Origin of the sequence: Bradyrhizobium sp. BRP22 (genome assembly GCF_020194175.1) — a bacterium.
Classification (GTDB): Bacteria; Pseudomonadota; Alphaproteobacteria; order Rhizobiales; family Xanthobacteraceae; genus Bradyrhizobium.
Map to the genome: position 1 here is coordinate 56,661 of NZ_JADYVX010000007.1, position 54,524 is coordinate 111,184.

At 63.7% G+C, this 54,524-nt stretch carries 59 protein-coding genes and 3 tRNA genes (2 of these 62 cut by a window edge); 36 read left to right on the forward strand and 26 right to left on the reverse strand.

Features of this window, described 5'->3' with window-relative positions:
- Both I6F35_RS11785 and I6F35_RS11790 read left to right on the forward strand, forming a co-directional pair.
- Positions 1–226: the 3' portion of a tRNA 5-methylaminomethyl-2-thiouridine synthase gene (locus tag I6F35_RS11785; RefSeq protein WP_225117837.1), read on the forward strand. 47 nt of this gene lie to the left of the window's left edge; only the last 226 of its 273 coding nucleotides appear in the window; its start codon lies beyond the left edge, outside the window; its stop codon occupies positions 224–226.
- Positions 227–468: 242 nt separating this feature from the next.
- Positions 469–654, forward strand: a complete 186-nt coding sequence (locus I6F35_RS11790; RefSeq protein WP_225117838.1) for a hypothetical protein — start codon at positions 469–471, stop codon at positions 652–654.
- A 135-nt stretch (positions 655–789) separates the two neighbouring features.
- Here the strand turns inward: I6F35_RS11790 and I6F35_RS11795 are convergent.
- Positions 790–864, reverse strand: a tRNA-Glu gene (locus I6F35_RS11795).
- A 225-nt stretch (positions 865–1,089) separates the two neighbouring features.
- Here I6F35_RS11795 and I6F35_RS11800 point away from each other — a divergent pair.
- Together I6F35_RS11800 and I6F35_RS11805 are read left to right on the forward strand one after the other, a co-directional pair.
- Positions 1,090–1,347, forward strand: a complete 258-nt coding sequence (locus tag I6F35_RS11800; RefSeq protein WP_225117839.1) for a PilZ domain-containing protein — start codon at positions 1,090–1,092, stop codon at positions 1,345–1,347.
- A 51-nt stretch (positions 1,348–1,398) separates the two neighbouring features.
- Positions 1,399–1,644 carry a hypothetical protein gene (locus tag I6F35_RS11805; protein ID WP_225117840.1) on the forward strand — a complete coding sequence of 82 codons (246 nt, stop codon included), beginning with the start codon at positions 1,399–1,401 and terminating at the stop codon, positions 1,642–1,644.
- Positions 1,645–1,649: 5 nt separating this feature from the next.
- Here the strand turns inward: I6F35_RS11805 and I6F35_RS11810 are convergent, their stop codons facing one another.
- A complete protein-coding gene (locus I6F35_RS11810) occupies positions 1,650–2,291 on the reverse strand; it encodes a glutathione S-transferase (RefSeq protein ID WP_225117841.1) in 642 nt (213 codons plus the stop codon).
- Positions 2,292–2,615: 324 nt separating this feature from the next.
- Positions 2,616–3,068 (reverse strand): VOC family protein, encoded by a 453-nt coding sequence (locus I6F35_RS11815; RefSeq protein WP_225117842.1) that lies wholly within the window; start codon positions 3,066–3,068, stop codon positions 2,616–2,618.
- 143 nt (positions 3,069–3,211) lie between these two features.
- Here I6F35_RS11815 and I6F35_RS11820 point away from each other — a divergent pair, with 143 nt between their 5' ends.
- The 4 genes from I6F35_RS11820 to I6F35_RS11835 all read left to right on the forward strand — a co-directional run bounded on the left by I6F35_RS11820 (position 3,212) and on the right by I6F35_RS11835 (position 5,306).
- Positions 3,212–3,403 (forward strand): hypothetical protein, encoded by a 192-nt coding sequence (locus I6F35_RS11820; protein WP_225117843.1) that lies wholly within the window; start codon positions 3,212–3,214, stop codon positions 3,401–3,403.
- 124 nt (positions 3,404–3,527) lie between these two features.
- On the forward strand, positions 3,528–3,740 hold the full coding sequence (locus tag I6F35_RS11825) for a hypothetical protein (protein ID WP_346283155.1): 213 nt from the start codon (positions 3,528–3,530) through the stop codon (positions 3,738–3,740).
- A gap of 671 nt (positions 3,741–4,411) precedes the next feature.
- Positions 4,412–4,600: a hypothetical protein gene (locus tag I6F35_RS11830; protein ID WP_225117845.1), complete on the forward strand. Its 189-nt coding sequence runs from the start codon at positions 4,412–4,414 to the stop codon at positions 4,598–4,600.
- Positions 4,601–4,937: 337 nt separating this feature from the next.
- Positions 4,938–5,306: a hypothetical protein gene (locus I6F35_RS11835; RefSeq protein WP_225117846.1), complete on the forward strand. Its 369-nt coding sequence runs from the start codon at positions 4,938–4,940 to the stop codon at positions 5,304–5,306.
- Positions 5,307–5,365: 59 nt separating this feature from the next.
- On the opposite strand, the gene I6F35_RS11840 is transcribed toward I6F35_RS11835, so the two are convergent.
- The gene (locus I6F35_RS11840) at positions 5,366–5,551 is read right to left on the reverse strand and encodes a hypothetical protein (protein ID WP_225117847.1); all 186 of its coding nucleotides are present in this window, start codon (positions 5,549–5,551) and stop codon (positions 5,366–5,368) included.
- 196 nt (positions 5,552–5,747) lie between these two features.
- Here I6F35_RS11840 and I6F35_RS11845 point away from each other — a divergent pair, with 196 nt between their 5' ends.
- The 7 genes from I6F35_RS11845 (at position 5,748) to I6F35_RS11875 (ending at position 12,315) form a co-directional block, all read left to right on the forward strand.
- Entirely contained in the window at positions 5,748–5,996 is a 249-nt protein-coding gene (locus tag I6F35_RS11845; RefSeq protein ID WP_225117848.1) for a hypothetical protein, read from the forward strand.
- Positions 5,997–6,118: 122 nt separating this feature from the next.
- Positions 6,119–6,877 (forward strand): Sir2 family NAD-dependent protein deacetylase, encoded by a 759-nt coding sequence (locus I6F35_RS11850; protein ID WP_225117849.1) that lies wholly within the window; start codon positions 6,119–6,121, stop codon positions 6,875–6,877.
- 195 nt (positions 6,878–7,072) lie between these two features.
- Positions 7,073–7,738 (forward strand): cold-shock protein, encoded by a 666-nt coding sequence (locus tag I6F35_RS11855; RefSeq protein ID WP_225117850.1) that lies wholly within the window; start codon positions 7,073–7,075, stop codon positions 7,736–7,738.
- Between the two features lie 117 nt (positions 7,739–7,855).
- Entirely contained in the window at positions 7,856–8,338 is a 483-nt protein-coding gene (locus tag I6F35_RS11860; RefSeq protein WP_225117851.1) for a DUF192 domain-containing protein, read from the forward strand.
- Positions 8,339–8,401: 63 nt separating this feature from the next.
- Positions 8,402–8,478 (forward strand) — tRNA-Pro (locus tag I6F35_RS11865).
- Positions 8,479–8,668: 190 nt separating this feature from the next.
- Positions 8,669–9,211, forward strand: coding sequence for a DUF992 domain-containing protein (locus tag I6F35_RS11870; protein WP_225117852.1), 543 nt, complete (start codon positions 8,669–8,671; stop codon positions 9,209–9,211).
- A 326-nt stretch (positions 9,212–9,537) separates the two neighbouring features.
- Positions 9,538–12,315 (forward strand): winged helix-turn-helix domain-containing protein, encoded by a 2,778-nt coding sequence (locus I6F35_RS11875; RefSeq protein ID WP_225117853.1) that lies wholly within the window; start codon positions 9,538–9,540, stop codon positions 12,313–12,315.
- A 404-nt stretch (positions 12,316–12,719) separates the two neighbouring features.
- On the opposite strand, the gene I6F35_RS11880 is transcribed toward I6F35_RS11875, so the two are convergent.
- Positions 12,720–13,181 (reverse strand): cupin domain-containing protein, encoded by a 462-nt coding sequence (locus tag I6F35_RS11880; RefSeq protein WP_225117854.1) that lies wholly within the window; start codon positions 13,179–13,181, stop codon positions 12,720–12,722.
- 116 nt (positions 13,182–13,297) lie between these two features.
- On the opposite strand from I6F35_RS11880, the gene I6F35_RS11885 reads away from it, so the two are divergent.
- Positions 13,298–13,597 carry a hypothetical protein gene (locus I6F35_RS11885; RefSeq protein ID WP_225117855.1) on the forward strand — a complete coding sequence of 100 codons (300 nt, stop codon included), beginning with the start codon at positions 13,298–13,300 and terminating at the stop codon, positions 13,595–13,597.
- A gap of 54 nt (positions 13,598–13,651) precedes the next feature.
- Here I6F35_RS11885 and I6F35_RS11890 read toward each other — a convergent pair whose 3' ends face one another.
- From I6F35_RS11890 to I6F35_RS11915, 6 genes are all read right to left on the reverse strand, one after another.
- The gene (locus tag I6F35_RS11890) at positions 13,652–13,978 is read right to left on the reverse strand and encodes a hypothetical protein (RefSeq protein WP_225117856.1); all 327 of its coding nucleotides are present in this window, start codon (positions 13,976–13,978) and stop codon (positions 13,652–13,654) included.
- A 189-nt stretch (positions 13,979–14,167) separates the two neighbouring features.
- A complete protein-coding gene (locus I6F35_RS11895; RefSeq protein WP_225117857.1) occupies positions 14,168–14,326 on the reverse strand; it encodes a hypothetical protein in 159 nt (52 codons plus the stop codon).
- Positions 14,327–14,581: 255 nt separating this feature from the next.
- Positions 14,582–14,929, reverse strand: a complete 348-nt coding sequence (locus I6F35_RS11900) for a hypothetical protein (RefSeq protein ID WP_225117858.1) — start codon at positions 14,927–14,929, stop codon at positions 14,582–14,584.
- 175 nt (positions 14,930–15,104) lie between these two features.
- Positions 15,105–16,286 carry an acetate/propionate family kinase gene (locus I6F35_RS11905; RefSeq protein ID WP_225117859.1) on the reverse strand — a complete coding sequence of 394 codons (1,182 nt, stop codon included), beginning with the start codon at positions 16,284–16,286 and terminating at the stop codon, positions 15,105–15,107.
- Between the two features lie 8 nt (positions 16,287–16,294).
- The gene (locus I6F35_RS11910; protein ID WP_225117860.1) at positions 16,295–18,703 is read right to left on the reverse strand and encodes a phosphoketolase family protein; all 2,409 of its coding nucleotides are present in this window, start codon (positions 18,701–18,703) and stop codon (positions 16,295–16,297) included.
- Positions 18,704–19,003: 300 nt separating this feature from the next.
- Positions 19,004–19,243, reverse strand: a complete 240-nt coding sequence (locus tag I6F35_RS11915; RefSeq protein WP_225117861.1) for a hypothetical protein — start codon at positions 19,241–19,243, stop codon at positions 19,004–19,006.
- Positions 19,244–19,447: 204 nt separating this feature from the next.
- Between I6F35_RS11915 and I6F35_RS11920 the strand changes: the two genes are divergently transcribed.
- Positions 19,448–20,224 carry a cyclase family protein gene (locus I6F35_RS11920; RefSeq protein ID WP_225117862.1) on the forward strand — a complete coding sequence of 259 codons (777 nt, stop codon included), beginning with the start codon at positions 19,448–19,450 and terminating at the stop codon, positions 20,222–20,224.
- 93 nt (positions 20,225–20,317) lie between these two features.
- Here I6F35_RS11920 and I6F35_RS11925 read toward each other — a convergent pair whose 3' ends face one another.
- A complete protein-coding gene (locus tag I6F35_RS11925; protein WP_225117863.1) occupies positions 20,318–20,599 on the reverse strand; it encodes a hypothetical protein in 282 nt (93 codons plus the stop codon).
- Positions 20,600–20,968: 369 nt separating this feature from the next.
- Between I6F35_RS11925 and I6F35_RS11930 the strand changes: the two genes are divergently transcribed.
- On the forward strand, positions 20,969–22,780 hold the full coding sequence (locus I6F35_RS11930) for a carbamoyltransferase C-terminal domain-containing protein (protein WP_225117864.1): 1,812 nt from the start codon (positions 20,969–20,971) through the stop codon (positions 22,778–22,780).
- Positions 22,781–22,822: 42 nt separating this feature from the next.
- On the opposite strand, the gene I6F35_RS11935 is transcribed toward I6F35_RS11930, so the two are convergent.
- Positions 22,823–23,977, reverse strand: a complete 1,155-nt coding sequence (locus tag I6F35_RS11935) for an OpgC domain-containing protein (RefSeq protein WP_225117865.1) — start codon at positions 23,975–23,977, stop codon at positions 22,823–22,825.
- Positions 23,978–24,201: 224 nt separating this feature from the next.
- Here I6F35_RS11935 and I6F35_RS11940 point away from each other — a divergent pair, with 224 nt between their 5' ends.
- Entirely contained in the window at positions 24,202–24,510 is a 309-nt protein-coding gene (locus tag I6F35_RS11940; protein ID WP_225117866.1) for an ETC complex I subunit, read from the forward strand.
- A 26-nt stretch (positions 24,511–24,536) separates the two neighbouring features.
- On the opposite strand, the gene I6F35_RS11945 is transcribed toward I6F35_RS11940, so the two are convergent.
- On the reverse strand, positions 24,537–24,989 hold the full coding sequence (locus I6F35_RS11945; protein WP_225117867.1) for a DUF2000 domain-containing protein: 453 nt from the start codon (positions 24,987–24,989) through the stop codon (positions 24,537–24,539).
- 91 nt (positions 24,990–25,080) lie between these two features.
- Here I6F35_RS11945 and I6F35_RS11950 point away from each other — a divergent pair, with 91 nt between their 5' ends.
- Positions 25,081–25,497 carry a MarR family transcriptional regulator gene (locus tag I6F35_RS11950; protein WP_225117868.1) on the forward strand — a complete coding sequence of 139 codons (417 nt, stop codon included), beginning with the start codon at positions 25,081–25,083 and terminating at the stop codon, positions 25,495–25,497.
- Here the strand turns inward: I6F35_RS11950 and I6F35_RS11955 are convergent.
- Together I6F35_RS11955 and I6F35_RS11960 are read right to left on the reverse strand one after the other, a co-directional pair.
- On the reverse strand, positions 25,494–25,967 hold the full coding sequence (locus tag I6F35_RS11955; RefSeq protein WP_225117869.1) for an Lrp/AsnC family transcriptional regulator: 474 nt from the start codon (positions 25,965–25,967) through the stop codon (positions 25,494–25,496). The two genes, I6F35_RS11950 and I6F35_RS11955, sit on opposite strands and share 4 nt — an antisense overlap.
- A gap of 26 nt (positions 25,968–25,993) precedes the next feature.
- Positions 25,994–26,644, reverse strand: a complete 651-nt coding sequence (locus I6F35_RS11960) for a TetR/AcrR family transcriptional regulator (RefSeq protein WP_225117870.1) — start codon at positions 26,642–26,644, stop codon at positions 25,994–25,996.
- Positions 26,645–26,953: 309 nt separating this feature from the next.
- Here I6F35_RS11960 and I6F35_RS11965 point away from each other — a divergent pair, with 309 nt between their 5' ends.
- Genes I6F35_RS11965 through I6F35_RS11975 form a run of 3 tightly spaced genes read left to right on the forward strand, consistent with a single transcriptional unit; the run spans position 26,954 to position 31,466 of the window.
- Positions 26,954–28,558 (forward strand): carboxyl transferase domain-containing protein, encoded by a 1,605-nt coding sequence (locus tag I6F35_RS11965; protein WP_225117871.1) that lies wholly within the window; start codon positions 26,954–26,956, stop codon positions 28,556–28,558.
- Positions 28,559–28,560: 2 nt separating this feature from the next.
- The gene (locus tag I6F35_RS11970) at positions 28,561–30,567 is read left to right on the forward strand and encodes an acetyl/propionyl/methylcrotonyl-CoA carboxylase subunit alpha (RefSeq protein ID WP_225117872.1); all 2,007 of its coding nucleotides are present in this window, start codon (positions 28,561–28,563) and stop codon (positions 30,565–30,567) included.
- Entirely contained in the window at positions 30,567–31,466 is a 900-nt protein-coding gene (locus tag I6F35_RS11975) for a hydroxymethylglutaryl-CoA lyase (RefSeq protein ID WP_225117873.1), read from the forward strand. The genes I6F35_RS11970 and I6F35_RS11975 overlap by 1 nt, the downstream gene beginning before the upstream one ends.
- Before the next feature lie 172 nt (positions 31,467–31,638).
- On the opposite strand, the gene I6F35_RS11980 is transcribed toward I6F35_RS11975, so the two are convergent.
- From I6F35_RS11980 to dctP, 3 genes are read right to left on the reverse strand one after another with little or no spacing between them, the layout of a single operon-like run.
- Positions 31,639–32,997: a TRAP transporter large permease gene (locus tag I6F35_RS11980; protein WP_225117874.1), complete on the reverse strand. Its 1,359-nt coding sequence runs from the start codon at positions 32,995–32,997 to the stop codon at positions 31,639–31,641.
- Entirely contained in the window at positions 32,994–33,548 is a 555-nt protein-coding gene (locus I6F35_RS11985) for a TRAP transporter small permease (RefSeq protein ID WP_225117875.1), read from the reverse strand. The genes I6F35_RS11980 and I6F35_RS11985 overlap by 4 nt, the downstream gene beginning before the upstream one ends.
- On the reverse strand, positions 33,545–34,567 hold the full coding sequence (dctP, locus tag I6F35_RS11990; protein WP_225117876.1) for a TRAP transporter substrate-binding protein DctP: 1,023 nt from the start codon (positions 34,565–34,567) through the stop codon (positions 33,545–33,547). The genes I6F35_RS11985 and dctP overlap by 4 nt, the downstream gene beginning before the upstream one ends.
- A 304-nt stretch (positions 34,568–34,871) precedes the next feature.
- Between dctP and I6F35_RS11995 the strand changes: the two genes are divergently transcribed.
- Positions 34,872–35,117 carry a pentapeptide MXKDX repeat protein gene (locus tag I6F35_RS11995; protein ID WP_225118030.1) on the forward strand — a complete coding sequence of 82 codons (246 nt, stop codon included), beginning with the start codon at positions 34,872–34,874 and terminating at the stop codon, positions 35,115–35,117.
- A gap of 193 nt (positions 35,118–35,310) precedes the next feature.
- On the opposite strand, the gene I6F35_RS12000 is transcribed toward I6F35_RS11995, so the two are convergent.
- Both I6F35_RS12000 and I6F35_RS12005 read right to left on the reverse strand, forming a co-directional pair.
- Positions 35,311–35,667, reverse strand: a complete 357-nt coding sequence (locus tag I6F35_RS12000) for a DUF6481 family protein (protein WP_225117877.1) — start codon at positions 35,665–35,667, stop codon at positions 35,311–35,313.
- 201 nt (positions 35,668–35,868) lie between these two features.
- A complete protein-coding gene (locus I6F35_RS12005) occupies positions 35,869–36,084 on the reverse strand; it encodes a hypothetical protein (protein WP_225118031.1) in 216 nt (71 codons plus the stop codon).
- Between the two features lie 244 nt (positions 36,085–36,328).
- Between I6F35_RS12005 and I6F35_RS12010 the strand changes: the two genes are divergently transcribed.
- The 4 genes from I6F35_RS12010 (at position 36,329) to I6F35_RS12025 (ending at position 38,646) form a co-directional block, all read left to right on the forward strand.
- Entirely contained in the window at positions 36,329–36,505 is a 177-nt protein-coding gene (locus I6F35_RS12010) for a hypothetical protein (protein WP_225117878.1), read from the forward strand.
- Positions 36,506–36,609: 104 nt separating this feature from the next.
- A complete protein-coding gene (locus I6F35_RS12015; protein ID WP_225117879.1) occupies positions 36,610–36,843 on the forward strand; it encodes a hypothetical protein in 234 nt (77 codons plus the stop codon).
- 152 nt (positions 36,844–36,995) lie between these two features.
- A complete protein-coding gene (locus I6F35_RS12020; RefSeq protein WP_225117880.1) occupies positions 36,996–37,364 on the forward strand; it encodes a hypothetical protein in 369 nt (122 codons plus the stop codon).
- Positions 37,365–37,524: 160 nt separating this feature from the next.
- Positions 37,525–38,646 carry a helix-turn-helix transcriptional regulator gene (locus I6F35_RS12025; protein ID WP_225117881.1) on the forward strand — a complete coding sequence of 374 codons (1,122 nt, stop codon included), beginning with the start codon at positions 37,525–37,527 and terminating at the stop codon, positions 38,644–38,646.
- Between the two features lie 632 nt (positions 38,647–39,278).
- Here I6F35_RS12025 and I6F35_RS12030 read toward each other — a convergent pair.
- The 3 genes from I6F35_RS12030 to I6F35_RS12040 form a co-directional block, all read right to left on the reverse strand.
- Positions 39,279–39,548: a hypothetical protein gene (locus I6F35_RS12030; RefSeq protein WP_225117882.1), complete on the reverse strand. Its 270-nt coding sequence runs from the start codon at positions 39,546–39,548 to the stop codon at positions 39,279–39,281.
- Between the two features lie 783 nt (positions 39,549–40,331).
- Complete coding sequence (locus I6F35_RS12035) at positions 40,332–40,592, reverse strand: hypothetical protein (protein ID WP_225117883.1); 261 nt, start codon at positions 40,590–40,592, stop codon at positions 40,332–40,334.
- 5 nt (positions 40,593–40,597) lie between these two features.
- A complete protein-coding gene (locus tag I6F35_RS12040; RefSeq protein ID WP_225118032.1) occupies positions 40,598–40,960 on the reverse strand; it encodes a winged helix-turn-helix transcriptional regulator in 363 nt (120 codons plus the stop codon).
- A gap of 97 nt (positions 40,961–41,057) precedes the next feature.
- Here I6F35_RS12040 and I6F35_RS12045 point away from each other — a divergent pair, with 97 nt between their 5' ends.
- Together I6F35_RS12045 and I6F35_RS12050 are read left to right on the forward strand one after the other, a co-directional pair.
- The gene (locus tag I6F35_RS12045) at positions 41,058–41,384 is read left to right on the forward strand and encodes a nuclear transport factor 2 family protein (RefSeq protein ID WP_225117884.1); all 327 of its coding nucleotides are present in this window, start codon (positions 41,058–41,060) and stop codon (positions 41,382–41,384) included.
- Positions 41,381–42,163: an SDR family oxidoreductase gene (locus I6F35_RS12050; protein WP_225117885.1), complete on the forward strand. Its 783-nt coding sequence runs from the start codon at positions 41,381–41,383 to the stop codon at positions 42,161–42,163. Before I6F35_RS12045 ends, I6F35_RS12050 begins: the two co-directional genes overlap by 4 nt.
- A 251-nt stretch (positions 42,164–42,414) precedes the next feature.
- On the opposite strand, the gene I6F35_RS12055 is transcribed toward I6F35_RS12050, so the two are convergent.
- A complete protein-coding gene (locus I6F35_RS12055) occupies positions 42,415–42,618 on the reverse strand; it encodes a hypothetical protein (protein WP_225117886.1) in 204 nt (67 codons plus the stop codon).
- A 307-nt stretch (positions 42,619–42,925) separates the two neighbouring features.
- Between I6F35_RS12055 and I6F35_RS12060 the strand changes: the two genes are divergently transcribed.
- Entirely contained in the window at positions 42,926–43,153 is a 228-nt protein-coding gene (locus I6F35_RS12060; protein WP_225117887.1) for a hypothetical protein, read from the forward strand.
- A 214-nt stretch (positions 43,154–43,367) separates the two neighbouring features.
- Here the strand turns inward: I6F35_RS12060 and I6F35_RS12065 are convergent.
- Positions 43,368–43,444: transfer RNA gene (locus I6F35_RS12065), tRNA-Arg, on the reverse strand.
- Between the two features lie 478 nt (positions 43,445–43,922).
- Between I6F35_RS12065 and I6F35_RS12070 the strand changes: the two genes are divergently transcribed.
- The 5 genes from I6F35_RS12070 to I6F35_RS12090 all read left to right on the forward strand — a co-directional run.
- A complete protein-coding gene (locus I6F35_RS12070) occupies positions 43,923–44,573 on the forward strand; it encodes a hypothetical protein (RefSeq protein WP_225117888.1) in 651 nt (216 codons plus the stop codon).
- A 283-nt stretch (positions 44,574–44,856) separates the two neighbouring features.
- Positions 44,857–50,064, forward strand: coding sequence for an alpha-2-macroglobulin (locus I6F35_RS12075; protein ID WP_225117889.1), 5,208 nt, complete (start codon positions 44,857–44,859; stop codon positions 50,062–50,064).
- Complete coding sequence (pbpC, locus tag I6F35_RS12080; RefSeq protein ID WP_225117890.1) at positions 50,061–52,160, forward strand: penicillin-binding protein 1C; 2,100 nt, start codon at positions 50,061–50,063, stop codon at positions 52,158–52,160. The genes I6F35_RS12075 and pbpC overlap by 4 nt, the downstream gene beginning before the upstream one ends.
- 180 nt (positions 52,161–52,340) lie before the next feature.
- Positions 52,341–54,086 carry a glycosyltransferase family 39 protein gene (locus I6F35_RS12085; protein ID WP_225117891.1) on the forward strand — a complete coding sequence of 582 codons (1,746 nt, stop codon included), beginning with the start codon at positions 52,341–52,343 and terminating at the stop codon, positions 54,084–54,086.
- A 2-nt stretch (positions 54,087–54,088) separates the two neighbouring features.
- Positions 54,089–54,524, forward strand: the 5' portion of a protein-coding gene (locus I6F35_RS12090; protein WP_225118033.1) for a phosphatase PAP2 family protein. Its footprint extends 422 nt past the window's final position; the window shows 436 of its 858 coding nt (coding positions 1–436); it begins with the start codon at positions 54,089–54,091; its stop codon lies beyond the right edge, outside the window.

Here is a 54,524-nt window from a genome sequence, read left to right on the forward strand (position 1 = left end):
CGTCGAGGGCATGGATCTGCCTGATGCTGGAACCGCGTGGGGAGAAGCTCTGCGACTGGTGCGCGATATCGAGGGATGGCTGCAACCGGGCGATGCCTGGTCGCTGGACGTGGTCGAAGACGGCACGACGATCTTCCACATCACGCTTGCGACTGCCGATTGCGGCTCGGGCGCGGGTAGCGCTTCCGCCAAGCGTCTCGACCAGCGCCTGTTCGGTTCCCGTTGAATCAGAACCCAATCTCTAGATTCTTGTTTGACGCGTTTCTTCACGCAAACCGGTGGGCCTAACTGCTCCCACGCCGCTTCTGTTCACGAGTGCACAGTCTGAACGACGGGAGGAGTCCGTCTCAGATGTGAGACCCGGAAATCAGGAATCACATGGGTTATTGCAAAAGCTCTCCGTCATGGGAATGCTCGCAGCATCTCGCAGGGGAGGGGTAGCCAATGCGACGTCCATGCGGGCCTCTGATGTCCGAGGCGCATTTTTATCTCAACAGCAGCAGCCTGTCCGATCTTCAGCGCGAAGTGACGGCGCTGTTTGCCCTTCGCAAGCGCGTCGCGGATGCCGAGCTGGCAGCGATGCGCCGCGCACACGAGGTCCGCGCCGCGGTCGACCGGCGCGTTCCGCCTCGCGGCAGACGCAAGCACCATTGATCTCGATCACTACGCGGCGGTTCGCCGGCGGCGTCCCGGACAGGCCGAGCTTGCGCGGCGGAGGCAGGATCGTGGCGTGGCGCCGATCTGACTTCAGCGGTGGGGCAGCAGACTGGCCACCTGCTGGGGCAGGGATGGCGCTCCCTAGCGGAATCGAACCGCTCTCTCCACCGTGAAAGGGTGGCGTCCTGACCGATAGACGAAGGGAGCAAAAACAATCCGCAAATCAGCACGTTAGGCGCAGGATATGCCGGATCGGCCGCCGACGGCTAATGGCGGCGACGGAGCGAACGTATAGTGGTGATTGGATGGGGGGGCAAGCCGCAGAACGGCCCTTTTTGCACCCATCCCCGGATGACCTCGTACAGGGCCGATACCGAAAAACCACGGCTATTCCGCAACGCTTTGTAAAGCCTGATGCCATAGGCCTCGGCCATGGCGTTCAACGGCAAGAAGCGCGAGCCGCGCAAATCGATGCACCAGCCCGGCTGGATCACGCTGGAAGGCGGATTCGCCGCGCGGCCGTGCGTGGTGCAGGACATGTCAGCGACCGGCGCCAAGGTTACGATCGACGACCCGAACACGCTGCCCGGCAAATTGCGCCTGGCGCTCTCGCGCGACACGCGCAGCGGATGGCCCTGCGAGGTGGTGTGGCGCCGCGGCAAGACCGTGGGCGTCAAGTTCGTGGGCTAGAGCATTTTGGTTCCGATTGAAATCAGAACCGAAAATGCGATAGAAGGCCGGATGCGAAAGGTGCTGATCCTCATCGTCGCGCTGCTGCCGGCCATCGCGCTCGCAGAGCAGCCGAAGCGACCGAAATCCGGCAAGGCAACGGCTTCCACAAAGTCGCTTCCGATGAAGAGAGCGGGGCGGCCTGGTGCGTGCGCAGAGTACGGTGCGGGCTTCGTCAAGATCGAGGGCTCCGACACCTGCATCAAGATCGGCGGCGCCATCGATATTGGCGGCGGGGTCGCGATCGGCGGGCGCTAAAATACTCACGACATCGGCGGCGCCAGGAATTGCACGAAGCCCGGGCGCGTGGAGATCTCGGCAAACCAGCGCTCGAGATTGGACAGGCTCGGCTTGGTGACGCCCTCGACGCCGAACCAGCGTCGCGCAAAAGCGCCGATCGCAATGTCGGCGATGGTGAACTGCTCGCCCTCGATGAAGCGCCGGCTTGCCAATTGCGCATCGGCGATCCGCCACACCTCGGCTTCCGCATCGGCGTCGTTCTGGATCGCAACCATGTCGCGCTTCTCCGGCGGCGTGCGCACCAGCCCCCAGAACACCGGACGGTCGACCGGCTGCAGCGTCGACAGCGTCCAGTCGAGCCAGCGATCGACACCGGCGCGCTGGCGCGGCGCGGCCGGATAGATCGGCGAGCCCTCGCCATAGGCGAGGCAGAGATAGCGCATGATCGAATTGGATTCCCACAGCACGTAGCTGCCGTCGACCAGCGTCGGCACGCGGCCATTGGGGTTCATCGCGAGATAGTCAGGCTGGTCGTTCTTGCCGAACTGCATGCCGGCGTCGATGCGGTGATAGGGCAGTTCGAGCTCGCTGAGGCACCACAGCACTTTGTGCACGTTGACCGAGTTGGCCCGGCCCCAAACCGTGAGTTGATATTTTTCCGCCACGCGTTTCTCTCCCATCCCTTGCTGCTCGTGTCGACGGCGGAATAGCAGAAAGCGCGATCGTGATCATCCCGGACAAACAAAAAATCAGGCCCGCCGAGCGGCACCTGATTTTGTTGTCATGGCTCGCGTGGGATCAACGGCCGAAGAACAGCCACAACAGGATGATCACCGGGATCGGCACGCCAAGCAGCCACAGCAAGAGTCCTCTTGCCATCGTTTCCTCCTCCATTCGTGTCGGTGGGGAAACGCGCGACCCAGAGGCTCGTTCCGCTATGGATCGCGGCGCTTATGCTGTGACCGCGCACGCGCGGCGCCTGCGCGAGGTTACCAGTGGCCGGTGTTCGGCATCGACAGCCACGGCTCGGCCGGCGGCTTCGGATCGCCCTTCTGCAACAGCTCGATCGAGTGCAGATCCGGCGAGCGAATGAATGCCATGTTGCCGTCGCGCGGCGGGCGGTTGATGGTGATGCCGAGCTTCATCAGCCGATCGCAGGTTGCGTAGATGTCGTCGACCTCGTAGGCGAGGTGACCGAAGTAGCGGTCCTCGCCATACTTTTCCTCGTCCCAATTGTAGGTGAGTTCGACCAGCGGCGCGCCGCGCGTGCTCGGCAGGTTCTTCAACTGGTCGATATCCTCGGGCGCGCACAGGAACACCAGCGTGAAGCGACCCTTCTCGCTCTCGGTCCGGCGCACTTCCTTCAGCCCCAGCGCGTCCTGATAGAATTTCATCGCGGTGTCGAGATTGCGCACGCGCAGCATGGTGTGGAGATAACGCATGATGTTGGCTCCCTCTGGGATTTTGTAGCGTCTGGTTTTGGGCGGTTCGCGAGACTAGATATCAGAAAAGGCTGCGGAGGGCAGGGTGTCGGACGGGCTCCCGGGTAACAAACTGGAAACACGGGCTATGCCAGGGTGAGGCCATGGATGGCGTCGTCCCATACCTGCTCGAACTGGTCGCCGGGTTGCTCGGTCGCGCGGGGCGCCGACTGGAGCGCATGCCTGACCGGGACTTCTCGCAGGCCACCACGCTGCAAAAGATCGGCCGCCTCACGCTCTGTTTTCTCGTTCTTGTCGGACTCGGCGGCCCGCTGATCTGGTGGGTATTCCGTTAGCGAGACGCAAGTCTCGGGAGCGGAATTCATTAAGTAAACTCAGCGACACATGGTCGTGAGTCTCCGGCTTGTGAGTGGCGGGAGAGAGTGCTCCGACTATTTTGGCGCGCGGAGAGAGACCGCGATGCCATACAGCCCTGAACTCATCCAGACCATGCGTGCCGCGTTGGAAGCGGTCATGTCGAAGATTCCCGCCGATCAATCCGTGTTCGGCGTCAAGGCAGCGGTAGCCGAATCGATCCTGAAGGCCGCGGCCCACGGCCAAACGTCCTTCGATGGCCTCGTCGCGTCAGCGTCCGCCCAGGTGCAGTCGATCATCGCCATGCTGTCGTCGTGAGCGACGCTGGTGAAGTCCGAAAAGGGAAAACCCCGCGCGTGGGGGCACGGGGCTTTCAGGCTGACGGACTGGGGATTCAGGGCGCGAGCCGCCAGCTTCACTCTGGAACTTAAGGTTGAATTTTCAAAAAGCAACAGCGTCGCCTAGAGGAGTATGTTCTCCGGGCGACGCTGCCGCGAAATACTGGGCCCTGAAATCCCCAGTTCCGTTGTGTCGATCGACATAGGAAACAGGTTCAAAAAGAAAACCCCGCGACGGGGGCATCGCGGGGCTTCTTTAGCCGGCAGGTGGCAGGGGGAGTGTCCTGCCGGCACTTCCTGATGCTCATTCAATTCGCGAGGACCGGAAGCGTTCCCACGCTGCGATGGCCTGATGTTTCCGCTCTCACCTCTTTACACAAGCATTTGAGCCGGCATCGCATTCGCATGCCGCCGTGCGCACCTGTGGATTGCTGCGCAGCAAGATCACGAAGTCGTTTCAGAAAAGCCGGTGCGGCGGCCTGTGGATTTGCTGCGGATAACCGGCCAGAGGCGGCGATGACGATCCGCGCGGGGCTACGTCCTAACGATCCGTTTCGGCGCGGCCGATAACGCTATTCAGTTAGGTTAAGAGCAGGATCGTGTTGCGATCACCGGAGGTTGCGCATAGGGAACAGGTGCGGAACCCGAGCCATGATGGTCCCTTCGTTTCACAATGCAGACAGGCCGACGCACCGGCGCGTAATGGTGGTGGGGCTGTTGTTTTGCCTCGCCTTCGTCGCCATCAGCTTTTCGCTGCGGCCGCAGGTGGACGATGGGCGCGTGCTGGTGAAGGCCGACCGGCTGGTGCGCACCGCGGGTGAGCCGCGGAAGGCGAACTAACGGGAGTCCTGCTCCGGCAACTTGCCGCTCGACGAACGGTGATACATCGCGATGGCGACGAACCCGCCATAGCCGATGATGTTGATCAGAATTTCCAGCCAGACCGGCATGGCCATACCCCTTCTGCGCCATAATACGCGCAGAGGTCGCGTTTTGTTCCTGCGCCCGATCCATGGGTGATCCGGCCGGCTTGCATGGCTCCTTGCATGGCTCGAAGACATGGCCTCGCGCTCTTGTGGCGTGACCAAGCCGGCCCCTTGCGGCAACATTCCTGCCAGATGCAACCAATTGGCGCTTTTTGCGTTAGAGCGCCGGATGAAGGTACGAGGAGGCGAGGATGAAGAAGGCACTCGCAGTTTTGGCCACGGTCGCCACGCTCGGCGCGACCACGATGAGTTCGCCGGCCGAGGCATACTGGCGCGGCGGCGGTTGGGGCTGGCGCGGCGCCGGTCCAGGCTTGGCATTCGGCCTGGCCGCAGGCGCGCTCATTGCGGGCGCGGCTGCAGCGTCCAGCCCTTACTATTATGGGTACGGGCCGGGCTACTACGGCGGCTATTACCCGGCTTACTACCCGCGCTATCGGTACTACGGCGGTTACCCGGCCTATTACGGCGGTTACGGGTATCGCCGCTACTACGGCGGTGGCCCCTACGCCTACTGGGGCGGCCCCTATTATCGGCGGGCCTACTGGCGACCGTACTGGTAACAAAAAGGCCCGGGGCGATGCGCCCCGGGCCTTTTTGATTCCCTCTATGCTGCGAGCTCTTAATCGGCCTCGATCGGCTCCCGCTGATAGCCGTGCCAGGCGGTGCCGAGCGTGGCGTCGTAATATTCATGGCGCTCGCGTTCGAACTTTTGCTGGGTCGCCTTGAAGCTCGCAATGCGAGCGGCGATCTCTTCACGTTCACGCGCAAGCCGCTCTTCCTTCTCGGTCATGGCGTTTTCGGTCATGGCCTATCCCTGTGGTCGGATGTCATCCGGCTGAATTCGCCTTCCCATTGGGGCGCCAATGGGGAGGAGCCGGTGCAGGATTGTGGTCAGATGATGGGCGGCGAAGGCGGTGGATAAAGCGCCCGCGCTGCTTGTCGCCTTTCCGCGGCACCGCTAGCCAAAAAAGGAAACTCCAAAGGCGAAACTAGGGAGCCCGTTGATAGCAAAGATCGATCTGGATTCACTGAGCATCGAAGAGCTCGCAAGCTTGCGCGAGCAGGCGACCGACAAGCTGTTCGAGAAGGTCGCCGCGCGTCGCGCCGAGCTCGAAGCGGAATTGGAGCAGCTTGCCAAATACGGCAAGCCGGCGAAGAAGTCCGACACCGCTCCCATCGCGAAGGCGAAGAAGAGCGACGAGGTCAGGGAGTCGAAAGAGGCGAAGGAGCCGGTCGCCAAGGCGGCATGACAAAGGCGGCGTGACAAAGGCGGCGTGATAAAGGTGGCGTGGTGCCTGGCATAACTACAGGCGCATCCCCTCGCTGCGAATGGCCGTGCTATACTGCGCGCGGCCAACTCGGACTTTCTCACGTGATTGCAAAAGATCTGCACAGCGGCGTCGAAGCGCTCGGCAATTTGATCGCCGAGGCGTCCATCATCGTTCCCTTCACCGGTGCCGGCATTTCGACCGAGAGCGGGATTCCCGACTTCCGCTCGCCCGGCGGACTGTGGACGCGTAACCGGCCAATTCCTTTCGACGAGTTCGTTGCAAGCTCCGACGTGCGCGACGAAGCCTGGCGTCGACGCTTTGCGATGGAGCCGACCTTTGCGGCGGCGAAGCCTGGGCGCGGGCATCGCGCGCTCGCCTCGCTGTATCGCGCGGGGAAGGTTCCGGCGATCGTCACCCAGAACATCGACAATCTGCATCAGATGAGCGGCTTCAAATCGGATCATGTGGTCGAGCTGCATGGCAACACGACCTATGCCCGCTGCATCGGTTGCGGCAGGGCGTATGAGTTGCCGTGGGTGAAGCAGCGCTTTGATGAGAGCGGCGCGCCCGATTGCACCGATTGCGGCGATCCCATCAAGGCAGCAACCATCTCGTTCGGCCAGGCGATGCCGGAGGACGCGATGCGACGTGCGACGGAACTTGCGCAGCACTGCGACCTGTTCCTTGCGATCGGATCTTCGCTGGTGGTGTGGCCCGCGGCAGGATTTCCGATGATGGCCAAGAACTGCGGTGCCAAGCTTGTGATCATCAACAACGAGCCGACCGAACAGGACGATATTGCGGATCTCGTGATCCGGCACGACATCGGCGAGACGCTTGGGCCGTTTGTGAGCAATTGATGCTCAATTGATTCGCGGTTGTGCAAGCCTGTTCATAGTTCCCGCCGGATTCGTTTTTTATCTATGCGCCGCAAGCGGGAGTGTTATCTTTTGATTCGAGATTCGCGCGCGTCGTCATGAGCGGTCGTGCAACAAGCGCTGGTTAGGTACCGTCGCAGAGAGACGGATTGCAGATGATGTGTGGGGTCCGGGGTCATGGGGTCGGACGGATTTGAGTCCAAGAAGCTCGGCGGGCCGCCATCGGGCGGCGCCGGGCAGGGCAGGCTTGGGCCAGGTGAATATTCGGATAGAGCGCCGCGCGATCCAGTGGCGGACGCCTTCTCCGGTCTTGGCGATGCTGCGGCCAGCCTCGTCGAGATTTCCGGCGTCATCAAATGGTTCGATGCCTCGAAAGGCTACGGCTTCGTCGTTCCCGACAATGGATGGCCGGACGTGCTTTTGCACGTCACCGTGCTCAGGCGCGACGGCTACCAGACGGCGTATGAGGGCGCTCGCGTCGTGGTTGAGTGCGTGCAACGCGCGAAGGGATATCAGGCGTTCCGCATCGTCTCGATGGACGAGTCGACGGCGATCCATCCGGCGCAGATGCTGCCGCCGCGGACCCATGTCACGGTCACTCCGACCAGCGGGCTGGAGCGGGCGCAGGTCAAGTGGTTCAACCGGCTGCGCGGCTTCGGCTTTCTGACCTGCGGCGAGGGAACGCCGGACATCTTCGTGCATATGGAAACGTTGCGCCGCTTCGGGATGACCGAGCTGCGTCCCGGCCAATATGTGCTGGTGCGGTTCGGGCCGGGCTCCAAGGGCATGATGGCCGCGGAGATCCACCCGGAGACCGGCCCCTCGGCACTCTCCTCGCACTGATTTCCATTTGACGCAAACGTGAGCCGGATGGCGCGTGTCCCGTCTTTGCCCTCTGGCCATTGCCGCCGTCGCCGGGTTAGGTTCCGCGCGGTTTGATTTGCCGTGAGTGCTGCTGCCATGACTTTCGATCGCGTCGCCGGGCATCGCCTGCTCGTTGGCCTGTTTGCTTCGCTCGTCCTCCTGCTCTGTGCGGTCGCGAGCCCGGCCGCAAGGGCCGCAACGTTCCAACCGCTCGAGATCGTCACCAAGAGCGGCGTGCACGTGTTCTCCGTCGAGATGGCGACGACCGAGGAGGAGAAGACGAAGGGGCTGATGTACCGGAAGGAGCTGCCTGACGGCAAAGGCATGCTGTTCGACTTCTCGCCCGAGCAGCAGGTGTCGATGTGGATGAAGAACACCTACGTCTCGCTGGACATGATCTTCATCCGCGCCGACGGTCGCATCTTGCGCATCGCCGAAAACACCGAACCGTTGTCGACCAAGATCATCTCCTCCGGCGGGCTCGCCAAGGGCGTGCTGGAGGTGGTCGCCGGCACGGCGCAGAAATACGGCATCCAGCCCGGCGACCGGGTGGCGCACCCGCTGTTCAACGGCAAATAGGCGGCAGGCGAGCGCCTTGCTGGCGCCCGTCTAACCGTGTATCGACATCGCCTGCGGATGACTCGGGGTATAGCGCAGCCTGGTAGCGCGGCAGTTTTGGGTACTGCAGGTCGTTGGTTCGAATCCAGCTGCCCCGACCAACTTTCCTTTTGAATCCGCTGCATTTTTTTTCCCCGCGATCCTGATACGCGCTTCTTGCGCGGGTCGGTTGCCCACGCGGGATTGGTGCGGCGCGTCATGCTCGCATCGCATGCGAGCAACACGGAACATTGCTGCGCCGGTCCGCGTTGAGGGCACCGTCAGACAGATTGCGTCGAGGGAGAGTCGTCCGTGAACAAAACAACGCTGAACAGAACAACGCTGAATGGTCTTGCCGCCGCATGCGCGCTGGCGCTTGTCCTCGGCATCGGTCCGGCCACCGCTCAGCAGCCTGGGCCTCAGCAGCCCGGGCCAACGAGGGTCGGCACGCTCACCTGTAGCATATCGCCCGGTGTCGGCATGGTGATCGGGGGACAGCGGCAACTGAGCTGCATCTTTGCATCGGCGCGAGGCAGGGCGCGTGAGGCCTATGACGGCACCATCAGCACGCTCGGCCTCGATATCGGTGCGACGTCCGGAGGCCAGTTGGCCTGGGCGGTTTTTGCGCCGACCACGCTGCGCCGGGCGGCTTTGGCGGGAACCTATGGCGGTGCGACCGCAGGCGGCACGGTTGGCGTCGGCGTTGGTGCCAACGTCCTCGTCGGAGGCTCCGACCGCACGGTCACCTTGCAGCCGGTGTCCGTGCAGGCGCAGACAGGCCTGAACGTTGCGGCGGGCATATCCAACCTGGAGCTGCGGCCGGCCGCTCCGCCCGCACGGCGGAGGGCCCAGTAACGACATCCGCGTCCGCGGTGCCATCCCCGCCAACGCGGATTTCAGCCGCCCACCTGTGCCGTTGCGGGCAGCAGGTGGGTGGCTTCCGGTGATGTATCCGCGGGGCCCCGGGGTTCGAATCCAGCGACATTTTGCGCGCGTGTTCCTGGTCTTGTTCAATGCCCAGGGCTTGCTTTTTTTCGACCGGCTTGGTGGTAGGCTGCTGCCCTGGATGAAAAATTTAGCAATTGCCTGGGGCTCTCCCAATGACGGCCGGGTCAGGCCAGCGCCCCGTCTACGCATGCGCGGGATGGGAAATCGATCTTGCCAGACGGGAATTGCGGTCGATGGGGGTACCCGTGCCCCTGGGAGGGCGGGCCTTTGAGATCATTGCGGAACTGGTCCAGGCACAAGGCGAGCTGGTTTCCAAGCGTGATTTGACCCAGCGGGTCTGGCGCGGCGTATTCGTCGAGGAGAGTGCGCTTCGGGTCCACATCGCGGCGATCCGCAAGGCCCTTGGTCCCGATCGCGACATGCTGGCCACGACGGTTGGCCGGGGTTATCGCCTGCTGGGATCATGGCGGATCCGGCATGTTGATGCCCCGTCCCATTCGGCTGCACCGGAACTGTCGCTGTCGACCAACATTCCGGCTGCGACGTTCGATCTCATCGGCCGCGCTGCGGCGATCGCCCATCTGTGGGAGCTTCTGTCAGCCTATCGAGTCGTGAGCCTGGTCGGGCCCGGCGGGATCGGCAAAACGGCGCTGGCGCTGCAGACGGCCAGATCGCCGCCGCGGGGCTTCGCGGCCGACCGGTTGCTCATCGAGCTGGCCTCGCTTTCAAATCCCGAACTCGTATCTTCAGCAGTTGCCGCCGTTCTCGGCATCAAACTCGAAGGCGAAGATATCTCGGCGGAGGCTATCGCGCGTGCGATCGGGGACCGGCAGTTGCTGCTCGTCTTCGACAACTGCGAGCACGTGATTGGCGCCGTGGCCAGGCTGACGGAGACGATCGTCAGCCGCTGTCCTGGCATCACCATCGTTGCGACCAGCCGCGAAGCCTTGCGCATCGGCGGCGAACATGTGTACCGCGTGCAGCCACTGGACGTGCCGCCTGAGGCTCTGCTCGCACCGGACGCGATCTCTGAACACACCTCGGTCGAACTGTTCATGACGAGAGCAGAGGCGCAGGGTTCGAATTTCGAGCGCGACGAGGAGAATCTTGGCGCCGTTGCCGCCATTTGCCGCCGCCTGGACGGCATTCCGCTCGCGATTGAGTTTGCCGCGGCACGCGCGGCGGCGCTTGGTCCGCCCAAGATCGCGGCGCTTTTGGACAACCGATTCAAATTCCTCACGACCGGCCGGCGCACCGCGCTACCCCGGCAGCAAACGCTGCGCGCGACGCTCGACTGGAGCTATGATCTGCTCCCGGAGGCGGAGGCACGCGTGTTGCGGCGGCTCGGCATATTTGCCGGAGACTTCTTGCTCGATGCGGTGATTGCAGTCGCCGGCGATTGCGAGAGCGGTGTAGTCACCGACTACCTTGCCAACCTTGTTGCCAAGTCTCTTGCCATCGCCGACATTCGCGGCGAGCGGCCGTACTACCGCCTGCTGGATACGACGCGGGCTTACGCGCTGGAAAAGCTGCATGCTTCGGGCGAATATCCCGACGCCGCCCGCCGCGCCGCGCAATATCATCGCGGCTTGTTCGCCAATGCCGAAGCCGAAAGCGAGCTGAAGCCGCAGGCGGAGTGGCTTGCCCTCTACGGCCGGCACATCGACAACGTGCGTGCCAGCCTTGATTGGGCATTCTCGCCTGACGGCGATGCGCAGGCCGGCGTGGCCTTGACCGCGGCCGCGGTGCCGCTGTGGGTGCAATTGTCGCTGCTCGCAGAGTGCCGCGAGCGCACCGAGTTGGCGCTGGCAATGATCGACGAGGGCGCCGCCGGCGCAGCGCGCCTGCGCATGCAACTGTCGGCGGCGCGAGCCTGGTCGCTGATGTATGGCGTCGGCAGGGCGCGGGAGGCCGGTCCCGCCTGGACCTTGGCCTTGCAACTCGCGGAGCAGCTCGGTGACACCGATTACTTGCTGCGCGCGCTGTGGGGGCTGTGCATCGATCAGTTCAACAATGGCGAGATTCGCAAGGCGCTGGAATTCGCGCATCGCTTCGCCGAGGTCGCGGCCGGCTCGAGCAACTCCGTCGACCTGATGATGGCTGACCGGCTTCTCGCCACCACGCTGCATTATCTCGGCGACCAGAACCTTGCGCATCATCACATCACGCGGACCTTGTCGCGCCTCTCGGATCTGTTGCCAAAGCCGCAGGTGATCCGCTTCCGCTTCGACCTGCGGGTATCGGCGCATTATTTCCAGGCTCGCATCCTGTGGCTCATGGGGTTGGCCGACCAGGCATTGCGCGTGGTCGAGCGCAACATCGAGGAGGGCCGAGCGAGCGGGCACGCCCTGACATTCTGCAGCGTGCTGGGGCAGGGCGCCTGCCCGATCACGTTCCTTGCCGGCGACCTCGATGCGGCCGAACGTTACTGCGTGCTGTTGATCGAGCATACCGAGCGGCACCCGATCCGGCTGTGGAATTTGTGGGCGCGCGCCTTCCGGGGCATGGTGATGGCACGGAGCGGCGGCGTTGCCACCGGGTTGCCGGTGCTGCGAAAGGCGCTCGAAGTGGCGGGCGAAGCCCGGTTCCTGCCGCGCTTCCTGCTCCCTCTTGGCGAACTTGCGAGCTATCTCGGCGAAGCCGGCGAAGTCGCGCAGGGGCTTGCCGCTGCCAACGACGCGCTGGCGCGCTGCGAGGCGAGGGACGAGCTATGGTACCAGGCCGAGCTGCTGCGCATCAAAGGCGAGCTGCTGCTCAAAGCCGGCGAATATCGTTCCGTCGCCGCCGCCGAGCAGTCCTTCGACAGATCACTCCAGGTGGCGCGCAGCCAGGGCGCGCCGTTTTGGGAGCTGAGGACGGCAATCAGCCTTGCACGATTGCGAGCCAGTCAGGACCGTCCCGCCGAGGCCCATCACATGCTGGCCTCCGTGTACGCAAAGTTCACCGAGGGTTTCGAGATATCGGACCTGAGAAGCGCAAAAGCCTTGATGGCTCAGCTTTCGACTGATTAAAGTCCTGGTGCGACGTGCGCACCGAGGCTACAGCGGCTGGCCTGTCAGCCTGCAGCGGGTGAGCGATGCGCTGACAACCCGCGCCGTCCGCCGTGCTTCGCGAGCTCTCTTTCGCCGGCTGGTGAGCGCTCTGGCTTCTGCCGCCAGAACCCGTTCGCGAAGATTGTGAAGTTCGGCAATTCGTTGGGTCATCATCCGGACTCTTTTGCGCAGAGCCCCGGCTGAAATCACACGACAACTCTTGATTAACATTCAAACACACATATCGACTAAGAATAGAGGAATAAGTACCTAGGCACGGTGGCCGTAGAACTAGGGAATAACGCGGCCGGGCGCTGTCCCCAAATGGGGACAGACCGTACCCGTATGCGCGGATTGATAGAACTTTCGGACGGTTTCTTGCGCTAAAGCGCAGGGTAGGGCGCGCCGTCCTTGTGCACGAACCGGCCGTCGGCGTTGGAACTCATCATGTCGACGTCCGAGCAGACGGTAACGTCGGCCGGCGAGCGCGAACCGACTTCGAGATAGACCGCCATGGCGTCTGATTTGTTGATCAGGTGATGGCCGTTGCCCGAGCCTTTCGGAAACGCCGCGCAATCGCCTGCGCGCAGCACTGTCTCGCCGTCATCCTCTATCAGCGTCAGCTCGCCTTCGAGCACATAGACGAATTCGTCCTCATGCGAGTGCCAGTGGCGCTGGCTCGACCAATCGCCAGGCGGCAGGTGCATGAGATTGACGCCGAAGTCGGCGAGCCCGCCGGCATTGCCCAACCGTTGGCGCACGCGTCCGGCACAGGGCGCATCGAATGGCGGCGGATAGCCCGAACCCTTGCGTTTCGGCACGGCGGCAATATCGATCTTTGGCATGAGTCTTTCCTGCGATTGACCGAGCTTGCATGCGCCAGTGTACACGATCCAGCAAAATGCCGGGCTCAGGGAGGTGAAGTCTGTAGCTGGCGGCAACAATCGGGGAGGTGCTAGCGTTGCGGCGGGCAATTGTGTGGCAGGTTGAGGAAATGCGGGATCTTGGCGAGTATTTGCGAGCTTATTGGACTTATATCTCGAACAACCTCGGTTGGGGCAAAGCCCTCAGGTTTGCACTCGTCTGGCTTGCTGGAATGTTCCTCCCGCTCTTTGCGAGAACATGGGTGCAGTTGCCCGAGTGGCTGGCGATAGCATGGATGATCTGCTGGGCGCTGCTGGGCTATGTTTTCGCGCCTTACGGGATGTGGAAACACCACCGCGCGCAGATCACGGGCTCGGGCGAGCCGGATCAAAAGTAGCCGCGGCAGATATCAGCCGGCAACGACAGCGTCGCCGAATGTTATCGGGCGTGGTCAGCGCCGACACATCAACCGGGCGAGATGTCCTGATCGGTAGATCAGGAACAGATCACCGGTGTAGTGGAAGTACTCGCCGGTGAAATCCCTGGTCCTGAACTTGAGCTGAAGCCTATTGTTGCTGACGAGCGAAGCGCGCTGCGGGCCATTGCCCGTATCGATCGAAACCGGCGGACCGAGGGCAAGCGTCGCGGTTTTTGGCGAGGGCGCAAATCCGGTCGGCTCCAGCAGGGAGCCGCTGCAGGTGAGGGCGGCAGGCTGGGCGGCGGCCGAAGCAATCATTGAGGCGAGCGACGGCAGAATTATCAAGGCGGCTCTGAACATTGGGACTCCAAAAGGAATTCAAGAATTCGCGGCGCGGCTTGCCGAGTTGGAGCATAGTAGGCGGCGTCTGGGTTCGTCGGCAACGGTCGCGGTTACCAAATCGCACGTCAGATCATCCGTCCCAGTGACACCGCGACCGTCAGACTGGTGGAATTTTTCAGAGCGTTTGCGCTGAAACGCGCAGATGCCTTAATCGTTTGACGTAAGAAACGGTAGAACCGGCACGTCGATTCCGACGGCCAGTTCGAGCACCGCGCCGATCGCGGCGATGGCCGCGCACAATTCAAGCAGGACGAATGCGAATAGCGCGCTGAGCCCGATGACTGCGTTCTTGCGGCCGTTCCACATGATGTCACCTGCAATCCTGGCTCTCGAAAAAGAAAGTTCGATTCAGCCCGGTTGGGTCGTAGGCCGGAGATCTCGTATAGTGGACTCGCTTTACCATCGCGGCCACCGCGCTCAACACAATCCTGATCTTAACCTAACCGATCAACCTTAACTTCGGTGCGGCGGCTCGGCTGTTCCATTCGGCGGCCACACCAAAGTCATCCGTCCGGTCAGGGAAGGCGGCCGATTGGGGGAACAGGCTTATCTGCGGTCGCTTCAGCATCCGCGGCAGATCGATCCGATCATCTTCTCGACCTTGGCCTCTTCGGGATCGAGCGAGGGATCGGTGCCAAGCAGCGGACCTTTCTGCGGACCATTGGCAATACCCGACGTGGAAAGCGCAGTCCCGAGCGAATTGGTGCCGGGTGCAGAGGGGCTGGTTCCAAACGCGCCGCCGGTCACGGGAAGACCACCGCTCATGGGCAGGCCACTGTTCGTTGGCATGCCTCCGTGCATCCCCATGGATCCCATACTGTGACCCATGCCGCCCCCGCCGCGCGCGAACGCTGCGGTGGTCGAAAGGCTGACGGAGAGGGCGAGGCAGAGAAGGGCTAGTTTCTTCATGGCGAGACTCCTGTCTTCGCGAAACAGCGCGGGCCGGTCCATTCGGCCAGCCTCGGCACAAATAAAAGTAGGCATTGCGATCCCGCGCGGTGTGATCGTGCTCATCAAATTCTTTGGCGCGAAGCGTCGGGCCGGCTCGCGGCTGCGCGAGTGCCGGCGATGCCGTTCATCATTCTCAACGATTTGTAATCAGGGCCTGGCTGTGCGCAGCGATGGCCGCTTCCTCATCGGTGGGGACCACCAGGGTTGCGACACGCGCAGTCCTGGCGCCGATCCTGAGTTCATCGGCGCTGTTGGCCTGCTCATCGAGTTCCACGCCAAGCCAGCCGAGACCGGCGCAGATCCGCCTTCTCACTTCGGGGCTGTTCTCGCCGATCCCTGCGGTGAAGATGATCGCGTCCAGGCCGCCCAGGCTGTGGGCCATCGCGGCGATCGCCGAGCCCGCGCGGAACGCGAACAGTTCCAGTGCCTCGACTGCACGGGGATCGTCACTGTTTTCGAGCACGCGCACGTCGGCGCTGATCCCGGAGACGCCGAGCAATCCGGATTCGTAATAGAGCACGTGCTCGATCTCGTCGGCTGAAAGCCCGCGCTGCTGCTGCAGGTAAAGCGGCAGGCCGGGATCGATCGCGCCGCAGCGCGTGCCCATCATCAATCCGTCCAGCGTGGTGAAGCTCATCGTGGTGTCGATGCTGCGTCCATCGCGCATCGCGCACAGGCTGGCGCCGCTGCCGAGATGGGCGATCACGACCCGCTTCGCAGCTATTTCCGGCGCGATGTCGCGCAAATGGCGGGCGATGAATTCGTAGGAGAGCCCGTGAAAGCCGTAGCGGCGCATGCCTTCCTGTTCGAAATGCCGAGGCAGCGCAAAGCGGCTCATCGGCGGCGCGAGGCCATGGTGAAAGGCGGTGTCGAAGCAGGCGATTTGCGGCACGTCCGGCCGCAGCCTCTGCATCGCCTCGATCGGCGCGAGGCAGACCGGCTGGTGCAAGGGCGCAAGCGGCGTGAGTTCGTGCAGCGCCTGCAGGATGGCTGGCGTCACCTGCACCGGTTCAAAGAATTTCAGGCCGCCATGGACGACGCGGTGACCGACCGCCACAAGTTTTCCGCCCGCGAGGAATCCGTCGATCCAGCGCAGGAGATCGGCGAAGAAGCCCTCGTCGTCCGCTTCGGCCGCGGCGTGCCGCTCGAACAGCACGTTGCCCTTGAGATCCTTCACGATCATCTGCGGCTCGTGCTGATGATGGTCGAGCATGCCCTTGCACGGCAGCGCGGGATCGCCGGAGCCGCCGCTCTCGAACAGCGCCAGCTTGATCGATGACGAGCCTGCGTTGAGGACGAGGAGGGCGTCCGGCATCTTGGCCGTCAATCGCCGGCGTTTGCGGCCGTGCCATACGGCCAGGACCACTCGCGGATGTCGGGCATGTCCTCGCCATGCTCACGGACATATTTGCCGTGCTCGATCAGGCGGTCGAGGCAATGCTGCTTGACGCTGGCCGCGGACGCCGCCAGTCCCGGCACGCGGTTGATGACCTCGATGGCCAGATGGAAACGGTCGAGCTCGTTGAGCACGACCATGTCGAACGGCGTGGTCGTCGTTCCCTCTTCCTTGAAGCCGCGCACATGGAAGCCGGAGTGATTGGTGCGCGCATAGGTGAGGCGGTGGATCAGATACGGATAGCCGTGATAGGCGAAGATCACCGGCTTGTCGCGGGTGAACAGGGTGTCGAAGTCGCGGTCGGTCAGGCCATGCGGATGCTGCTCGCGCGGCTGCAGCGCCATCAGGTCGACGACGTTGACGACCCTGATCTTGAGAGTGGGGATCTGCTTGCGGAGAATGTCGGCCGCGGCCAGCGTCTCCAGTGTCGGCACGTCGCCGGCGCAGGCCATCACCACATCGACCTCGCTGTCTGGTGTTTCCGTTCCGGCCCACGCCCACTCGCCGATACCGGCCGCGCAATGCACCGCGGCTTCCTTGATCGTCAGCCATTGCGGCGCGGGCTGCTTGCCGGCCACGATGACGTTGATTCGGTCGTAGGTGCGCAGGCAGTGGTCGGTGATCCAGAGCAGCGAGTTGGAATCCGGCGGGAAGTAGACGCGGACGATATCCGCCTTCTTGTTGGCGACGAGATCGACGAAGCCCGGATCCTGGTGACTGAAGCCGTTGTGATCCTGTCGCCAGACGTGTGAAGTCAGCAGATAGTTCAGCGAGGCGATCGGGCGTCGCCACGGCAGGCCGCGCGAGACCTTCAGCCATTTGGCATGCTGGTTGAACATGGAATCCACGATGTGGATGAACGCCTCATAGCAGGAGAACAATCCATGCCGCCCGGTGAGCAGATAACCCTCGAGCCATCCCTGGCAGAGATGTTCGCTCAAGACCTCCATCACGCGGCCGTCACGGGACAAGTGGACGTCGTAGGGCTCGATCTCCTCCATCCAGACGCGATCGGTCGCTTCGAACACGGCATCGAGCCGGTTGGAGGCGGTCTCGTCCGGACCCATGATGCGGAAGTTGCGGGTGCTCTCGTTGCGCTTCACGACGTCACGCAGGAATTTTCCCATCGTACGCGTGGCTTCATCGATGACTCCGCCGGGAGTGGCGACCTCGATGGCAAAGTCGCGATAATCGGGCAGTTCCAATTCACGCTTGAGCGTCCCGCCATTGGCATGCGGATTGGCGCCCATTCGCCGCGCGCCTTCCGGCGCCAGCCTCTGCAATTCCGGTACAAGCATTCCGTGCTGGTCGAACAGCATCTCCGGCTGATAGCTGCGCAGCCATTGCTCCAGTATGGCGAGGTGGCCCGGATTGCTGCGGACTTCGGCAATCGGCACCTGGTGCGCGCGCCAGAATCCTTCCACCTTGAGGCCATCGACTTCCTTCGGCCCGGTCCAGCCCTTCGGGCTGCGCAGCACGATCATCGGCCATCGCGGCCGCGCCTGGGATGGCGAGCCGCCTCGCGCGGCCTGTTGGATGGCGCGGATGCGATCGGTCGCGGCGTCCAGGGTGGCTGCCATCTGCCGGTGCATCGTCATGGGATCGTCGCCCTCGATGAACATCGGCTCATGGCCAAAGCCTGAGAACAGATGGCGGATCTCCTCGTCGCTCATTCTGCCGAGCACGGTCGGGTTGGCGATCTTGTAGCCGTTCAGGTGCAGGATCGGGAGCACCGCGCCGTCGCGCGCCGGGTTGAGGAACTTGTTCGAATGCCAGGAGGCGGCGAGCGGGCCGGTCTCGGCTTCGCCGTCGCCGATGACGCAGGCAACCAGGAGATCCGGATTATCGAATGCCGCGCCATAGGCATGGGCGAGCGCATAGCCGAGTTCGCCGCCTTCGTGGATCGAGCCTGGAGTTTCCGGGGCGGCGTGGCTCGGGATGCCCCCGGGAAACGAGAATTGCCGAAACAGCTTGCGCAGGCCTTCGACGTCGCGCGTGATGTCAGGATAGATCTCCGTGTAGGTGCCTTCGAGATAGGTGTTGGCGACCATGCCGGGCCCGCCATGGCCGGGGCCGCAGATATAGATGGCGTTGAGATCGCGATGCTTGATCAGGCGATTGAGATGGGCATAGACGAAATTCAAACCCGGCGTCGTGCCCCAATGGCCAAGCAGGCGCGGCTTGATGTGTTCCTTGCGCAGCGGCTCGCGGAGCAGGGGATTGTCGAGCAGATAGATCTGGCCGACCGAGAGGTAGTTGGCGGCCCGCCAGTAGCGATCAAGCAGATCGAGTTCGGTGCGATCGAGAATGGCGGACGGGCTGCTTGCATCTTGCATTGAACGCCTCGTTGTTTCCTGGGCGACGTTGCCAGTCGTGACGGCTTTTGCGGACGCGCCACTGTCCATTCCCGCCCGGTTCCGGTGTTGAGCCAAATCAACCGCATTCGGCCAATCCCCGACCCCGAGACCATTCGCGCATGTACGCGCTTGCTCCGCGCCATCGGTTCGACGACAACGAGCGCGGATCGGCGCCGTTCCGGCGCGGGACGTGCCAGTTTATAGCGGAGGCGTTTGACGAAACTGCGATGCCGCGCTTTTGATCAGCGTCTGCGGCCAGACGTCATGCGCGGCGCGGCGCTATCGGCTCGAGACCAATCTCACTGGAGGCTGAAGGGTCGCCTCGAGTTCCGCCCGCAGGCGCTGGACGCGTGGATCGCTCGAGCGCTCGGCGCAGACGGTATATTGATGGACGGACTGGGCCAGCGCGCGCCGCTCAGCCGCGGTCTTCGACACTGCGGCAAGCTTGAGAACGATGGTGCCGAGGTTCACAAGCATCTCGTCCAGCGTCCGGTCGATGGTGTCGAGCTCGTTCTTCATCGGCACTCCTGTGCACGTCAATGAAGGCTGGTGAATGACGTTCCTGTGGCAACATCGGTAAAGCTAACCATTGGTAAATGCCGCGCTGCCGCGTGTGGTGCCGCCCGATGATGGCAAAGAGTTCAGTGCCCGTAGCCCGGCTCACGTTGCAGAGGCCAGCGTCCTGCTCCAGAATTCATCGATGAAATCGCGAGAGGAAACTCCATGCCGCGCAAACTGATCGACATCTCCGTTCCCCTGCAGAACGATGTGCCCGCCGATCCGCCGGGCAATCACCCGACCATCCAGTATATCGATCACCAGCAGGGTCTGCCGCGCATGCTGGAGTTCTTCCAGGGGCTGAAGGCGGAGGAGCTGCCTGACGGCCAGGGCTGGGCAGTCGAGCAGGTCAACCTCTCCACCCACAACGGCACGCATCTGGATGCGCCCTGGCACTTCCATCCCACGATGAACCGCGGCGAGCGTTCCTGGACCATCGACGAGGTGCCGCTGGAATGGTGCTTGCAGCCCGCCGTCAAGCTCGACTTCCGGCATCTGCCGGACGGCTATGTCGCCACCGCCAAGGATGTCGAGGCGGAGCTGACGCGCATCGGTCATACCTTGAAGCCGCTCGAGATCGTCGTGGTCAACACCAGCGCCGGGGCCAAATACGGGCGGCAGGACTATGTCGTCTCCGGCTGCGGCATGGGCTATGAGGCGACGATGTATCTTTTGGAGCGCGGCGTGCGGCTGACCGGCACCGACGGCTGGAGCTGGGACGCGCCGTTCGTCTACACCGCGAAGAAATATGCCGAGACCAGGGATGCGGGCCTGATCTGGGAAGGCCACAAGGCCGGCCGCCACATCGGCTATTGCCACCTCGAGAAGCTGCACAATCTCGAACTATTGCCGTCGACCGGCTTCATGGTGTCGTGCTTCCCGGTGAAGATCGAGCGCGCCTCGGCGGGCTGGACGCGCGCGGTGGCGATCCTGGAGAGCTGAGACCTCTCGCGCCAAAAGAAAATCAGGTGCGCCGTTTTCGACGCACCTGATTTTTTCATTCGATCGAGCGAGGTAGCGTCAATCGGGCTGACGTTACCACCTGCAGACGCGAACGCCGCGCGGCGTCCACCAGCAGCGCGGGCCACCATAACCATAGTAACCGTAGCCGCCGCGGGGATACCAGCCACGGCGATAGCCGCCGCGATAACCCCATCCACCGCCACGACCCCAACCGCCGCGCCCCCAGCCTCCGCGATAGGCCTGCGCCGGCGTGGTGGTTGCGCCGACCAGTACCGCGGAGGTGCTGGCGACGTAGACGAACAGCAGGGCCACCGCGGCCAGACAGCGCGTCAGGAAATTGTAGCGTTTAGCCATTCAGGAATCTCCCGGTCACTTCCAGACATCCAAACAATCCAAACTGTCTTGCTTGAACGTTTAAGCTTAGACGTTTGAGACAGCCACTTGTTCAGATGCACTAAGACAAAATTTTGTCGAATGTTCTTCCGCTTCGCAAAAACTCTATTGGGCAGGTCGGGTAAGGTCAAGTTACACTCCTGCCTTGCAAAAAGCGTCGTTCATCTTGCTGTTCATCCGTCGTTCATCTTGTTCATCTTCGTCCGCATCGGTTGATTTGTGCGCTGCAGGACCATGGCCGAAATGATTTCAGTAAAATCCTGCAGAGAACTTGATGTCGACACGATCGCATCTCTAAGCCACGCGATGATTCCCGCCTGACGAGTCCCCATGCCCAAGCAGCACACCTACGTTCTCGGCCTCAACACCTACGACCACGACGTCAGCGCCTGCCTGTTGCGCGACGGCGCGATCGCCTTTGCGATCTCCAAGGAGCGGATCACGCGCGAGAAGCACGCGTCTGGATTCCACAAGGAGGCGATCGACTATTGCCTCAAGGCCGAGGGCATCACGCTCGACGACGTCGATCTGGTGGTGAGCAATTGCTACATCCTGCCAGTGCCCGAGCTGGAAGAACGTCTCACCTATCAGGACATGCCCGGCTTTCTTCCCTTTGCCGAGCGGCAGGAGGCGTCGAAATATCCGCTGTTTCGCTCCACTTCGGGCAAGGTCGCATCGGTCTCCCACCATCTGGCGCATGCCTACAGCGCATTCGCGGTGTCGCCGTTCGATGAGGGCGCCGTGATGGTGGTCGACGGCGTCGGCAACTATCAGTCCGACGTCATGGAGAAATATCCAAACGCCGATGCGGTGTCGCCGCTCGCGCGCGAATCCGAAAGCTATTACCGGTTCGAGGGTGAGAAGCTGGAATGCCTGAAGAAGATCTTCATGGAGCCTTCGCGCGGCATGCTCAGCGACGAATTCTACAACATGCCGGGCCTCGGCGCGCTGTACAGCCGCGTCTCGTCCTACGTGTTCGGCGACTGGAACAAGTGCGGCGAGCTGATGGGCCTTGCGCCTTATGGCCGTCGCGAGCAGGTCAAACATCTCCTCGACATGACGGACGGCAAGTTGCACGTGCCGGCCTGGACCAGCGAATTTCGTGAACCTTATCTGCTCGACAGCGGGAGCTGGGAGAAGAACCCGGCGATGCGGCACTGGGAGGACATCGCCTGGCGCGTGCAGGACGACACCGAGAACGTGCTGCTCGCCCGCGCGCGCTGGCTGCGCGAGACGACGGGCGCCAAGAACCTCTGCATCGCCGGCGGCGTTGCGCTCAATTGCGTCGCCAACGGACGGATTGCGCGTGAGGCCGGATTCGAGAACGTGTGGATCCAGCCGGCGGCCGGCGACGACGGCACCGCGATCGGCTGCGCCTATTACGGCTGGCTCGAGATCCTGAAGCAGCGGCGCAGCTTTGTGATGGATCATGCCTATGTCGGGAGGCCCTACAGCGAGGCGGAAGTCGCGGCCGCGCTGCAGACGTTCCTGGTACGCGTGCAGGTGAATGCCAGGCGCAGCGACGATGTCTGCCGCGACACCGCGAAGCTGCTGGCAGACCAGCGTGTGATCGGCTGGTTCCAGGGGGCATCCGAGTTCGGGCCGCGTGCGCTCGGCAATCGAAGCCTGATTGCCGATCCGCGCCGGGCCGACATGAAGCACATCCTCAACAGCCGCGTGAAGCACCGGCAGGCGTTTCGCCCGTTTGCGCCGATCGTGCTGGCGGAGCGGATGAAGGAGATATTCGAGGGCGAGGAGGATTCGCCGTTCATGCTGATTGCCAAACCGGTCCGTCCCGAGTGGCGCGACAAGATTCCGGCGATCGTCCATGTCGACGGCTCGGCGCGCGTGCAGACCGTGCGCGAGGCGACCAACCCGAGGCTCTACCGGCTCTTGAAGGAGTTCGAGGCGCTGACGGGAGTGCCGGTGCTGATCAACACCTCCTTCAACGTCAAGGGCGAGCCGATCATCGAGACGCCCGAGGATGCCGTGAACTGCTTCCTTGCCACCGGCGTCGACAACCTGATCCTGCACGACACCATCGTGTCCAAGGGCAGGATGCATAAGGTCGTCGCGCCGCTGGTCAGGACCTACGGCGATGTCGCGAACATCGTCGCCTCGACCGCTCCGCCGCCGCCTTGAGATTTTACCTCCCCGCAAGGGCGGGGAGGGGGAGAAGAAAGCCTACGCCGCCTTCGCGGGCGTCGGCGGCGTCTTCGGCAGCGGCTTGTCCTGCCGTTTCGACCAGGAGATGTAGTAGGCCACGATCGTCATGATCGCGATGCCGGTGACGCTGACGAAGATCTGCGCGAACAGCGAGCCCGAGCTCATCGAGAGCTCGAAATGTCCGATGAAGGACAGGAACACGCCGACACAGAACACCGCGAGCGACTGCTGGCCGCAGACGATCAGCGGATCGAACACCCGCCATTCCAGCGCCGCCCAGTCCTTCGGGATGAAGCGGATCACGAGGATGACGATGACCGCGAAATGGATGAAGCGATAGGGCGCGAGGTTGGTCTTGTCGTTGGGGTTGAAGGCCGAATAGAGCCAGTCCGGGAACATGGCGCCGAAATCCGGGAAGCGGCCGGCCATGGTCATGATCAGCGCGAAGACCAGATAGGCGATGCAGAACCAGAGCGTGTAGGGCGAGTTGATGATGTCGGCATTCTTGCGAGCGCCGCCGAGCGCGCACCAGGCGCCGAACACGAACAGCACCTGCCAGCAGAACGGGTTGAAGTACCAGACGCCGGCCGGGTAGGCCGACAGGTTCCAGCCCATCTGCCGCGACACCAGCCACAGCACGATCGAGGCGATCATGGTCGCGTTCGGCTGCCGCAGCATGAACCAGAGCACCGGCGGGAACAGGCCCATCAGCACGATGTAGAGCGGCAGCACGTCGAGGTTGACGGGCTTGAACTTGAGGAACAGGCCCTGGCGCAGCGTCTCGGTTGCGTTGTCGACGAGGCCGGCAACGTTGAACTCGTTGATCAGGTTGGAATCGCCGAAGCGCAGCGCCAGGTAGCTGATCGCGGCGATATAGATCACGAACAGGATGATATGGGCGACATAGAGCTGCCAGACGCGCTTGGTCAGCCGGGTTGCGCCGACGATGAAGCCGCGTTCCAGCATCATCCGGGCGTAGACGAAGGAGGCGGTATAGCCGGAGATGAAGACAAAGAGGTCGGCGGCGTCGCTGAAACCGTAATTTCGCGTGGTGATCCAATTCACCACATTGTCGGGGATATGATCGAGATAGATCGCCCAGTTCGCGACACCGCGAAACAGGTCGAGCCGGAGGTCGCGTCCCTTTTCGGGCAGGGTGGCGTTGATTTTCATGGGTCCCGCTTCGAAGTGATGCTTTCGAGAAGGTCGCGCCGCGAGGCCGCTTGCGACCATCCGCGGCCCAGATTGTCACAGCGCGGTAGAATGGCTATACGGAGGGGAAGGTAACATCCGGGTTCAGGAATCACCCATCACATCCGTGAAAGGTGTCTCTATACTATCCCGGGCGTTCCCTCCACACGCTTCCGTGTCGCATATCCCCGAGGGTTCGACGATCCATGACGACAGCACGCATTTTTAAGCCCGCCAAAAACGCGATGCAATCGGGGCGTGCCATGACCAGGGAATGGCAACTCGACTACGAGCCGGAACAGCCCCGGATGGTCGAGCCCCTGATGGGCTGGACCTCGTCCGGAGACATGAAGCAGCAGCTCACCCTCCGCTTCCACACCAAGGAAGAGGCGATCGCCTATTGCGAGCGCAAGGGCATTCCGTACCAGGTGATCGAGCCGAAGGAATCGCTGCACCGGCAGATCGCCTATGCCGACAATTTCTCGTTCAGGCGCGGCGAACCCTGGACGCACTAACTTACTAAAAGCGTGTAAGGGCGTTCTTAGGGCGCGCGTAGCAGGGAATATTTGCCGACGATGCGGCCGACTCGCTTCCTTGCACCGAACAGCATGATACCGAGATATTCGATGCTGTCGGGCGCAAGGCCGCTCATCATGCGCCGGAATTCGCCATAGTCGTTGGTCTCTTGTCCCTGTACGGGGAAGTCGACGATCTCGATTCCCGCCTCGGCTGCCTTGTGCCGGATTCGCGGCAAATCCTCTTTGGGCGCGCCGAGCACGGGAATCCCGATCGGGATGAGCCCCGCATGGGGGTTGCCCGCGGCGTCGATCAGCGCGTCGCCGACGAGGTGAGGGTGGCGGGCGCCCATGGTCAGCGCCATCACCGCGGCGGCGTTGGCCGCCTTGCCGAGCGGCAAGGTCGCATCGATCACTGCCACGCAGCGCTGAGGCTCGGCCGGGCCTTGCTCGAAATCGCGATCAGCAGGATTTCTCATCACGGCCTCACTGTACAAGTAACTTGTACACAAGTAACATGTGTACGTAAAAAACGTCAACTTGGAACGCGCTGGCGGCCGCAAGGGAACGATGGACAAGGTCGAAGAGTGCATCAGCTTCCTGCTTGGAAAGGCGCAGCAGCGGGTGACGCGGCGCGCCAAGGAACTGCTGGCTGAACACGATGTGACGCCGGTGCAGTACGCCGCGCTATGCGTGCTCTGGGAAAAGGAAGCGCAGACGGCGGCTGAACTTGGCGCGCGGCTCGCGATCGACAGCGCGACCATGACCGGCGTCATCGATCGGCTCGAACGCTCGGGTCTGATCAGGCGCCACGCCGATGAGAGCGACCGGCGCATCTACCAGCTTTACCTGACCGATCGCGGCCGGGCGCTGCGGTCCCCGCTGGATTCCGCGATGGAAAAGCTCAATGCCGAAGTCGCGGAACTCCTCGGCAAGGATTGGCCGCGCTTCCACCGCATGCTGCGCAAGGTTGGTACGTCCAGTTAGGGAAGCGGTAGCGGCAATGGCGCATCCTTGGAGACGCCGAGCACCGGAAAGCTCCTGATGGTGCGCAGCTCGGGCATCCCCGAAAACTGCAGGAGCTGCTGGTGCATGCCCTGCACACTGCGCGCGACGCATTTGAGCAGGAAGTCCGCTTCGCCCGAAATGCGCCAGCACTGCTGCACCAGCGGCAAACGGGCAATCGATGCTTCGAACGCCTCCAGCGTGGTCTGGTTCTGGCTGGTCAACCGTATCAAGACAAAAGATACCACCTCGTAGCCGAGCGCCCGTTCGTCGAGATTGGCGCGGACGTCCCTGATGACGCCGCGGCTACGCAGCGCGCGGACGCGGCGCAGACAGGCCGGAGCGGAGATGCCGACGCGCTCCGCCAGCTCGTTGTAGCGCAGCCGCCCGTCCTGCTGCAGCTCGGACAAAATCTTCAGATCGATCTCGTCGAGCCCGGCGCGCTCCGTCATCAATGCCTCGTGCGTTGGCGAACGAACTAACCTGCGGCGACGCGCCGTGTTGCCCTGCGGCTGACGCGGGCAGGGGGAGCGGCTGCTTGCGGAGCGATGCCCGACAGCACCAGCTTTTCATGGGTGGCGATGATGGCCTCCTTCGAGAGCCGCCCGCCGGGACGATACCAGGTGCAGGGTCCGGTCAACATCGCCAGGATCGCAAAGGTCGCGATCTGGACATCCACTACCTCGAACACGCCTTGCGCCGCACCTTCCTCGAGGATTTCGGCAAGGCGCCGCTCATAGGTTTCGCGCAGGGCGATCACCGCCGCGTAGTTCTTCGGCTCCAGGCTGCGCAGCTCGGAATTCGCGATGAAGACGTCGCGCTTGCGCGTCATGTGATAGCTGACGTGGAAGGCGACGAAGGCGCGGAGCCTTTCCTCCGGCCCGCGCTTGCCGTCGAGCGCGAGGTCGAGCTGGCGCAGCAGTTCATTGATATGGTGCTGCACCAGGTCGAACAGCAATTCCTGCTTGGTGCTGATATGGTTGTAGAGCGATCCCGCCTGGATTCCGACCTCGGCGGCGAGCTGGCGCAGGCTCATTGCCTCATAGCCATGCTCGAAGATCAGCCGCGTTCCGGCTTTCCGGATCGCCTCCAGTGTCGTCGGGCCATGTGAGCCGATCGTGCGCGCCATCAGAACCCTTGCGTAAGCTGCGGAAACAAGCGAACGATCGTATGTTTGTAATTGGAAACTCAAGTGAAATCAATGGGCTATAGTTGGATCGTTCGATCGAACTCACGCCTCTTGAGACCGTGTTAAAAAAACGTATGATCGTTCGTTATAGAATTCCAAGAGGATGGGAGGAATTATGGCGCCGAACCCCGCAGCGGCGGTCAATTTCGCGAGACGGAAACGCCTCACCTGGACGCCCGAGCCTATCGCGCGACGAGCCGCGATATTCTAGTTTGAAGGTTAGCGAAACACGCGGCAGAACAGCGCAACATGCAGCTTCATTCCACGATCGATCCCAAGTCCCAGGAATTTTCCCGCAATGCCGAGGTGATGCGCGGCCTCGTCGCCGACCTCCGCGACAAGCTCAGCCAGGTTGCGGGCGGCGGAGGCGAGGCGTCGCGCGCCCGCCATACCGCGCGCGGCAAGATGCTGGCGCGCGACCGCGTCGACCTGCTGGTCGATCCCGGCACCGCGTTCCTGGAATTGTCGCCGCTCGCCGCCAACGGGCTTTATGGCGGCGACGTGCATTCGGCGAGCGTGATCACCGGGGTCGGCCGCATTGCGGGCCGCGAATGCATCATCGTCGCCAATGACGCCACAATCAAGGGCGGCACCTATTATCCGATGACGGTGAAGAAGCACCTGCGCGCCCAGGACATCGCGCGGCAGAACAATCTGCCCTGCGTCTACCTGGTCGATTCCGGCGGTGCCTTCCTGCCGTTGCAGGACGAGATCTTCCCGGACGAGCGGCATTTCGGACGCATCTTCTACAACCAGGCGCAGATGTCGGCGCAGGGTATTCCGCAGATCGCGATCGTGATGGGCTCCTGCACCGCCGGCGGCGCCTATGTACCAGCGATGTCGGACGAGAGCATCATCGTGCGCAATCAGGGCACGATCTTCCTCGGCGGTCCGCCGCTGGTGAAGGCCGCCACCGGCGAGGTCGTCACCGCCGAAGAACTCGGCGGCGCCGACGTGCATTCGCGGCAATCCGGCGTGACCGACCACTACGCGCAGAACGATGCGCATGCGATCGGCATCGCCCGGCGCATCGTCGCCACGCTGAAGCCACCCAATCGCGCCGCGCTCAACATGCGCGAACCGCGGGAGCCGCTTTATCCGGCCGACGAGGTCTATGGCGTGGTCTCCGCCGACGGCCGCAAGCCGTTCGATGTTCACGACATCATCGCGCGGATCGTCGACGGCTCTGAGTTCGACGAGTTCAAGAGGCTCTATGGCACGACGCTGATCTGCGGCTTCGCCCACATCTGGGGCTTTCCGGTCGGCATTATCGCCAACAACGGCATCCTGTTCAGCGAAAGCTCGCTCAAGGGCGCGCATTTCATCGAGCTGTGCTGCCAGCGCGGTATCCCGCTGGTATTCCTGCAGAACATCACAGGCTTCATGGTCGGCAAGAAATACGAGGCCGGCGGCATCGCACGCGACGGCGCCAAGCTCGTCACCGCGGTCGCGACCGCGGGCGTGCCGAAATTCACCGTCGTGATCGGCGGCTCCTACGGCGCCGGCAATTACGGCATGTGCGGCCGCGCCTACAGCCCGCGCTTCCTCTGGCTATGGCCGAATGCGCGCATTTCGGTGATGGGCGGCGAGCAGGCATCGATGGTGCTGAGCCAGGTCCGCCGCGACAACATCGAGGCCAAGGGCGACACCTGGTCGGTGGAGGAGGAGGAGAAGTTCCGCGCGCCCATCCGCGCGCAATATGAGAGCCAGGGCAATCCGTATTACGCGACCGCGCGGCTCTGGGACGACGGCGTGATCGATCCCGCCGACACGCGCCTCGTGCTCGGCCTCGGTCTCTCGGCTGCTTCGAATGCGCCGATCGAGCCGACGAAATTCGGCCTGTTCAGGATGTGACGATGGACCGCTCAAAGCTCTACCGGCGTTTTCGCACCCTGCTGATCGCCAATCGCGGCGAGATCGCAGCCCGCGTGATCCGCACCGCCAAGGCCATGGGCCTGCGCACCGTCGCAGTTTATTCCGAGGCCGACCGCGACGCCCTGCATGTCGCGCTCGCCGACGAGGCCGTGCTGCTCGGGCCTGCGCGGGCGCGCGACAGCTATCTCAACATCCAGCGCGTGATCGAAGCCGCGCGCGAGACCGGCGCCGAGGCGGTTCATCCCGGCTACGGCTTCCTCTCGGAGAACGCCGAATTCGCTCAAGCCTGCCTCGAGGCGGGGCTGGTGTTCGTCGGCCCCACGGCCGAGATGATGAACGCGATGGGCTCGAAATCCGGCTCGAAAGCGCTGATGGAGAAGGCGGGCGTGCCGCTGGTGCCCGGCTATCACGGGGAGGCGCAGGACGAGGCGACGCTGGCGAACGCGGCCGAACGGATTGGCTTCCCGGTGCTGGTGAAGGCCTCCGCCGGCGGCGGCGGCCGCGGCATGCGCGTGGTGAATTCGGCGGCTGAATTGTCGGCCGCGATCGTCAGCGCCAAGCGCGAGGCCAAGGCGGCGTTCGGCGACGACCGCATGCTGATCGAGAAATACGTCCAGAGCCCGCGCCATATCGAGGTGCAGATCATCGGTGACAGCCACGGCAATCTGCTCTCGCTGTGGGAGCGCGAATGCACGCTGCAGCGACGGCACCAGAAGGTGATCGAGGAAGCGCCATCCCCGACGCTGAATGCCACCCAGCGCGAGACCGTCTGCGCCGCCGCGCGGAAGGCGGCCGCGGCCGTCGATTACGTCGGCGCCGGCACCATCGAGTTCGTCTCCGATGGCAAGGACGTGTTCTTCATCGAGATGAACACGCGCCTGCAGGTCGAGCATCCCGTCACCGAACTGATCACCGGCGTCGACCTGGTCGAATGGCAGCTCCGCGTCGCCTTCGGCGAAAAGCTGCCGTTGAACCAGGATGAGATCAAACTGAACGGCCATGCCATCGAGGCGCGGGTCTATGCGGAAAATCCGCAGAAGAACTTCATGCCCTCGGTCGGCCGCATCAAGACCTGGCGCACGCCGGAGGAGGGCGATGGCCTGCGCATCGATGCCGGCTATCGCAGCGGCGATAATGTCTCGCCGTATTATGACGCGATGCTGGCCAAGGTGATCGCGTGGGCGCCGACGCGCGAGGTCGCAATCGAAAAGCTCAATCGCGGCCTGGAGGAGACCGATGTTCGCGGCATCGTCACCAACATCCCGTTCCTGTCGGCGCTGGTGACGCATCCCGCCGTCGTCACCAATGGGATCGATACCGGCTTCATCGAGCGCGAGCTGAAGAGCCTGACGGCAGAGCGCGGTGCCGCCGGTGCGTTCGAGCTGTGCGCCGCGGTCGCGGCGATCCTGAACGAGGAGCAGAAAGCGGCACGAAAGGAAGCGCATTCGCCGTGGCATACCTTTGGCTGGATGCCGGTCGGCCAGCGGCAGCGGGTGTTCTCGTTCCGGCAGGGACAGGGCGGTGAGCAGAAAGTGACGCTGCGTTATGGCAACGGGCCCTCGACGGTGTCGGTTGGTAACCGCGAGTTCGCGCTGGCGCTGGCGCCGGCCGCGGATGGCGGCTTTGACCTGACGCTTGATGGGACGAGATCGCGTGTCGTCGCCGTGGTCGAAGGTCACGAGCTCTACCTGCGCACCCGCAACGGCCGCTTCGACCTGCATTGGGTCGATCCGTTCGGCGGCGAGACCGAGGAGCAGGTCGGCGAGGACAAGATCGTGGCGCCGCTGCCGGGCACCGTGGTCGCGCTGCTTGCGGAAGAGGGCGCGACCCTGGAGAAGGGCGCGGCGATCCTGACGCTGGAGGTCATGAAGATGGAGCAGACCCTGCGGGCGCCGTTTGCAGGCGTGCTGACGAGGCTGATGTGCAAGGTCGGCGATATTGTCGGCGAGGGCGTCGAACTCGCCGAACTCGAACCGGTAGACGCGTGATGAGCGACAGCGTCCGCATCATCGAGGTCGGCCCGCGCGACGGGCTGCAGAACGAGAAGACGCCGATCAGCGTCCCCGATCGGATCGCCTTCATCGAGCGCCTGATCGGCGCCGGTTTGCCGATCGTCGAGGTCGGCGCCTTCGTGTCGCCGAAAGCGGTTCCGCAGATGGTGGGATCGGCCGAGGTGCTGCGCGGTGTCAGCCATCTGCCCGGCGAATTCCACGTGCTGGTGCCGAACGAGAAGGGCTATGAGGCCTCGCAAGCCGCCGGCGCCAGGGTGATCGCGGTATTTGCGTCGGCGTCCGAGGGTTTTTCGCGCGCCAACATCAATTGTTCGGTCGCGGAATCGATCGAGCGCTTCAAGCCGGTGCTGGCGCGTGCCAAGGCTGACGGCATCAAGGTGCGCGGCTATATCTCCTGCGTGCTCGGCTGCCCCTTCGACGGCGAGGTGAGGCCGCAGGCGGTCGTCGACGTCGCCAGGGCCTTGTGGGATCTCGGCTGCTACGAGATCTCGCTCGGCGATACCATCGGCGTCGGCACGCCGCTCAAGGCGCGAGACCTGATGCGTGCGGTTGCAGGCGAGGTGCCCGTGCAGAACCTCGCGATGCACTTCCACGACACCTATGGCCAGGCGCTCGCCAATCTCTATGCCGGCATGGGGGAGGGCGTCCGCGTCATCGATTCCGCGGCCGGCGGTCTCGGCGGTTGCCCCTACGCGCCCGGCGCGACCGGCAACGTCGCGACGGAAGACGTGGTCTACATGCTCGAGGGCATGGGGATTGCGACCGGTGTCGATATGGAAAAGCTGCTCGCCGCGACCAATGAGGTCAGCCGCCTGCTCGGCCGCCCGCCGGTGAGCCGTGTGGCCTCGGCGTTGAACGCGAAGAAGAAACGCTAACTTCGTGGGTGAGTAGAGCGGAGCGAAACCCACCATTCGCACTCCGCAAGAAGTGGGGGGCGGCACTACAACGAGCTGTCGTCATTGCGAGCCAAGCGAAGCAATCCATTTCGCCGCTTGCATCCGTAGAAGCAATGGATTGCTTCGCTTGGCTCGCAATGACGGATGAGAGTTACCGCACTCCCTCCGGCCCCATGACCAAATCCGGCAGCCACGTCGAGATCCCCGGGAAGAAGCACAACAGCAGCACCGCCAGCATCATCAAGAGCACGAAGGGCAGCGTGCCCCAGATCACCTCGCTCAAGGGGATATCGGGCGCGACGTTGCGGATGACGAAGATGTTGAGGCCCACCGGCGGATGGATCAGGCCCATCTCCATTACGATGGTCATCACCACGCCGAACCAGATGATGTCGAAATTGGCAGCACGGAGCGGCGGCAGGATGATCGGCGCGGTCATCAGGATGATCGAGACCGGCGGCAGGAAGAAGCCGAGCACGACGACCATCAGCAGGATCGCCACCAGCAGCTCCCAGCGCGGCAGGTGCATGGCGACGATCGACTCCGCGGCCGATTGCGAGATGTGCAGATAGCTCATCACGTAGGAATAGAGCAGCGACATGCCGATGATCATCATCAGCATGGTCGACTCGCGGATGGTCGATTTCAGGATCGGCTCGAGGTCGCTCGGTGTCCAGACGCTGTAGATCACCGCGATCAGCGCCAGCGCCAACAGTCCGCCGAGGCCGGCAGTCTCCGACGGCGTCGCATAGCCGCCATAGAGCGCGATCATCACGCCGGTCAGGAGCAGCACGAACGGCAGCACCCGGGGCAGCGCGTTGAAGCGATCGGCCATCGTGAACTCGTCGCGCTGCAGGATCGCAGAGGCGGCGCCGGTCGCGTCATAGGCGGCGCGGGCGGCCGCATACTCTTTACGGAAACGATACATGGCGTAGACGCCGAACAGCGTCACCAGCAACAGGCCCGGTCCGATGCCGGCGAGGAACAGCCGCCCCAGCGACTTTTCCGCCGCCACCGCGAACAGGATCATGGTGATCGAGGGCGGCAGCAGGATGCCCAGCGTGCCGCCGGCGGCGATGATGCCTGCGGCAAAGCCGCCGGAATAGCCGCGCTTGCGCATTTCGGGGATGCCGGCCGAACCGATTGCCGAGCAGGTCGCGGGTGACGAGCCCGCCATCGCAGCAAACAGCGCGCAGGCGAACACGTTGGCGACGCCGAGCCCGCCGGGCACGCGGTGCAGCCACGCGTGCAGGGCCGAATAGAGATCCTGGCCCGCGCGCGACTTGCCGATCGCCGCGCCCTTGAGGATGAACAGCGGGATCGACAGCAGCGTGATCGAAGCCATCTCCTCGTAGACGTTCTGCGTCACCGTATCGAGCGAGGCCGTCGGCATATAGATGGCCATGAACACGACCGCGACCGCGCCCAGGGCAAATGCAATGGGCATGCCCGAGAACATCGCAAACAGGGTGGCAAGCCCGTAACTGATGCCGATACCAAGCACACTCATCGGCGCGCGCCACCCATCAAGGGAATGATGATCTGCAGCACAAGCTGCAGGCAGAGCAGGGTCATGCCAAGCGCCATCAGCACGTAGGGGATTGCGAGCGGCGGCGACCACATCGAGTTCGAGACCTGGCCGTCGACATAGGCCTCATGCGCCAATGTCCAGGACTTCCAGGCGAAGAAGGCGCAGAAGGCCAGGCTCGCGACATCCACCAGCCACAGCCTGACGCGATTGGCGAGCGGCGACATCAGCCCGACAAAGGCCTCGATGCTGACATGGCCGCGCTGGCCCTGCACATAGGCTGCCGTCATGAAGGTCGCGCCGACCAGCAGGAACACCGCGGCCTCGTCCTGCCAGTAGTTCGGGCTGTGGAAGAGGGCGCGGCCGAGCACGCTGTAGCTCAGGATCACGCAGGCCGCGATCAGCGCGATCGACGCGAACACGACGATGATGTTGTTGCAGATGGCAAGCCCGCGCGACAGCCCCGCCACGAGCGCATTGCCCGTGACGGCGATCTGGCCTTCGGCTTGATCCGTGACCGGACCATGCATCATGCGGCAACGTCGCTTGCGAGCTTGAGCAGGTTGGCTGCTGTCGCGGTCTTGGCGCCATAGTCCTTCCAGGCGGTATCGCGCGCAATGTCGCGCCACTTGTTGACGGTGGCTGCATCGAGGGCGGCGACCTTGGCGCCGGCCTTCTCGTAGACCTTGGCGACCTCGACATCGTCGGCCTGCGCGCCCTGCTTGCCGAAGGCCTCGAGCTCGGCGCCGACGGCAAGGATGACGTCCTGCTGGTTCTTCGGCAGCTTGTCGAAGATCGCCTTCGACATCATCAACGGCTCCAGCATGAACCAGTAGGAGGTGCCGGCGCCGGAGGTCAGCGATTTCGCGACTTCCTCCAGGCGGAACGAGATCAGGCTGGTGGAGGAGGTGATGCCGGCCTCGCAGGCGCCGGTCTGCATCGCCGCATAGAGCTCGTTGGAGGGCACCGACAGCACGGCTGCGCCGGCCGTCTGCAGCACCATGTCCATCTCGCGCGAGCCGCCGCGCACCTTCATGCCCTTGGCGTCCTCAGGCGCCACGATCGGCTTGGAGCGGCTGGCGACGCCGCCGGCCTGCCAGACCCAGGTCAGGAGGATGATGCCCTTGTCGGCCAGGAAGTCCGACAGCGCCTTGCCGATCGGCTCCTTCTTCCAGCGCAGCCCCTGATCGTAGGTCGTGACCAGGCCCGGCATCAGGCCGATATTGGTCTCCGGCAATTCGCCGCCGGCATAGGGCATCGGGTAGAGGCTAATGTCGAGCGCGCCCTTGCGCATGGCGGAGAACTGCGCGTTGGTCTTGATCAGCGAGGAGTTTGGATAGACTTCGGCCGATATCTCGCCGCCCGAGCGCTTTGCCACTTCGGCGGCGAACATCCGGCACAGCCGGTCGCGGAAATCGCCCTTGTCGATGGTACCGCCGGGGAATTGGTGCGAGATTTTCAGCGTGGTCGCCGCATGGGCGGTGCCGATGCCGAAGCGCAGGGCCGCGGGCGCGGCAAGCGCGGAGGCGAGGACGTGGCGGCGAGTGAGCATAGAGTTTCTCCCGTTGGCAGGCTGTTCTTGATTGGGGATAGAGCGGAGCTTTGAGGGCCGTATTTAGACGAACTTTGCCAGAATTTTCTCTAGTCTGATAGTTCGATACGGCTCGATAGATTGTCGCCAAAGCGTGACGGCGGAGCCGGCATTGCTGCGCCGCACAGAGCGGCCGCGCCGCCTGATTTTCAGGCAGTCCCGGCCTTCAAGACTTTGTGAAAAGGTAACAATGGCCCTTCCGGCTGCGTCGATGGGAGAGCGGCAGACGTCGCTTCATGATCAACCCTCAGCAAGGATGACCACCATGACCTCCTCGACCCGCATCGGCCTCGGCGTCTCCGCCGCTCTCGTCGCCCTTAGCATCGCGCTCGCGCCCGCGGCCTTTGCCCAGGACAAGATGGGCAAAGACGACGCCATGAAGAAAGACACGATGTCCAAGGACGCCATGTCCAAGGACTCCATGTCGAAGCATGACGGCATGAAGAAGAGCGACGGGATGATGAAGAAGGATGATGCGATGAAGAAAGACGACGGCATGAAGAAGAACTGATCGCCGTCTCGTCTTCGCCTCGCCCGGCTTGCGGGGCGCACACCGCGCCGGGTTGCGTAGCCCAGGTGAAGCGCAACGTAACCCGGGACCGCACGCAACGCCTAGATGCGAGAATCCCGGGTTGCGCTACGCTCGACCCGGGTTACCAGCGCGCCGCTTCACTCCGCATGCGGCGGTGAGAGGCGGAAACGCGTCACCTCTTTTTCTTGCCGCGCTCCTTGCGGGCGGCGTAGCGCGCGTCGCGTTTGGCCTTCTGTTCGGCCTCGAGCGAGGCCTGACGCGCGGCTTCCTCTTCCTTCTCGCGCGCGATTCTTGCCGCTTCTGCCGCGGCGGCCTCTTCCTCGAGGCGCTTCTGCTCGGCCCTGGCGGCTTCGCGCGCCAGCCTGGCCTGCTCGCGGCCGGCCGCAATGGCCGCACGCTCGGCGGCGCGCGCCTGCACCGCCGGATCATCGGGCCCGGGGCGGGAACGGAATTTTTCCAGAATGTTCTGCCGGGCCTGCTGCGCCGCCTTCTGGCGGTCGGAAAAGTTCGGTTCCTTGAAGCCGCTCATCGAGAGCCTTGTTATTTCACTGCTGGTTGGAGGAATGACGAAAATCGGGTTTCGCGCAGCACATAAGTGAAGCCACGGCAAAATGCCAGCGTCCAATTGGCATGCCAAACAGGGTTGGCTTGGTGCACGGCAGACGTGATCCGGTGATTGCCGCCAACAATCCGGCAATCTGTCTCGAACGCGCCTAAAATTCTAGCCGAGCTAGCGGTTGTCGCGTTGCCTGGGGGTTCCCAGCAGTCTGGCGACCGTCTGCGCCGTCGCGGCGACGCGATCGGAGGTCCGCTGCGCTTCAAGCTTGTCCCGGGCTTTCTCGCGGATCAGAAGGTCGATCAATTCGAGCCGCTTGCCCTCGTCGACTGCTTCCGCCAGCAATCTCTTGTAGCGATGATACTCGTAGCCGGTTTCTTGTTGGCCCATATCTTGTTGGCCCATGTCTTGTTGGCCCATGTCTTGTTGGCCCATGGCACGCTCCGCACACGCGCTTTCTGAAAGGCGCGCAGTCTTGAGCAGCGCGCGGACGGGTGCAACGGATTTGCGATACTTATGCCCAGGCTTTCGAAATTTTATCCGGCACCTGTTGCAGATGTGATCACATGCGCGCTTGCGAAGCAGCTACTGCAACCATGATCTCTTGCGTGACTGCTGTGGAACCGAGACGACCATGACCGATCCCAAGGAAGGCGGCAGTCGTCGCGGCGCGATCGCCGGCCTTGTGATCGCGGCCGCGATGCTGGCAGCCGGCTTGTGGCTGGCGCGCGAGCTGACTGCGGCGAGCAAGATGCAGGACTGCCTGATGTCGGGGCGGACCAACTGCAACGTGATCCAGCCGGCGCAGTAGGCCGCGGGGCCAGCGCTAAAACGCCGCGGGCAATTGTGATGCCGATCACAGGGGGTGGGGCAGCCCGGCCTTATGCTCCGGGCATACTGAACAGGAACGATTGCATGATTCACCAAATCTATAGTCGCAAGGGATTTGCGCTGCTGGCCATCATCGTCGTGATCGGCTTTGCCGTGGCGCTGTTTTCAGCCGGCGGCCTCTTTCAGGAGACGGTGGCGAGCGCGTCGCTTGGCCCGGGATGGCAGTGCAGCCGCATCGCCTTTGTCATGACGACATGCACCAAAGATGCGAGGCCGGAGCGCGCGCGCGTGCAGGCGGAACAGAGATCTCGCGGCTAATCCGGAGTGTGACCGCGGCAACATGACCGCAGGTACGGCTGCTGTACGCTGGGAAACGCGCGGACGCTCCGCGTTGGCGCGAGGCGGCCTTTCGTGGTCTAATGCCGCGCATTGCACGACTGCCTGGCGTTCGAGACTATTGGAGTTTTCAGATGAAAAAGCTTTCCAGCCTTGCCGCGGCCGCCGCGGCGCTCATGTTGATGTCGTATTCGAGTGACGCACTGGCCCAGACCACCCCGGCGACCGGAACTGACACCACCAATAGTGCGCCGGCAGCGAGCACGGCGCCGCCTGCCGAGACCGCGACGCCCGCCGCCACGACAGCGCCAGCCGCCGCTCAGCCGGACGCCAATTCATCCACCACCGAGAAAGCTGCGCCCAAGAAGAAAAAGACAGCGGCAAAGAAACGGACGCGGCAGCAGGAGATCGAGCACTCGATCGACACCGGGACCGTGCCGGCCCGCTATCGCAGCTCGGTGCCGAAGCAGTACCAGCAATACATCCCGTTCGCCAAGCAGTGACCCGTGCCTCACGGGGCGGCCGACCATAATCGGCCGTTCATGGCCGTGGTCGTACGGACTTGCCCGTTATTGTTTCCTGCCGTCCAACTGCACTGCGTGGGGCATCCGACCTCGTGATTGATTGCCACGCATTCATTCTTCGCTCGATTGGTCATTTCCAATGTCGCATCACCTGCTGAAGGCCATCGACGCCATCTACCAATGCGCAGCGGAACCATCGCACTGGCCGGCGGCGCTGCAGATCATTGCCGATTGCTTCGACGATGTCGGCGCTATCCTGCTCTATGGCCGGGATGACGGAAGTTTTGGCGCCATCCAGTCCGCTTCGCTCGATGCGATCGCCGAAGAATACATGCGCGAGTGGACGTTTCGAGATATCCGCGCCATCCGCGCGCGCGAGCGCGGCTATTTCTTCAATCGCGACGTCGTGACGGACCGTGACGTCGTCTCCGAAGAGGACGTCGCGACCGACCCCTTCTATTCCGTGCTGCTTCGGAAGCACGGCCTGAGGTATTTCGCCGCCGCAACGGTCTCGCCGGATGCGAAGATCGAGGTGGCGATGAGCATCCAGCGCGCGAGCGGCAAGCCGGCCTATAGTGACGCCGAACTCGATCTCGTCGCGCAACTCGGCCGCCACGTCGAGCGGTCGCTCCGTCTCGGTATCCGCCTGATGGACTCGGAACTGAGCAAGCTTGGCCTCGGCGCCGCGCTGGCGAAGTTGGGAACCGGGGTCTTTGTGCTGGATTCGGTCGGCCGCGTGATCTTCTCCAACCCGAAGGCGGAATCGCTGTTGGGCGACGGTCTTGAGATTGTGGAGGAGAAGCTGACCGCGGGAGCGTTGGCGCTGAATTCGCCGGCCTCTGCGGCGATGAAGCGCCTCGCGGCGTATCGTGCCGAGGATCTCCTGGCCGGCGAAAAGCCGATCATCGTGCACCGGCGGACGTCGGGCCGGCCGCTTGCGCTCTATGTCCTGCCGGTCTCGATGGCAGCCAACAGCATCAACGAGTTCTTGACCCAGGCCAGGCTGCTCATCCTGGTCGTCGACCCCGACAATAACAGCCCACCCGATCCGTCGCTGATCCGCGATGTGCTCGGCCTGACCCTGGGCGAGGCGAGGGTGACGGCGCTGGTCGGAACCGGCCAGTCGCCGCGCGACGCCGCCGACAAGCTCGGCATCACCGAGGAGAGCGCCCGGACCATCCTCAAGCGCGTGTTCTCGAAAGTGGGCGTGTCCCGGCAGGGCGAACTCGCGGCACTGCTGGCGCGGCTCGTGCTCAGATAGTTCGGTTGCCCGGTGCCAACGCAAGGCGTGGCAGATCGGCCATATCGTCCTCGAATTCCAGAGAAATCAGCCGACAGTTCCCATTTGGGAATGTCGCCGCACCCTGCAACCGGTGAAGAGATCAGGCCGAGTGACCGTCGGGAAAGCGAGCGGTATCCAATGCCTCGCTCTCCGACGATCGCAACCAGACCGGCTTTGACGCGCCCGGGTTTTGCTCGGGGCGTGGTTGGCGGGGCCAAACCACGCGGCGGCATTGATCTTCGCCGCTCGCGTCAGCTCCGCCCCGAGTTGAAGTCTTTGCTCCAAGTGGCCGGGACAACAACGAATTTCACCGGCAGGACATTCCGGCTTCCATCTCGCCCCAGAAGCCGCACTGCGTGGCCGGCCTTGCGTGCAGTTCGTTTCGGAGAACGAGCAGGCTCGCCCCCACCAGAAGGGCGGCCGAGAGCGTGACAATCAGTTTTCGCATCGAGTTCCAGTGAATCATGGACGGGAATCTGCCAGCGGCCTTAAGGCATGCCGGCGGCACCAGCAAGGCGCCATGCGCAAACCTGCCCGTCTTCTCGGGCCGCACATGAGCGTGGCGTTTCCGCCTTTCCTCCTAACGGAGGCGCTCTGGAGCAGGCTGTCGACTACGCGGCGGTCGGGGCGAGTTGGCCCAAACGTTCCTTCAGCGCCCGGATGGTCGACTTCAAATTGTCCCGGCGCGTCGAAAGTGTTCGGGCCAGCAGCGGATACCGAGGATCCGCAGCGTCGCAGATTCCTCCGGCGGCTTCCTCGGTCGCGATATCGCAATCCAGGATCCGGACGGACCTTTGCAGATCCTCGAGCAACGTCTGGATGACGAGGACGTCACGTATCACGGTGATGCTGGAATTCCCAATCTGAGACGCGGCACCCATCGACATTGCTCCCGCTTGATCCAACTCGGCGCAGCCCCGTCGGGGACTGCAGTGTCGGACAGCGATTAGCAAGACCTTTGCCAAATTCGGAAACTGCGGATTAACCATGCCGGCGCCAGTGGCAGCGAGCCGGACCTTCCGCTGCGGAGCCTTGCGGCGAGGATAGCCGACCGGGCACGCCACTCACCAAACGGCCCCAGGTGCGCTGGGGCCGCCAACCTTGGAGGTTTTCCTCCGGCCGGTGGGGGTAGGGGGCGTTCGACCGGAGGCCTGGATTCGACGCAGGCCGAGCGGCTTGGTTCCTCGGCGTTGGCAGCGCCGGTTCTGTCGGTCCCCAAACGCACAAGAGGCCGGGCTTGGCCGGGCTCTCGCTTGGTATCTTGAGAGGATCAGTACTTTGCGACCACCGGCGTAGTGCCCCAGCCGAATCGATATTCGATGCCTGCCTTGATGGTGTGAATGTCGGCGCCGAAGGCGGCCAACGCCGGCTCAGCCGGCATCTGCTCTGTCCGGCAACTCCGGACTACATGCTCAATCATCGCGACGAGACTTTCGAAAGCGCGACATGCTTTCGCGCCAATCCACGCAGCGATGCGTGGGCAAGCGGATTGCTCGAGCAGGTGATCCCACTTGTGCACACCCGTGCTCACCCCCGGGGCATCCGCAGTCTTACGGTAAAAATCGTCATTCCCTCGTTACCCGTTTCGGCTTTTAATCGCGGTATCGGATCACCTAATAATATTTTCGAATTGCCCGGCAGACGCACTGCCGGGCTTTTCGTTGTTAAGCCGGTGTTGTTCTCAATCGGCGGCGGAGCGCTGGGGCGTTGCGAGGCAGGCTGTGCAAAAACTCGCAGTAATTCGCGGTGATATCCGGGCCGCCCCGTTGCGGCGCTGATCGCGCGCTCGAAGCCGGGCCGACAAGATCAAGGCCGCCGACGAATTCATCGACGACACGAACCAGAGCATCCGGGGCAATGTAGTCATCGATGCAAGGTGGCAATAAGGCGACCTGTCCTCTGTCCATGCCTTCAATGAAGCTCATATCCCTCAGTCCTGACTTGTCGCTTCCTTGCGCTCCGAGTCCGTGCTTCCCCGCTGCGCCGCCCAGGTGAGCAGCGCATCCAAAGCCGGGCACAGGGCCTGTCCCCAGTCCGTAAGGCAGTATTCGACCTTCGGGGGCACCTGATGGTGGACGATGCGGTGCACGATCCCGTCCTTTTCCATCTGCCGAAGTTGCTGGATCAGCATTTTTTGAGAGATTCCCGGGATCGCGCGTTCGAGATCGGAGAAGCGCAGAACATGCCCGCCAAAGAGATGAAACAGGATCACCAGCTTCCAGCGTCCCTCGAGGAGCTTGAGTGCGTTCTCGACGCCCTCGGCCGCTGTTTCTCTTGTATATTGGTGCAACATACTTTTTGGTGCGTACCTTACTTTTTCGTGTGTTCTTGCATTTTTTGAAAGTTTAGCCATTTCCGGAACCCAGACAAGCTCAACCCGGAGAATGGTCATGCCCCTCGCATTGCCCGCGCCCATAGCCAATTACTTTGCCGCGGATGCGAGGGATGGCACGGCAGTCGCCAAATGCTTCACGGCCGATGCCGTGGTCATCGACGAGAAGAAGACGTACACGGGGCGCGATGCGATCGCGGCGTGGAAATCCGAGGCATCCGGAAAGTACGATTATATCGCCGAACCCATAGCCATTGACGATCAGGGGGACAAAGTCATCGTCACCGCACATCTGACCGGGAATTTTCCGGGAAGCCCGGTGGACCTTCGCTATGCTTTCACGCTCTCCGGTAATGCGATCGCCCGGCTGGAGATCGTCCCATGAGCTTCGATCTTGGCCTTGATGGAAAACGTGCCCTCGTGACGGGCGGCACCAAGGGGGCGGGCGCAGCGGTTGTTCAAGCATTGGCGGCCGCAGGCGCGCGCGTCGCGGCAACGGCCAGGACCGTACCCAAGAATGGAACAGGGAATATCCATTACGTCGCGGCCGACCTGTTGACCGCACAGGGTTGCGCCAAGGTCGCCGAAGAAGTGCTTCAGACCTTCGGCGGCATCGACATCGTCGTCAATGTGCTTGGAGGATCAAGCGCGCCGGCGGGCGGCTTTTCGGCATTAACCGATCAGGAATGGCAGAAGGAAATCGATCACAATCTCATGCCTGCCGTCCGGCTCGATCGGGCGCTGCTTCCGTCGATGATCGGGCAGGGATCAGGCGTCATTATCCATGTGACGTCGATCCAGCACGAACTGCCTTTGCCGGAATCGACGACGGCCTACGCAGCAGCGAAAGCGGCGCTGTCGACCTACAGCAAGAGCCTGTCAAAGGAAGTGACCCCCAAGGGCATCAGAGTTGTTCGCGTGTCGCCGGGCTGGATCGAGACAGACGCCGCCGTGGCGCTCGCGGAACGGCTCGCGAGGGAGGCCGGCACCGATTATGAGGGCGGCAAGAAGATCATCATGAATTCTCTCGGCGGAATTCCGCTCGGTCGACCGGCGAAGCCCGGCGAGGTCGCCGATCTGATAACATTCCTGGCATCCTCGCGCGCCGCAGCCATAACCGGCACCGAATATGTCATTGATGGAGGGACCGTTCCCACCGCTTGAGGCTTCAGAGGGCGGGGGCGGCGTCTCCTCCACGAATTTTAGCACAGCCTGGAGGCAGACCACTCGACGCAAACGCCGGCGAAAGCGCCCAGCCGGATTTGAACCGAAATCGCGATCGGGCGCATCCCAACCGAGCGCAAAACGCGCCATGCTGCGCGAGAAGCTTGAAACTGCATCTTTTCGGCTGCGGCTGTAATGCTTGCGGCTATCCCACGTCTGCTCTTGGGCCTGACGACCTCCGGTGAAGTCTGCTATTGCGCCGCTATGAGGGACACAGCGGACTTCTCGACGGGGGACCAGGCGCCTCGTTTCTCGCGGTCGTTCAGCAGCGCAAGCTCCGTCCGGCACTCGGTGGCGAATGCCTGAAGCCGCTCCATCGTCAGCTTGTCGAATGCGTTGCTTGCTAGCCGCTCGGCGCGCGCAATCTGTTCCTTGAGGTACTGGATTCTGTTCATCACTCAACCTCCGTCGAAATAATTTTAAGTAAGTTGCTTGGTTTCCAATGTCCGTATGTTACGGCTAACGAGCGCTTAACTCTGTGGGCCAAATCACGGAGCCAGGCCAAGCCAGGGCCAAGTCACGTCGTGGCGTGAACGAAGGGGTGCCGGTCCTGATCCTCTGCTCATCGTCCGTCGGTATCGGCCCGCCGTGCGCGACTGCGGCACAGTGCATCCGGCAGACTGCTCCGGGTATCGGCATGTCCGTCCGGGAACCGCGGACACGGAGCTACGTTTCGCTCCCTATCAACATAGGGAGATCGTCATGCGCTCGGTTGTCCTGGTTCTGGTTATTTTGCTGACTGAGACTTCGCTAGCTTTTGCGCAGGGCCACATGGGCACCCCAAAAGAGCAACAGGCTTGCCGGCGAGATGCGCAGCGCTTTTGCCGAAAGCAATTGGACAATGACTTTGCAGTACAACAGTGCTTGCAGCAGAACAGAACCAGGCTGAGCAAGAGTTGCCAGAAAGTATTTGCCAGCCACGGGATGTGAGATCTTCCTGCTCGCGTTGTCGCGCGGCGATGGGCACACCATCCCGGGACGTCAGATCATGATGCCGACATACGCGCTCAGAGAAGCGAGTCGGATAAGCTCGCCGAAAGCGCCGGTGCGAGGATCATGTTCGGAACGGCCACTGGCTCACCTTCTGATCCGGTGAGCCAAAATCAACTGCAACCCTCTGAGAAGACTGGAGAGGTAAATGAGATGGCGATCCCGGCAGGATTCGAACCTGCAACCCGCGGAGTAGAAATCCGCTACTCTATCCAGTTGAGCTACGGGACCGTCGTGGTGCGGTGCCAGCAATCGAGCCGTTCAATAATCCAAGGATCGGCCGTCGCCAACATGGCAGAGTCCAAAATAACAGTAAAAACATAAGGCTGGTATACCGGCGGGGTGGCCGGCCGCCTTCGAAACCGGCAGGTCGGCTTTCCAGGCCCTGGCATACGACCCGCCTGGGGCAAACCAACAACGCCAGCCGAATCACAGGGTCGACAATCTTGCTGAATAGCGTCCGGGCATCAAGGCCAGGGCCCGCCGCAGTCCTTGGCATCATTGTGAAACCTGAGTGCGCGTGACACCGGCTGCATCGGTTGCCGGCGTGGCCGCAGGGCTCGCAAACTCCCTTTCCTTTTGGGCCGGTCCGTAGGCGAGGGCGCGACCGTTGTTCGCACCCGGGCTGAATTGTTTCCAGATGTTTCTGACGGTAGTGAGGTGTGCACTGCCAAAATAGAGCCTGGGACCGGGGGCGTCGATGACCTTGATGCAGAGACTGAGACGCAAATTGTTTCCGCCCCGCGAGGTCATCGAGGGCTATGAGAGCCAGGAACTGGTCGAGACGATCTTCCACAAGACCATCGCCTATGATCCGCCCGGCAATTGGCCGCTGGTGGTCGGGATCAATTCGGTGCTCGACTTCGGAGGCGGCGCCGGCTTGCATTACAAGCTGGCGCGAAAGCAGTCGCCCGATATCCGCTGGGCGGTGGTGGAAACGCCGGCGATGGCGCGCCGTGCCCGCGAGTTGGCGACAAATCGGCTGATGTTCTTCAGCGATATCCACGAGGCCGCTGACTGGCTCGGAGAGATCGAGCTGATGCACTCGAACGGCGCCATCCAATACGTCCCGGATGCGATTGACACCATCCGCACCCTCTGCGCTGCGCGGCCGGCCGCAATGGTATGGTATCGCGTGCCGATCAGCGAGGGCAGGGCCGAGGCGGAAGTGCAGACGTCGTTCCTCAGCGACAACGGTCCGGGAGCGCTGCCGGGCTCGAAGGACAAGCTCGTCAAGTACGCGAGGAACTGGATTCCGGCACGAACATTCCTCGCTGCGCATGAGGGCTATCGCGTTGTCGAGCGCAGCTCTGATCCGCGCGAGCACGGCACCCAGCAGTTCCGCTTCGTTCGGCACTGAGACAGGGCGGCCGTCCACAACCCGACCTGAAGATCCGATTTTTCGGCGAGCTGGTCCGAACCCTTTTCGGCGATCGGACGACAAAGGCGTGCGGGTGGCGCGCGGATTGCGGTCCACGGTCTCCGCCTGCCGTGCCGGCGCGCCACCGCGCGGGCTTAATGACTGGTTTGGCAATGCCTGTTTGCGACTTCTCCGCTACGTTGTTTTCGCGCCATCAGTCGGTCACCTTTTCGCGCCCTCTTATTCGTCACGCGGCCTCGGCCCGCGGCCCGGGAGATCCATCATGATCGGTTTGGTTCGTGTCGCAGCATTTTGCGCCGCGCTGGCGCTTGGCCTCGCCACCGCGCAAGGAGCCGACAAGGCGTTCAAGCGTGACGACCTCGCCGATTCCGCGATCAAGCTGGAGGCGCAGATCAAGAGCGAGGCGGGGCCGGTCGCCAAGAGCACGGCGACGCTGAAGACCGATGCCGATGCAGCCTTCAGGCGCGCCGACTTCCGCTCGGGCTTGCAGATCCTCGGCCAGATCGCCGCCACCGCGCCCGATGACAGCGGCAACTGGCTGCGGCTTGCCCGCACCATCTTCCAGATCCGCACGTCGAGCTCGACCGAGCAGACCTTCCTGCTCGAGCGCGCCTCGACCGCCGCCTACATCGCCTATCAGCGCGCCGGCAACCAGGCGGAGGAGGCCGATGCGCTGGCCGTGCTCGGCCGCGCGTTCTCTGATCGCAAATTGTGGCGGCCGGCGCTCGATGCGCTCCGCATGTCGCTCGAGATGCGCGAGGTTGCCGAAGTCCGCGGCCAGTACGAGAAGATGCGCGACGAGCACGGCTTCCGACTGCTCGATTACAGCGTGGATTCCGACGGCGCCACGCCGCGGGCCTGCTTCCAGTTCTCCGAGGAATTGGCCAAGCGGGTCGATTTCGCGCCGTTCGTGGCGCTTGCCGGCAACGACAAGCCGGCGCTCACCACCGAAGGCAAGCAGCTCTGCGTCGACGGGCTGAAGCACGGCGAGCGCTACAACATCAATCTGCGCGCCGGCCTGCCGTCGACGGTGAAGGAGAGCTTGCCGAAATCCGCCGAGTTCAACATCTATGTCCGCGACCGCAAGCCATTCGTGCGCTTCACCGGCCGCGCCTATGTGCTGCCGCGCACCGGCCAGCGCGGCATCCCGGTGGTCAGCGTCAACACGCCGGCAGTGACCATCGACGTATTCCGGATCGGCGACCGCAACCTGATCAACACGGTGATCGACAGCGACTTCCAGCGCACGCTGAGCAGCTACCAGCTCTCCGATCTCGGCGACCAGCGCGGCATGAAAGTGTGGTCCGGCGAGCTCGCGACGGCGGCCACCCTGAACCAGGACGTCGTCACCGCATTTCCGGTCGACCAGGCACTCGGCGATCTGCAGCCGGGCGTCTACGTCATGACGGCCGCCGCCAAGGGGCCGAGCAGCGATGATGACGGCTCGCTGGCGACGCAATGGTTCATCGTCTCCGACATGGGGCTGTCGGCGTTTTCAGGCAATGACGGCATTCATGTCTTCGTCAATTCGCTGGCCTCCACCGAGCCGGTCGCCAAGGCCGAAGTGAAGCTGGTCGCCCGCAACAACGAGATCCTTGCGACCCGCAAGACCGATGAGACCGGCCACGTGCTGTTCGAGGCCGGGCTCGCGCGCGGCGAGGGCGGGCTGTCGCCGGCGCTGCTCACCGTCACGAACGAGAAGGCGGACTATGCGTTCCTGAACCTGAAGACCAACGCCTTCGACCTCACCGACCGCGGTGTCGCTGGCCGCGCGGTGCCTGCTGGCGCTGATGCCTTCGTCTATGCCGAGCGCGGCGTCTATCGCTCCAACGAGACCGTCTATCTCACCGCGCTCTTGCGGGACGGGCAGGGTAACGCCATGACCGGCGGCCCGCTGACGCTGGTGATCGAGCGCCCCGACGGCGTCGAATTCCGCCGCGCCGTGCTGCCCGACCAGGGCGCCGGGGGCCGCACCATGGCCGTCGCGCTGAATTCGACGGTGCCGACCGGCACCTGGCGGGTGCGCGCCTTCACCGACCCGAAGGGCACCGCCGTCGGCGAGACCACCTTCATGGTCGAGGACTACATCCCCGAGCGGATCGAATTCGACCTGACGGCCAGGGACAAGGTCATCAAAGCTGAAGTTCCAGTTGAACTTAAGGTCGACGGTCATTTCCTTTATGGCGCGCCGGCGTCCGGGCTGCAGCTCGAGGGTGACATGCTGGTGACGGCGGCCGCATCGGGACGGCCCGGCTATCCCGGCTACCAGTTCGGCGTCGCCGACGAGGAGAGCGCCAGCAACGAACGCACCCCGATCGAGGACCTGCCGGAGTCCGACGCCAAGGGCACGGCGGTCTTCCCGGTGAAGCTGGAGAAGGCGCCGACGTCGACCCGGCCGCAGGAGGCGCAGATCTACATCCGCATGGCCGAGACCGGCGGCCGCTCGGTCGAGCGCAAGATCGTGCTGCCCGTGGCGCCGGCGAGCTCGCTGATCGGCGTCAAGCCGCTATTCGGCGACAAGAGCGTCGCGGAAGGCGACAAGGCCGAGTTCGACGTCGTGTTCGTCGACACCGACGGCAAGCAGCTCGCGCGCGACGGCCTGCGCTACGAACTGCTGGGGATCGAGTCGCGCTATCAATGGTACCGCCAGGGCTCGTCGTGGGACTATGAACCGGTGAAGTCGACCAGCCGCGTTGCTGATGGCGATGTCAATCTCGCCGCCGACAAGCCGTCACGGCTGTCATTCGCGCCGCAGCCGGGCCGCTACCGCCTCGACGTCAAGTCGAGCGATGCTGATGGCCCGCTGACCTCGGTGCAGTTCGATGTCGGCTGGTATTCCGACGGCAGCGCCGACACGCCTGACCTGTTGGAGACCTCGATCGACAAGCCGGAATACCAGTCCGGCGACACCATGGTGGTGACCGTCAACGCCCGCACGGCCGGGCGGCTGACCGTCAACGTGCTCGGCGACCGCCTGCTGACGACGCAGAGCGTCGACGTCAAGGAAGGTACCCAGCAGGTCCGGCTCAGCGTCGGCAAGGACTGGGGCACCGGCGCCTATGTGATGACGACCTTGCGCCGTCCGCTGGATGCGGCCGCGCAGCGCATGCCGGGCCGTGCGATCGGCCTGAAATGGTTCGGTATCGACAAAAAGGCCCGCACGCTTGCGGTGACGCTCACGCCGCCATCGCTGGTGCGGCCGGGCTCGGCGCTGAAGATCCCGGTCAAGCTCGACGGGCTCAATCCCGGCGAGGACGCCAAGGTCGTGGTCGCAGCCGTCGATGTCGGTATCCTCAACCTCACCAATTACAAGCCGCCGGCGCCCGACGATTACTATCTCGGCCAGCGCCGCCTCACGGCCGAGATCCGCGATCTCTACGGCCAGCTCATCGACGGCATGCAGGGCACGCGCGGCCAGATCAGGACCGGCGGCGATTCCGGCGGCGCCGAACTGCAGGGCTCGCCGCCGACGCAGAAGCCGCTCGCGCTCTATTCCGGCATTGTCACCGTCGGCGCCGACGGCACCGCCGAGATCAGCTTCGACATTCCGGAATTCGCCGGCACCGCGCGGGTGATGGCGGTGGCCTGGAGCGCCACGAAAGTCGGGCGCGGCACCATCGATGTCACCGTGCGCGATCCCGTGGTGCTGACCGCGACCTTGCCGCGCTTCCTGCTCAATGGCGACCACGGCACCATGAGCATGGACATCGACAATGTCGAAGGCGCGCCCGGCGACTACACCATCAACGTCAAGGCGTCCGGCCCGGTGAAACTGTCCGGCAATCCGGCGACCACGGTGAGGCTCGCCGCCAAGCAGCGCACCTCGCTGTCGCTGGCCTTGGATGCCGGCGGCGCTGGCGCCGCCAATCTCGACGTCGACATCTCAGGCCCGAACGGCCTGACGCTGGCGCGCCACTACGCGCTCGACGTCAAGGCGGCGACGCAGGTCTTGGCGCGCCGCTCGGTGCGGACGCTGGCCAAGGGCGACAGCCTGACGCTGACGTCTGACATGTTCACCGACCTCGTGCAGGGCACCGGCAGCGTCTCGCTGTCGGCGAGCCTGTCGACCGCGCTCGACGCCGCAACGATCCTCAAGGCGCTCGACCGTTATCCGTATGGCTGCTCGGAGCAGATCACGAGCCGCGCGATGCCGCTGCTCTATGTCAACGATCTCGCCGCCGGCGCGCATCTGGCAATGGACAGCGCGGTCGACCAGCGCATCAAGGATTCGATCGAACGTCTGCTTGCCCGCCAGGGCTCGAACGGCTCGTTCGGCCTGTGGTCATCAGGTGGCGATGACGCCTGGCTCGATGCTTACGTCACCGACTTCCTGACCCGCGCCCGCGAAAAAGGTTTTGTGGTGCCGGACGTGCTGTTCAAGAGCGCGCTCGACCGCATCAGGAATTCGGTGGTGAACGCCAACGAGCCCGAGAAGGACGGTGGCCGCGATCTCGCCTACGGCCTCTACGTGCTCGCCCGCAATGGCGCCGCTCCAATTGGCGATCTGCGCTATCTCGCGGACACCAAGCTGAACAATCTCGCAACTCCAATTGCGAAATCGCAACTCGCCGCCGCGCTGGCGCTGGTCGGCGACCGGGCGCGGGCGGAGCGGGTCTATGCCGCCGCGCTCGACGCGCTCAATCCAAAGCCGGTGCTGGAGTTCGGCCGCGTCGATTACGGCTCGGCGCTGCGCGATGCCGCGGCGCTGGTCTCGCTCGCCGGCGAGGGCAATGCGCCGCGCGCCACCATGATCGGCGCCGTCGCGCGCGTCGAGGCGGCGCGGGGGCTGACGCCTTACACCTCGACCCAGGAAAACGCCTGGCTGGTGCTGGCCGCCCGTGCGCTTGCCAAGGAAACGCTGAGCCTCGATATCGACGGCCAGCCGGTCAATACCGCGGTGTTCCGCAGCTACAAAGCAGATGCGATGGCTGGCAAGCCGATCAAGATCACCAATACCGGCGATGCGCCGGTGCAGGTCGTGGTCTCGGTGTCGGGTTCGCCGGTGACGCCGGAGCCGGCCGCCTCCAACGGCTTCAGGATCGAGCGCAATTATTTCACGCTCGACGGCAAGCCGGCGGATGTCAGCAAAGCGAAGCAGAACGATCGCTTTGCCGTGGTGCTGAAGATCACGGAAGCAAAGCCGGAATACGGACACATCATGGTGTCGGACTATCTGCCGGCCGGGCTCGAGATCGACAACCCGCATCTGGTGTCCTCCGGCGACTCCGGCACGCTCGACTGGATCGAGGACGGCGAGGAGGCGGAGAATACCGAGTTCCGCGATGACCGCTTCTCCGCCGCGATCGACCGCGCCAGCGATGCCAAGTCGGTGTTCACGGTGGCCTATGTCGTGCGCGCGGTCTCTCCCGGCAAATACGTGCTGCCGCAGGCCTATGTCGAGGACATGTACAATCCCTCGCGCTATGGCCGCACCGGCAGCGGCACGGTGGAGGTCCGCGCGGCGAAATGAGCGGGATGGCGAACAAGCCGCGCGGGCGATGGATCAGGCGGGCGGTCGCCATGGCGGCCGTCACCGCTCTGCTCGTGACGGGTGCGTTTACCGCCTGGGCCATCTCCCTCGGCCCATTGCCGCTTGCGGAGGCGCGACAAGTCTCCACCACCGTCGTCGACCGCAACGGCAAACTGCTGCGCGCCTACGCGATGGCGGATGGCCGCTGGCGGCTGCCGGTCGACGCGAAGACATCAGTTGATCCGATCTATCTGAAGCTGCTGCTCGCCTATGAAGACCAGCGCTTCCATTCCCACCGCGGCGTCGATCCGCTGGCGCTGTCGCGCGCGGCGGTGCAGCTCGCCACCTCCGGTCACATCATCTCCGGCGGCTCCACTATCACGATGCAATTGGCGCGGCTGATGGAGCCGCGGCGGCAGCGCTCGCTCTACGCAAAGCTGCGCCAGATCGTGCGCGCGATCGAGATCGAGCAACAGCTCGACAAGGACGAGATCCTCGACCTCTATCTCGCGCTGGCGCCGTTCGGCGGCAATCTCGAGGGCGTACGCGCGGCATCGATCGCCTATTTCGGCAAGGAGCCGAAGCGGCTGACACTGGCCGAGGCGGCACTTTTGGTGGCGCTGCCGCAATCGCCGGAGCGGCGGCGGCTCGACCGCCATCCGGAAGCCGCGCGGGCCGGCCGCGACCGCGTGCTGGACCGCATGGTGGAAGAGGGCGTGCTCTCGGCGGACGATGCCGCGCAAGCCAAGTCGGAAGCCGTGCCCAAATTCCGCAAGCCGATGCCGATCCTGGCGCCGCATGCGGCCGACCAGGCGCTCGCGACGATGAAGGATTCATCCCTCATCAAGCTGACACTCGATTCCACGCTGCAGAAAAATCTGGAATCGCTCGCCCGCGACCGCGCCGTCGCGCAAGGCCCGAACATCTCGGTCGCGATCATCGCGGTCGACAATGAGAGCGGCGACATCCTCGCCCGCGTCGGCTCGTCCGATTATTTCGACGAGCGCCGGGCAGGTCAGGTCGACATGACGCGCGCGGTGCGCTCGCCCGGCTCGACGCTGAAGCCGTTCATCTATGGCCTCGCCTTCGAGGACGGCTTCGTGCACCCGGAGAGTTTGATCGACGACCGCCCGATCCGCTTCGGCTCCTACGCGCCGGAGAATTTCGACATGACCTTCCAGGGCACCGTGCCGGTGCGCAAGGCGCTGCAATTGTCGCTCAACGTGCCAGCGATCGCGCTGCTCGACCGCGTCGGCGCGAGCCGGCTGTCGTCGCGCCTGAAACAGGCGGGCACCAGCCTGGTGCTGCCGAAGGACGAGGCGCCGGGCCTTGCGATGGGGTTAGGGGGCGTCGGTATCACCTTGCAGGATCTGGCGCAACTCTACGCCGGCTTCCCGCGGCTCGGCACCACCAGGCCGCTGCGCGAGATCATGCTTGATCGAGACGACCGCGAGCCGATGCGGCTGATGGACCAGGTCGCGGCGTGGCAGGTCGGCAATGTCCTGATCGGCACGCCGCCGCCGGAAAACGGCGTGCATAACCGGATCGCGTTCAAGACCGGGACCAGCTATGGCTATCGCGACGCATGGTCGGTCGGCTTCGATGGCCGCATCACCATCGGCGTCTGGGTCGGCCGTCCTGACGGCGCGCCGGTGCCCGGGCTGATCGGACGCAGCGCCGCGGCGCCGATCCTGTTCGATGCCTTCGCGCGCACCGGCAGGATCCCGGCGGTACTGCCGAAGGCGCCGAAGGGAACGCTGGTCGCTGGCAATACCAGGCTGCCGCTGCCGCTCCGGCGTTTCCGGCCCGTCGGGGAACTTGTGCGCACGGGCAGCGATCAGGCGCCGCATATCCAGTTCCCGATCAACGGCTCGCGCATCGATGTCGATCGCGCCGCCGGCGGCGAGGTGACGCCGATGCCGGTCAAGGTGGCCGGCGGCGTATTGCCGCTGACCATGCTGGTCGACGGCGTCGCGGTTGGCGATCTCGACAGCCGCCGTCAGCGCCTGATTGATCCGCCGGGCCCCGGCTTTGCGCGATTGACCGTGATCGACGCGACCGGAGCGGCTGATACGGTGGTCATTCGGGTGCAGTGACCGGAAGGGACCTCGTAGCCCGGGTGGAGCGGAACGCGTAACCCGGGACGCCCGCATCCGCATCGCGAGTGGCCCGGGTTACACTAGCGCTTCACCCAAGCTACAGCACCAGAGCCACACTCAGGACAAAACGGAACCTGTGCGGTTGTTTGGCCTACGGTTTCATCGTATGCGAAGCCCATGGTTGAAATCGTCAATGTCAGGCGCTTCGGAGCAGGGCAACAGCCTGTAAAACCTGCGCATTCCAGTCGCAGGCTGGCGATCGCGTTCGAGTTTGCGACCGCCAATCATGGGCGCGCGGTTCTGTTCCTCGTGCTGTGCTGCCTGGTCCTGTTCCTGCCCGGCTTCTTCACCACGCCGCCGATCGACCGCGACGAGGCGCGCTTTGCGCAGGCGACCAAGCAGATGGTCGAGAGCGGCGATTTTGTCGACATCCGTTTCCAGGACGACGTCCGTTACAAGAAGCCGGTCGGCATCTACTGGCTGCAGGCTGCAGTCGTTGAAACTGCATCCAGCCTCGGCATGCCGGGGGCGCAGGCGCGGATCTGGCTCTATCGGGTGCCGTCCCTGATCGGTGCGATCGGCGCCGTGCTGCTGACCTACTGGACCGCGCTTGCCTTCGTCACGCGGCGCGGCGCGGCGCTGGCGGCGCTGATGATGGCGAGCTGTGTCCTGCTCGGCGTTGAGGCGCGTCTGGCAAAAACCGACGCGATGCTGCTGCTGACAGTCACCGCCGCGATGGGAGCCCTGGCGCGCGTCTATCTGTCCTGGCAGCGCGGCGAGGATCCCGCGCATCCGCCGTGGTCGGCGCCTGTGATCTTCTGGACCGCACTGGCAGGCGGCATCCTGCTCAAGGGACCGCTGATCCTGATGTTCGTCGGGCTCGCCATCGCGGCTCTGGCGATCCTCGACCGCTCGCTGGAATGGTTCTCGCGCATGCGCCCGGTCTGGGGGCTGATGTGGTGCCTGGTGCTGGTGCTGCCGTGGTTCGTCCTGATCTTCTTGCGCGCCGGCGACACCTTCTTCGCCGATTCCGTCGGCGGCGACATGCTGAGCAAGCTCGGCGCGCAGGAATCACACGGCGCGCCGCCCGGGCTCTATCTTGTCCTGTTCTGGATCACATTCTGGCCGGGCGCGCCGCTGGCGGGCATGGCGGCACCGGCGGTGTGGCGCGCGCGGCGCGAGCCCGGCGCGCAATTTCTGCTGGCCTGGCTGATCCCGTCCTGGATCGTGTTCGAGGCGGTGCTGACCAAGCTGCCGCATTACGTGCTGCCGCTCTATCCCGCGATTGCGATCCTCACCGTCGGCGCGCTGGAACGGCGGGTGCTGTCGCGATCGGCCTGGCTGATCCGCGGCTCGGCCTGGTGGTTCGCGATCCCAGCGATCACTGCCGTGATCGTCGTGGCCGGCGCGATCAAGCTGACCTATCAGCCGGCATTTCCGGCCTGGCCGATCCTGGCGGGTGCGATGATCTTCGGCCTGGTTGCCTGGTGGATGTTCGAGGACAGCCGCGCCGAGCGCTCGTTCCTGAATGCAGTGATCGCGGCGATGCTGCTTGCGATCGCCGTCTATGGCGTGGTGGTGCCGACATTGAAGCCGCTGTTTCCAAGCGCCGAGGTCGGGCATCTCCTGCGCTACGCCAATTGTCCGGGTCCGAAGCTGGCATCCGCCGGCTACCACGAGCCAAGCCTGGTCTTCCTGACCGACACCTCGATCATCCTGACCGACGGTTCGGGCGCCGCGGATTTCCTGGCGCAGGGCGCATGCCGCTTTGCGCTGGTCGAGGCGCGTTCGGAACGCAATTTCGTGCAGCGGGCCGAGGCGATCAGTTTGCGCTACAACGCGGCAGTGCGCATCGACGGCTATAACATCTCGCAGGGCAGGGCGATCTACGTCACCATCTTCCGCTCCGAGACGGCGCAGTGAAAATATCCGGGCCGGTCATCCGCCATGAATCCGCAAGCTATCCGGCGCGTCTCGCCACGCTGACGGGGCGGTCGCTTGCCCAGCTCGTGCGTACGCCGTCGCATTCGCGCCGCGCGGAAGCCGGCCGGCGCGCGGCACGGCACGGGCTGTGGCTGATCGCGATCATCGGTGCCGCCATCATCGCGCTGATGCTTGTGCTCGACGTGCCCGAGATCAAGCTGATGCCGCCGCGCGGCACCGCAAGCCTGTGGTGGGTCCGCATCCTCACCGATTTCGGCAAGGATTTCTACGTGCTGTGGACCCTGGCCGGACTGTTGATTCTCGTTGCCATCATTGCCCCCGCATTGCATGGCATGCGACGATCGCTGCTGCTGGGACTGGGAACGCGGTTGCAGTTCCTGTTCTTCGCGGTGCTGTTTGCGGTCCTGGTCGGCGACC

Bases quoted from the DNA above. Each gene is read 5' to 3' on its own strand.
- I6F35_RS11790 (WP_225117838.1), top strand. From the start codon at position 469: ATGTCCGAGGCGCATTTTTATCTCAACAGCAGCAGCCTGTCCGATCTT.
- I6F35_RS11800 (WP_225117839.1), top strand. From the start codon at position 1,090: ATGGCGTTCAACGGCAAGAAGCGCGAGCCGCGCAAATCGATGCACCAG.
- I6F35_RS11805 (WP_225117840.1), top strand. From the start codon at position 1,399: ATGCGAAAGGTGCTGATCCTCATCGTCGCGCTGCTGCCGGCCATCGCG.
- I6F35_RS11815 (WP_225117842.1), bottom strand. From the start codon at position 3,068: ATGCGTTATCTCCACACCATGCTGCGCGTGCGCAATCTCGACACCGCG.
- I6F35_RS11820 (WP_225117843.1), top strand. From the start codon at position 3,212: ATGGATGGCGTCGTCCCATACCTGCTCGAACTGGTCGCCGGGTTGCTC.
- I6F35_RS11825 (WP_346283155.1), top strand. From the start codon at position 3,528: ATGCCATACAGCCCTGAACTCATCCAGACCATGCGTGCCGCGTTGGAA.
- I6F35_RS11830 (WP_225117845.1), top strand. From the start codon at position 4,412: ATGATGGTCCCTTCGTTTCACAATGCAGACAGGCCGACGCACCGGCGC.
- I6F35_RS11835 (WP_225117846.1), top strand. From the start codon at position 4,938: ATGAAGAAGGCACTCGCAGTTTTGGCCACGGTCGCCACGCTCGGCGCG.
- I6F35_RS11840 (WP_225117847.1), bottom strand. From the start codon at position 5,551: ATGACCGAAAACGCCATGACCGAGAAGGAAGAGCGGCTTGCGCGTGAA.
- I6F35_RS11855 (WP_225117850.1), top strand. From the start codon at position 7,073: ATGGGGTCGGACGGATTTGAGTCCAAGAAGCTCGGCGGGCCGCCATCG.
- I6F35_RS11860 (WP_225117851.1), top strand. From the start codon at position 7,856: ATGACTTTCGATCGCGTCGCCGGGCATCGCCTGCTCGTTGGCCTGTTT.
- I6F35_RS11875 (WP_225117853.1), top strand. From the start codon at position 9,538: ATGGGGGTACCCGTGCCCCTGGGAGGGCGGGCCTTTGAGATCATTGCG.
- I6F35_RS11880 (WP_225117854.1), bottom strand. From the start codon at position 13,181: ATGCCAAAGATCGATATTGCCGCCGTGCCGAAACGCAAGGGTTCGGGC.
- I6F35_RS11890 (WP_225117856.1), bottom strand. From the start codon at position 13,978: ATGTTCAGAGCCGCCTTGATAATTCTGCCGTCGCTCGCCTCAATGATT.
- I6F35_RS11895 (WP_225117857.1), bottom strand. From the start codon at position 14,326: ATGTGGAACGGCCGCAAGAACGCAGTCATCGGGCTCAGCGCGCTATTC.
- I6F35_RS11900 (WP_225117858.1), bottom strand. From the start codon at position 14,929: ATGAAGAAACTAGCCCTTCTCTGCCTCGCCCTCTCCGTCAGCCTTTCG.
- I6F35_RS11905 (WP_225117859.1), bottom strand. From the start codon at position 16,286: ATGCCGGACGCCCTCCTCGTCCTCAACGCAGGCTCGTCATCGATCAAG.
- I6F35_RS11910 (WP_225117860.1), bottom strand. From the start codon at position 18,703: ATGCAAGATGCAAGCAGCCCGTCCGCCATTCTCGATCGCACCGAACTC.
- I6F35_RS11915 (WP_225117861.1), bottom strand. From the start codon at position 19,243: ATGAAGAACGAGCTCGACACCATCGACCGGACGCTGGACGAGATGCTT.
- I6F35_RS11920 (WP_225117862.1), top strand. From the start codon at position 19,448: ATGCCGCGCAAACTGATCGACATCTCCGTTCCCCTGCAGAACGATGTG.
- I6F35_RS11925 (WP_225117863.1), bottom strand. From the start codon at position 20,599: ATGGCTAAACGCTACAATTTCCTGACGCGCTGTCTGGCCGCGGTGGCC.
- I6F35_RS11930 (WP_225117864.1), top strand. From the start codon at position 20,969: ATGCCCAAGCAGCACACCTACGTTCTCGGCCTCAACACCTACGACCAC.
- I6F35_RS11935 (WP_225117865.1), bottom strand. From the start codon at position 23,977: ATGAAAATCAACGCCACCCTGCCCGAAAAGGGACGCGACCTCCGGCTC.
- I6F35_RS11940 (WP_225117866.1), top strand. From the start codon at position 24,202: ATGACGACAGCACGCATTTTTAAGCCCGCCAAAAACGCGATGCAATCG.
- I6F35_RS11945 (WP_225117867.1), bottom strand. From the start codon at position 24,989: ATGAGAAATCCTGCTGATCGCGATTTCGAGCAAGGCCCGGCCGAGCCT.
- I6F35_RS11950 (WP_225117868.1), top strand. From the start codon at position 25,081: ATGGACAAGGTCGAAGAGTGCATCAGCTTCCTGCTTGGAAAGGCGCAG.
- I6F35_RS11955 (WP_225117869.1), bottom strand. From the start codon at position 25,967: ATGACGGAGCGCGCCGGGCTCGACGAGATCGATCTGAAGATTTTGTCC.
- I6F35_RS11960 (WP_225117870.1), bottom strand. From the start codon at position 26,644: ATGGCGCGCACGATCGGCTCACATGGCCCGACGACACTGGAGGCGATC.
- I6F35_RS11965 (WP_225117871.1), top strand. From the start codon at position 26,954: ATGCAGCTTCATTCCACGATCGATCCCAAGTCCCAGGAATTTTCCCGC.
- I6F35_RS11970 (WP_225117872.1), top strand. From the start codon at position 28,561: ATGGACCGCTCAAAGCTCTACCGGCGTTTTCGCACCCTGCTGATCGCC.
- I6F35_RS11975 (WP_225117873.1), top strand. From the start codon at position 30,567: ATGAGCGACAGCGTCCGCATCATCGAGGTCGGCCCGCGCGACGGGCTG.
- I6F35_RS11980 (WP_225117874.1), bottom strand. From the start codon at position 32,997: ATGAGTGTGCTTGGTATCGGCATCAGTTACGGGCTTGCCACCCTGTTT.
- I6F35_RS11985 (WP_225117875.1), bottom strand. From the start codon at position 33,548: ATGATGCATGGTCCGGTCACGGATCAAGCCGAAGGCCAGATCGCCGTC.
- dctP (WP_225117876.1), bottom strand. From the start codon at position 34,567: ATGCTCACTCGCCGCCACGTCCTCGCCTCCGCGCTTGCCGCGCCCGCG.
- I6F35_RS11995 (WP_225118030.1), top strand. From the start codon at position 34,872: ATGACCTCCTCGACCCGCATCGGCCTCGGCGTCTCCGCCGCTCTCGTC.
- I6F35_RS12000 (WP_225117877.1), bottom strand. From the start codon at position 35,667: ATGAGCGGCTTCAAGGAACCGAACTTTTCCGACCGCCAGAAGGCGGCG.
- I6F35_RS12005 (WP_225118031.1), bottom strand. From the start codon at position 36,084: ATGGGCCAACAAGAAACCGGCTACGAGTATCATCGCTACAAGAGATTG.
- I6F35_RS12010 (WP_225117878.1), top strand. From the start codon at position 36,329: ATGACCGATCCCAAGGAAGGCGGCAGTCGTCGCGGCGCGATCGCCGGC.
- I6F35_RS12015 (WP_225117879.1), top strand. From the start codon at position 36,610: ATGATTCACCAAATCTATAGTCGCAAGGGATTTGCGCTGCTGGCCATC.
- I6F35_RS12020 (WP_225117880.1), top strand. From the start codon at position 36,996: ATGAAAAAGCTTTCCAGCCTTGCCGCGGCCGCCGCGGCGCTCATGTTG.
- I6F35_RS12025 (WP_225117881.1), top strand. From the start codon at position 37,525: ATGTCGCATCACCTGCTGAAGGCCATCGACGCCATCTACCAATGCGCA.
- I6F35_RS12030 (WP_225117882.1), bottom strand. From the start codon at position 39,548: ATGGGTGCCGCGTCTCAGATTGGGAATTCCAGCATCACCGTGATACGT.
- I6F35_RS12035 (WP_225117883.1), bottom strand. From the start codon at position 40,592: ATGAGCTTCATTGAAGGCATGGACAGAGGACAGGTCGCCTTATTGCCA.
- I6F35_RS12040 (WP_225118032.1), bottom strand. From the start codon at position 40,960: ATGTTGCACCAATATACAAGAGAAACAGCGGCCGAGGGCGTCGAGAAC.
- I6F35_RS12045 (WP_225117884.1), top strand. From the start codon at position 41,058: ATGCCCCTCGCATTGCCCGCGCCCATAGCCAATTACTTTGCCGCGGAT.
- I6F35_RS12050 (WP_225117885.1), top strand. From the start codon at position 41,381: ATGAGCTTCGATCTTGGCCTTGATGGAAAACGTGCCCTCGTGACGGGC.
- I6F35_RS12055 (WP_225117886.1), bottom strand. From the start codon at position 42,618: ATGAACAGAATCCAGTACCTCAAGGAACAGATTGCGCGCGCCGAGCGG.
- I6F35_RS12060 (WP_225117887.1), top strand. From the start codon at position 42,926: ATGCGCTCGGTTGTCCTGGTTCTGGTTATTTTGCTGACTGAGACTTCG.
- I6F35_RS12070 (WP_225117888.1), top strand. From the start codon at position 43,923: ATGCAGAGACTGAGACGCAAATTGTTTCCGCCCCGCGAGGTCATCGAG.
- I6F35_RS12075 (WP_225117889.1), top strand. From the start codon at position 44,857: ATGATCGGTTTGGTTCGTGTCGCAGCATTTTGCGCCGCGCTGGCGCTT.
- pbpC (WP_225117890.1), top strand. From the start codon at position 50,061: ATGAGCGGGATGGCGAACAAGCCGCGCGGGCGATGGATCAGGCGGGCG.
- I6F35_RS12085 (WP_225117891.1), top strand. From the start codon at position 52,341: ATGGTTGAAATCGTCAATGTCAGGCGCTTCGGAGCAGGGCAACAGCCT.